Here is a 57,671-nt window from a genome sequence, read left to right as displayed (position 1 = left end):
TGGCGGCCATCGGCCAATTCGCCCTGGCCGATGCGGTTGCCGTTCGACAGCAGGAACGGATAGCGCGCCTTGTCGGCCTCGATGCGGGTGGTAAAGCGCGCCAGCACGTCCGGGCGATCCTGATAATAGGTAATGTGGTGGAAACCTTCGGCTTCGCATTGCGTGCACAGCGCATCGCCGGACAGGTACAGCCCTTCCAGCGCAGTGTTTTTCGCCGGGTGAATGTCGTTGACGATGGTAAGAGTGAATTGTGCCGGCAACGCTTCGATGATCAGTTGGTTATCCTGCTGGCGGTAGGCGCTCCACGGTTGGCCGTCCACCTGAATGCTCACCAGCGTCAGATCTTCGCCATCCAGCACCAGCGGTGCGCCGGCCGCGCCCTGACGTTTGATTTTACTGACGGCGGTCACGCGCGTGGTTTCCGCGTCCAGACTGAAGTCCAAATCGATATCGGTCGTGGTGTAATCGGGCGCGCGATAATCGTGGCGGTATTTTGCCTGTGGCTGTTGTGTCATAAAAACCCTTAAACGTCTCGGTGAGTTATAGGTGCCAGGCCGCTCTTCTGCTTCGTACCGTAGCCGGAGTGTTCCCCTGCGGCGCGCGGTGGGCCTGAATTGTGAATAAACTGTATCACAGCTGGCCGAAAAGCCCAGAGCCGCCGGGCGACCACGAGAGAGAAATCAGAGGCAAATCATAAATCGCCCGCCAGGCGATAGCGCAGGTAACCAATGGCCAAATAAAAATCAGCATTTAATGCTAAAAAACCGCCGCCGGAGGGCGCCGGCATAGTTGAGGCGACGCAGGCGGCATGGTGGTATAATTGCGGCATCAGGCCCAGGGATGACTCGCACTATGAAAATTAAATACGCAATCTATTTTTTTACCCTGTGCCTGATGACTTCCTTCTCTCTGTTCATCGTCGATGAGCTACTCGAAGCTCATACCGACTACCGCGATAACCAACTCAATCTGTACAAAATTGATCGCGCCAAAGAAATCTCCGAAGCCTTTCAGGCTGCCTTGCAGGCGCACCGCCTCAAACGCTTGAGCCTGATCGATCCGCAAATCACCCGAGCGCAATGTTTGGCCGCCGATCGGGCGGCGCGCGAAAGAATTACCCGCATCCGCGAACATCTGGACGATGAGGTCGCCAGACAGCTCGGGGTTCGGCAAAAAATCGCCGCGCTGTCGATGATCAGCCTGATGGAACAGCTGCTGGATAATGACAACCTGCAGCTTTCGCAGGTCAATAACACTAACGCCAATCTGTTCAACATCAACAGCGCCTATTACATCTCGCAAACCAGTAAGAGCTATTACCGCTACACCTACGATACCCGGATGGTGGATACCGACTCTTTTATGTTTCTCGAGGCCATCCGCCTTAATAACCGGCTGAATATGTCACTGACGGAATTGAGCGATCAGATTATCGACGTCAACGTCAGGCCGCTCGTTCGCAAAGACGCCTACCTGAAGTCCATTCAGCTGACCGGCGTGCTGAACGCGCTGAGCACCCGATTGATCTTCATGAAGATCAACTACGACGATGTGCAAATCACCAACATCGTCAATGCATTGCTCACCCAGGTGTCCGCTGAGCGCCTCCAGCAGATTACCCATGGGCTGTACACCGCTATCGATACCCATCAGCCCTACCCCACCGCGCTTATTTCGCGCTATGTCGACGATGTGAGCGGGCTGTCGCAGGCGCTGTATCAACGCAGCTTCGAACTGGAAACCCTCGCGTCGCGCCACAAGATTTACGACAGCCAGACGACCATTTACGGCATGATCGCACTCGCCGGCCTGGTGGTGTTGCTGTTCATTTTGCCGGCGCTGGTGTTCTGCACCAGCATCAACCGCTGGCTGACCAAGACCCACAACAATATCGTGCGGCTGTCGCGCGGCGAGATAAATATCGATCGCAACGACGCCTTCTACAGCCAGGAATTGATCGCCATCAGCGACGCCATTCAGCAGCTCAGGCAATACCAGTTGGACAAGGTCTCGCTGGAAAGCGAGAAACAACTGCTGATTAAAGAGCTCGAGGCCTCTTCTTTCCTCGATCCGCTTACCAATATTTACAACCGCCGTAAATTCTTCCTTGAATGTCAGCTGCTGGGCGACGGCAGCTACCCGCAGGCCTTTTGCCTGATCGACATCGACAACTTCAAACAGCTCAACGACAGCTACGGCCACGACGTGGGCGACCGGGCGCTGGTGGCATTCGGCCACCTGCTGCAACGCGCGTTCCGCGCCAGCGACATCTTCTGCCGCTACGGCGGCGAAGAGTTCGCGGTGCTGCTGGGCAACTGTTCGTTGGACAACGCGCGGGACATCATGGAGCAATTGCGTGCCCGCACTCATCGCCTGACGCTAAATCTGGCCGATGGACGGCAAGTGCGTTTCACCACCAGCTGCGGCATTGCGCCGGTCAACGCATTCACCGCGCTGCAGGCGGCGATCAAACAGGCGGACGAAGCGCTCTATTTTTGCAAAAAGAACGGCAAGGATCGGGTCAGCGTGCATACCCAGACCGGCTATATCTGATTCGCTGTTTAAAATAATTAACATTATAATTTTTATGACTAATTAGGCTAAGTCATTCACCTTACAGGCATATCTGGCTTTTTTTCCTCCCCGCCGCTATCAGGCCGCCATAAAGGCACGTTTAATCCTCGACCCGCTTTGGTGATTTATGGTGTGATGCAGCTTCAATAACAGGATAATCCGGGTATACTCCACCCCCACTTTTATGATTATCCGGATTTGGACACGCGCCTGACGAGGATGCTGTAACGCGCTATGACTCAATACGCTTCCCCGATTTTGACATCACTGCTTGATACCGATGCTTATAAGCTTCATATGCAGCAAGCAGTGTTCCATCGCTATCCCGCGATCAGCGTGGCGGCGGAATTCCGCTGCCGCGGCGACGAACTGCTGGGCGAATATGCCGACGAGATCCGCGCGCAGGTGGCGTTGATGAGCCGGCTGGCGCTGACCGATGCCGAATTCGCTTATCTTTCGGGCCTGCCCTTCTTCCGTCAGGATTACCTGAGCTGGCTGCGAACGTTCCGCTACGATCCGCAGCAGGTCACCATAGACAACCGCGACGGCAAGCTGCAAATCCGCATCGCCGGCCCCTGGCGTGAAGTGATCATGTGGGAAGTGCCGTTGCTGGCGGTGATCAGCGAAGTGGTGCACCGTCGGCGCTCTCCGCTGGCGACGCCGGAACAGGCGGTGGCGCATCTGCAAACCAAGCTGGCTCAGTTCAAGACGCTGGCGGGCGATCTGGATCTTTCGCGCTTCAAGCTGATGGACTTCGGCACCCGTCGCCGTTTCTCTCAGGGCGTGCAACAGGCCATCGTCAGCACCTTGCAGGCCGAATTCCCGTACCTGTCGGGCACCAGCAATTACGATCTGGCGCATCAGCTCAGCCTGGCGCCGGTCGGCACTCAGGCGCATGAGTGGTTCCAGGCGCATCAGCAAATAAGCCCGGTGCTGGCCAACAGCCAGCGCGCCGCCTTGCAAGCCTGGTTGGATGAATACCCGGATCAGCTTGGCATCGCGCTCACCGACTGTATCACCATGGATGCCTTCCTGCGCGACTTCGGCCCGCAGTTCGCCGAACGTTATCAGGGGCTGCGCCACGATTCTGGCGATCCCGTCGAGTGGGGTGAAAAGGCCATTGCCCATTATCAAAAGCTGGGCATCGATCCGATGAGCAAAACGCTGGTGTTCTCGGACAACCTGGATCTGGAAAAAGCGCTGGCGCTCTATCGCCATTTCTACCAGCGCATCAATCTCGGCTTCGGCATCGGCACGCGCCTGACCTGCGATATTCCCGGCGTCAAACCGCTGAATATCGTGATCAAGCTGGTCGAGTGCAAAGGCAAGCCGGTGGCCAAGCTCTCCGACAGCCCCGGCAAAACCATTTGCCAGGATCAGGCGTTCGTCAGGGCCCTGCGCAAGGCCTTCGATCTGCCGCTGGTGAAGAAAGCCAGCTGAGCCTTCTATATATAGAGAGAGAAAGCCGGCCCGGTTCAGGCGCCGGCTTTTTTGTTTTTATCCCGACCGCCCTCTTTTCAGCCAGCCACGATAAATGTTGCGCCAATCCGATGATTTCTGCTTGTGCTCTGCACCGCGGCAAGTAACATAGCCATTACCCCCATATTCTTGGGTTGTAAGCTATTTCTAAACCAAATTATTAAAGAGAGAAATCTATGAGCGTAGTGCCTGTAGTCGACGTACTGCAAGGTCGTGCTGCGGTTGACAGTGAAGTCACCGTACGCGGCTGGGTACGTACCCGGAGAGATTCAAAAGCTGGTATCTCCTTCCTGGCCGTCTATGACGGTTCCTGCTTTGATCCGTTACAGGCCGTCGTTAATAATTCTCTGCCGAATTATCAGGATGAAGTGCTGCACCTGACCACCGGTTGCTCAGTTGAAGTTACCGGCAAGGTCGTCGCCTCACCGGGCGAAGGCCAGAGCTTCGAGCTGCAGGCCACCGCGATCAACGTGGTCGGCTGGGTCGACGATCCGGATACTTACCCAATGGCGGCCAAACGCCACAGCATCGAATACCTGCGCGAAGTGGCCCACCTGCGCCCGCGCACCAATCTGATCGGCGCCGTGGCGCGCGTGCGTCATACCCTGGCGCAGGCGATCCACCGCTTCTTCCATGAAAATGGTTATTTTTGGGTGTCCACCCCGCTGATCACCGCCTCCGACACCGAAGGCGCCGGCGAGATGTTCCGCGTGTCCACGCTGGATCTGGAAAACCTGCCGCGCACCGACAAGGGCGCCGTCGATTTCAGCCAGGACTTCTTCGGTAAGGAAGCCTTCCTCACCGTTTCCGGCCAGCTGAACGGCGAAACCTACGCCTGTGCGCTGTCCAAGGTATACACCTTCGGCCCAACTTTCCGCGCTGAAAACTCCAACACCAGCCGCCATTTGGCGGAATTCTGGATGATCGAGCCGGAAGTGGCCTTCGCGACGCTGGACGATGTCGCCGGCCTGGCCGAAAGCATGCTGAAGTATGTGTTCCAGGCGGTGCTGGATGAACGTGCAGACGATCTGAAATTCTTCGCCGAGCGCGTGGATAAAGACGCAATCTCTCGTCTGGAGCGCTTCGTCTCTTCCGATTTCGCCCAGGTGGACTACACCGACGCCATTGAGATCCTGCTGGCCTCTGGCCAAACCTTCGAAAACCCGGTTTCCTGGGGCATCGATCTCTCTTCCGAACATGAGCGTTATCTGGCGGAGAAACACTTCCAGGCGCCGGTGGTGGTGAAGAACTACCCGAAAGACATCAAAGCGTTCTATATGCGCATGAACGAAGACGGTAAAACCGTCGCGGCCATGGACGTGCTGGCGCCGGGCATCGGTGAAATCATCGGCGGTTCGCAGCGTGAAGAACGCCTCGACATGCTCGATCAACGTCTGGAAGAGATGGGCCTGAATAAAGAAGACTACTGGTGGTATCGCGATCTGCGCCGCTACGGCACCGTGCCGCATTCCGGTTTCGGCCTGGGTTTTGAACGTTTAATCGCCTATGTCACCGGCGTGCAAAACGTGCGCGATGTGATTCCGTTCCCACGCACACCACGTAACGCAAGCTTCTAATTCATACGATCAAACGTTTTTTAAACGATTTCGTTACAAAACAAAGGCCAGCCTCGCTGGCCTTTCGCATTTTTTAATATTGACGCACATCACAAAGTTCCCGAAAAATTACATTTGGTTACACATACTTTCCTTTTGCAACCTGATTGGGACATTGGTATCATTTTCGTCCTAGATTAACCCGCCTGTGAATGGAACACTGCGTTCAGACACAGGACGACACCAATCTATCAACAATAGTTCCCAAAGAATTATTGGCGGCAGTGGCAAAGGTGTCCGAATAACACCAATGAGGGTAATAATGATGAAGCGCAACATTCTTGCAGTGGTTATCCCGGCTCTGTTGGCTGCTGGTGCAGCAAACGCAGCTGAAATCTACAACAAAGACGGCAACAAGCTGGATCTGTACGGCAAAGTTGACGGTCTGCACTACTTCTCCGACGACAAAGGCAATGACGGCGATCAGACCTATGTTCGTTTCGGCTTCAAAGGTGAAACCCAGATTACTGACCAACTGACCGGTTACGGCCAGTGGGAATACAACGTTCAGTCCAACCACGCCGAATCTCAGGGCACCGAAGGCACCAAAACCCGTCTGGGCTTTGCCGGTCTGAAATTCGCTGACTACGGCTCCTTCGACTACGGCCGTAACTACGGCGTACTGTACGACGTGGAAGGCTGGACCGATATGCTGCCAGAGTTCGGTGGCGATACCTACACCTACTCCGACAACTTCATGACCGGCCGTACCAACGGCGTTGCGACCTATCGTAACAACAACTTCTTCGGTCTGGTTGATGGTCTGAACTTCGCCGTTCAGTACCAGGGCAAGAACGAAAACGATGGCCGCGCGCTGAAGAAACAAAACGGCGACGGTTGGGGCCTGTCTTCAACGTATGACATCGGCGAAGGCGTAAGCTTCGGTGCTGCATACGCGTCCTCTGACCGCACAGATGCCCAGACCCGTCAGTCAACCGCTGGCGGCGACAAGGCTGACGCTTGGACCGTGGGCGCGAAATACGACGCCAACAACGTCTACCTGGCAGCGATGTACGCAGAAACCCGCAACATGACTCCGTATGGCGATTTCGATAGCGGCATTGCGAACAAAACTCAGAACTTTGAAGTGACCGCACAGTACCAATTCGACTTCGGTCTGCGTCCAGAAGTGTCTTACCTGCAGTCTAAAGGCAAAAACCTGGCTGGCCGTACCGCTCACGGTTCAAGCTTCGCCGGCGGCGATGCCGATCTGGTTAAATATGTTTCTGTTGGTACCACTTACTACTTCAACAAAAACATGTCCACCTACGTTGATTACAAAATCAACCTGCTGGATGACAACGAGTTCACCAAAGCAACCGGCACCGCTACCGACGATATCGTAGCCGTTGGTCTGGTGTACCAGTTCTAAGTTGTCTCGCTTAACGGCGGTTTACCGTCGGCTAAGTTAAAAAACAGGGCTTCGGCCCTGTTTTTATTTGTGTCTCCCGGTAACGTTTTATCCTGCAGATTTCCCCTTCCCCATCATTTTTTCTGTCGAATCCTTCCCGTTCACAAGATCGCGGTGTTTTTATCGCAAACGGTTGGCAAAGCCGATAACTGGCGCTACCCTGATGCTTCTGTCTGCTTAACTCCGAGATTTGGAAGCACCTGACATGTTTGAAAAAATCACCGCCGCACCCGCCGACCCGATCCTGGGCCTGACCGACATTTTCCGCGCCGACGCCCGCCCGAATAAAATCAATTTAGGGATTGGCGTTTATAAAGACGAAACCGGCAAAACGCCGGTGCTGACCAGCGTAAAAAAAGCTGAACAGTATCTGCTGGAAAACGAGACCACCAAAAACTATCTCGGCATTGAAGGCATCCCGGCGTTCGCCAGCTGCACGCAAGAGCTGCTGTTCGGCAAAGAGAGCCCGATCGTTACCGCGCGGCGCGCGCGTACCGCACAGACGCCCGGCGGCACCGGCGGCCTGCGCGTGGCGGCAGACTTTATCGCCAACCAGACCAGCGCCAAGCGCATCTGGATCAGCAACCCAAGCTGGCCAAACCACAAGAACGTCTTTAGCGCCGTGGGCCTGGAAGTGCTGGAGTACGCCTACTACGACGCCGCCAACCACGCGTTGGACTTTGACGGCCTGCTGAACAGCCTGAAACAGGCGCAGGCCGGTGATGTGGTGCTGTTCCACGGCTGCTGCCATAACCCGACCGGTATCGATCCAACGGCGGAACAGTGGGCACAGCTGGCTGAGCTTTCCGTCGCCAATGGCTGGCTGCCGCTGTTCGATTTCGCCTACCAGGGCTTCGCCAACGGTCTGGAAGAAGATGCGCAGGGCCTGCGTATTTTCGCCGCCAAACATCAAGAGCTGATCGTTGCCAGCTCCTACTCGAAAAACTTCGGCCTGTACAATGAGCGCGTCGGCGCTTGCACCATTGTGGCTGCCGATGCCGAAACCGCCGATCGCGCCTTCAGCCAGGTGAAAGCGGCCATTCGCGCCAACTACTCCAACCCGCCGTCACACGGCGCGGCGGTTGTCGCCACCATTCTGGGCAACGATGCGCTGCGCGCGATGTGGGAGCAGGAGCTGACCGACATGCGCCAGCGTATTCACCGCATGCGTCAGCTGTTCGTGAACACCCTGCAGGAGAAAGGCGCGCAGCAGGACTTCAGCTTCATCATCCAACAGAACGGCATGTTCTCGTTCAGCGGCCTGACCAAAGAACAGGTGCTGCGTCTGCGCGAAGAGTTCGGCGTCTACGCCGTGAACTCGGGCCGGGTAAACGTGGCCGGCATGACGCCGGACAACATGGCGCCGCTGTGTGAAGCCATCGTCGCCGTGCTCTAAAGGCATCGACGCAGGTCATAAATCGTAAAAAAGGGCGCTCTATGCGCCCTTGATTATTTCTGCCGGGAAATAATCGTTACCACACCGCCGGCTCTTCGCGCAGGAACGGGTTGGTCTGGCGCTCGTGGCCGAAGGTCGACATCGGGCCGTGGCCAGGAATAAAGCGCATGTCGTCGCCCAACGGCAGCAGTTTGGTGCGAATAGAGGCGATCAGCGCCTGATGGTCACCGCGCGGGAAGTCGCTGCGCCCCACGCCGCCGTTAAACAGCACGTCGCCCACCAGCGCCAAACGCGCCTGCTCATTGATAAAGACGATGTGGCCCGGCGTGTGCCCAGGGCAATGCAACACCTTGAGCGTCATCTCGCCCACCTGCATCTCATCGCCTTCCGACAGCCAGCGGGTCGGCGTCAGCGGCGCGCACTCTTCCAGCCCAAACATCCGGCTCTGCGCCGGCAAACCGTCCAGCCAAAACGCGTCTTCTTTATCCGGGCCATAGATTGGCACCTGATAATGGTCCGCCAGCTCCGCCGCCGCGCCGACATGATCCAAATGGCCGTGCGTCAGCAAAATCTGGGTGACCGTCACCCCCTGCCGCGCGACTTCCGCTTTGATTTTTTCCGCTTCACCGCCGGGATCGACCAACGCCGCCTGCTGCGTGTTTTCACACCAAATCAGACTGCAGTTCTGGCTAAAGGCGGTAACGGGAATAAGATGGTATTTCATAAGGCTCCAACGACAATAACGCCGCTTCCGCAAGGGGCGGCGTTATTCACTGACGGCACAGCGATTACCAAGTCCGAACCGGGCCGGTATCGATGTGTACGAAGTTGCTACGTGGGTAATATCCTACACCACCGGCGCGCATTTTTAACGCCGCTTTGCGGATATTGCTCAATTGGATACCTTCAATGTGGAAATCCATCGCCTGGCCTTTGGTGTGGTAGCTGTGCTTGGCCACGCCGCGGCTATGCGCACGCAGTTCGTTGTTGGTGTCTACGGAACGGTATCCGGAGATCAGCTGCACCGGCTTGCTGGTGCCCAGCAGCCCCTGCAGACGATAGAGGTGATCAAACAAGCGGGGATCGATCGATTTAACCTTGTTGGCGCGATAATCGCGGAACAGATGATTTAGCCGCACCAACTCTTCTTTATTGTAACCTTTGCCGTCAAAGAACTCGGCTTTAATAGATTCACCGGTATTCAGGTTATTCAACACTAAAATACGCGGTCGAGCGGTGGAAATACTGGCAAACGCCTGCCCTGGAAGCAGCGCTATGCCCATAGCGGCGCCACCTAGCGCCAGCCATTTACGGCGGTGATGATCAATTTTGTCCATGACTCTGTTAAACCCGGCAAGAATGTCAAAATAAATGCACAAAGCAGCGCACTGTCCGAACCATAACCGCCTGCGTATGCTGAGTCAACCCGCGATACGCCTAGGTTTACAGGCCCCCGGCTACGAGGGCCTGCGGTATAGCCAAACATTCTGACCGTTATTTATTTATAATTACTGCATTTACTGCATTAATTTTTTGGCCTGAGCCAAAATTTGTGCGCCCGATCGCACCGTATTATCATAATTGTAAATATCTGTACGGAATTGCGGTTGGCCGTCATCCGAAACCCAGGCGGTCAGATAATACAGTTTTACGGGAATACGCTGGCGAATATTCACATAAGTGGTATTCCCTTCTTTCAGCGTGGAAGACACGCGGCTGTTGTTCCAGCCGGCGTCCTGCAGCAGCATATTCGCCAAATCGGAAGCCTTGTTCACCCGCACGCAGCCGGAGCTGAGCGCGCGGATGTCTTTCTGGAACAGGCTGTGGTTCGGGGTATCGTGCAGGTAGATGGCGTCCGAGCTCGGCATATTGAACTTGAAGCGCCCCAGCGAGTTGGTCGCGCCCGGCGCCTGACGCACGCGATACGGGAAGTTGCGCGCAGAGATCATGCTCCAGTCGATCATCGCCGGGTTGATCACTTCCGCATCGTTGCTCCAGCCCGACAGCACGGTATAGCCGTGTTTCTGGAAGTAGTTACCGTCACGCATCGCCTTCGGCACGATGTCCTCACGCACCAGGGTAGTCGGCACGTTCCACGGCGGGTTGACCACCACGTTGTTCAACGCGCTGCTCATCAGCGGCGTCTTGCGGCTCGGCCGCCCGACGATAACGCGGGAAGACAGCACCTCATTGCCGTTCTGGTAGTAGGTCAGCGAATAGTTGGGAATGTTCACCATGATGCCGGTGCCGACATGCCCCGGCAGGATCCGCAGGCGCTGGATATTCAGCGCCAGCAGCGCGGCGCGGGTTTTCGGTGACACGTTGAGCCACTCGCGGGTGCGCACGCCGATCACACCATCCGCCGTCAGCCCTTGCCATTTCTGGAAGCGCTTGACGCCCTCCACCAGTTCGTCGGTATAGAGGTTATCGCTCACCACGCTGCCAATCTGCGGCGGCGTCTGTTCCGCGGTCAGCTCCGTCACCGGCGCTGCCGATGGACTGACCGTCACGCGGCTTTTCTCTTCGTCTACCGTCAGCCCGCCGTCGTCGGGCTCATTGATCTTCGCCGAGACCACCGCCGGTTCCGGATCCGCTTCCGGCGCCGAGGCGGCGAGCATACCGGTGCGCGTCAGGATCTCACGCAGCGCCGGAATATCATTGCTCATTTGGCCTGGACGCAGGCTCGGGCCGCTGCCCACCTGCGGCCAGGGACGATTATCCGCCAGCATGTCGCGCAGCGCCTGATGCATCTTGGCGTATTGCGGATGCTGCGGCGCGAGCGAATTCACGTAGCTCAGAGTACGCGCCTGGCGCACCGCCAGCTGCCATTGGTTGATCACCGCGGTGGGCGGCAAGCCAAGCTTGTAGGGAATATTGCTGTACAGCCAGTTGTTGCCGTTGGCACCGATGGCGGAGACGAACTGCAAATAGCCCAGCATCGCATCGGACAGCACCGCATCGCGGCCCGCTTCACTGAGCGCCGGATCGGTCAACATCTTCACCCATTGGGTGAACTGCGGCTGCACGCCGGACATCGCCAGCTCGGCCAGCTGCTGCTGAAATTGCTGAACGGCTTCGCGATCCTGCCACATCGGCTGCATGTGATTCGCCGCATACAGCGGCGCCAGCGTGGACAGGTAGTGCAAATCCATGCCGCGCGGCAACGCGGCCAGCAGTTCAGAACGGCTCTGCGCAACGGACATGCCTGCTGATGCCACCGGCAACGCCGGGACGGTGGCCGATGCGGAAAACGACGACACAAGACTACAGGCGATAGCGCCACTCAGCGCCAAACGTCGTAGAGAGTTTCCCTTTTTAAGCAACATCCCTTGCCCCCTGTATGCTCACAAAAAAAACGTCAAAAACTGCATATAGTTTCAGTATACAAACAGAAAGGCCGTTTCGCCCTGCGGGCGCCGAATAACTGTTTATGTGATTAAACTAACCGCTTTTCAACGGATAAAAAAGCAGGACTATCATCCACGCGCACAAAAAAATAGCCACCCTGCGGCGGCTATTTTCGGATTTTTAGGGCGTTTTTCTGCGTTACGGCGTTTCAACCGGCGCAGTACCCAGCGCCGGCGGCTCACCGGCGAAACCGCGCAGCCCCACCACGTGCACATGCTCGTGGTTCTGGAACACTTTACGCACCAGTTTATAGGTGGTGCCCTTCTCCGGACTGATGTTTTCCGGCGCCGCGATGATCAGCTGCATTTCCAGACGGTCGCACAGTTCGAACAGCGTAGCGATCGACTTGGCATCCAGACGCGCCGCTTCATCGAGGAACAGCAGGCGACACGGCGAGATGTCTTTACCGCGCAGGCGGCGGGATTCTTCTTCCCAGCTCTGCACCACCATCACCAGGATTGACATCCCGGTACCGATGGCTTCACCGGTAGACAACGCGCCGCTTTCCGCACGCAGCCAGCCGTCGGAGCCACGGTATACCTCCACTTCCATCTCCAGGTAGTTGCGGTAGTCCAGCAACTCCTCGCCGATGGTCTGTGGTGTGCGCTGCCCCATGTCGATCTGCGGATTCAGGCGCTGATACAGCTTGGCCAACGCTTCGGAGAAGGTCAGACGGTTGCTGTTGAACAGATCCTGATGCTGTTCCTGCTGCTCGGAGAGCACATCCAGCAGGGTAGCATGCGCTTCGCGCACATTGACGTTCAGGCGCACGCTCTTCACCTGGCCGAAGGAAACGGCCTGCAGCCCCTGGTTCAGCATGCGAATGCGGTTCTGCTCGCGCTGAATGGTTTTGCGAATGATGTTGGCCACGCTTTTCGAACTGATCGCCAGCTTCTGCTCGCGCGCGGTCAGCTCTTCGGTCAGACGGCCCAACTCGATTTCCATCTGTTCGATGGCCTCGACCGGATCGTCGGTGCGGATGATGTCCTGACGGATGCGCTCGCGCAGGTGCTGGTACACCGCGATATAGAACTGAATCTTACGCTCCGGCCGCTTCGGATCTTCCGACAGGCGCAGCACATCGCGCAGGTGTTCGTTATCCGCCACGGCCAGACGCAGCGCACCGAGCGCCTTATCCGACATCGAGCGCAGCTCGTCGCCATCCATATACGCCAGCTCGCGGCGGTGCAGGCGGCGTTCCACGCCGTTGTCTTTCACCAGGCGCATCACCGCGCACCAGCCCGCCTTGGCGGTCACCACCTGCTCACGCAGCTGATGATAATCGCGTTCCAGCTTGCGCAGTTTCTTCTGCAGGCCGTCCATTTCGGCTTCGCAGAAGGTCAGCTGTTTCTCCAGCTGATTGCGGCGAGCGCGGTTGTTGCTCAGCGCCGCATGCAGTTCGTCGCGACGCGCGCGGGCGCGCGCTTCGGCATTGGCGTCGGCCTGCACGCCGATGTCCACCAGCTCTTGGCTCAGCTCTTTCAGCATGTCGCGCTTGGCGTCGTACGAGCTTTTCAGCGAGGCCAGCACCTGGCTGTACTGGGTGAACTGGGTTTGATACTGACGCAGTTGCTCACGGGCGCGGGCGCGTTCGGCTTCCGCCTGCTCCAGACGCTGGCGCAGCTTATCGTTCAGATCGTTGTTGGCATTCTGCATGCCGGCAGAGTCGGTGTAGCTGAAGTGCGCACGACGCTGCACCACTTCAGTGAGCGCGAACGCCTGCTGTTTAGCCTGACGCTGCACGCTTTGCGCCTGCGCGTAATCCTGCTGCAGCTGTTCATGCTGCTGCGGATCGCTCTGCAGCACCGACAGCAGCGGCTCCAGCTTGGCCAGCGACACGCCGTGCTGCTGAATATGACGCGCGGCGTCCTGCGCTTCTTCCAGCTCTTCGCGCATCTCGTCGACGCGGTCCTGCAACGTTTCATCGTTCAGCAACGACACCAGCGGCATCAGGCGGTTGAGCGCGGAAATGCCCTCTTTGGCCTGATCGTACTGCTGACGCTGCTGCTGGTTCTGCGCTTCGTGATTGTTCAGCGCGCGTTCGATTTCGCCACGGCGGGCGTTCAGGCCGCGGATCTCCGCTTCTGGGTCGGCGTCGAACGCCACCGCCAGATGAGTGCCGATAAAGCGGCTGAAAGCCTGGTGCGAGCGCTGGGTTTTCTGCACGTCGAACGACAGCGTGGCGTAGCGCTCCGCCAGCGTTTCACGCTCGGCATGCAGCACTTCCAGGCGATTTTCGCGCGCCGCGCGGCCGAACAACGGCACTTCCGGGTAGCGGGAATAACGCCACTGGCGATCGGCGATTTTCACCACCACCGCTTTTTCCTGCTCTTCGACGGCGAATACGCTGTCATCGAACGACTGCGGATCCCCTTCGATCAGGTAAAGATCTTCCGGGCAATCTTCCAGCCCTTCCAGCATCTCGCGCACCAGCGACAGATCCGGCACCACGATGGCGTGGCGCGAAGGGCCGTACAGCGCCGAGAAGTAAGGCGCGTCGTCGATGGTGACGTCATCGTAGATTTCCGACAGCAACACGCCGCCGAAACGTTCGGCCAGCGTGACCAGGCGTTGATCTTCCGCGCCGCCCGGCTGGCTGAGACGTTCGATCTGCGCTTCCACTTCACGTTTGCGGGCCGCCACTTCGTCGCGCTCGACGGTGGTTTCACGCTCGCGCTCCAGCAGCTGCTGCATGTATTCGGTCACCTGCTGGCTGTTTTCCAGCGGCTCTCCGCTCTGATCGCTGAGCTGGCTCAGAGCGTCCTGCGCCGCCAGCCACACCGGCGCGCGCGCCGTCAGCTCACGGATGCGCTGCTGGATCTGCTCCAGCTCCTGGCGCATCTCCATGCGGCGTTCGCCGGCTTCGCTGACGTTCTGCGACAGCGCTTCCAGGCGCTCTTCCAGCTCCTGCTGCAGCATGTCAAGATCGTCCGGCTGGTACTCTTGGCCATGGCGTTTGCAAAACTCTTGCAGCAGGCGCTCGGCGTCCTGCTGCGAGCGCAGGCGCTGTTCCAGTTCGCTCAGGCGCAGGCGCAACGGCTGAACGCGCTCGGCGAGGTGCTGCTGCGAAGGCCAGTCGCGCAGCAATTCGCGCGCGCACTGCCAGGCTTCGCTGCGGCTGACCTGGCCGGCGATTTTACCCACCAACTGATAGGCCTGTTCGAACTGGCCGTGCGCGGCGTCGGCCACGCTCAGCTTCTGTTCCAGCATCAGCAGCGCTTCGGTCGCCTCCTGCTCGCGGGCCTGGAAGGTATCCAGCCACTGTTCGGCGTTATCGGCGGTCAGATCCGGCAGTTGGCACAGCGCGCGTGCGCGCTCCAGCGCCTGCAGCGCCTGCTGATACTGAATGGCGCGGGTCTGCTGCACGTCGAGCGCCTGCTGGTAGTCGGCCAGTTGGCTCTTTAGCTCATCCACTTCCAGCTCGGCCGCTTCGGCGCGCGCTTCATTTTCGGCCTGTTGCTCGCTCGCCTCGGCCACCACTTCGTTCTGCTCTTCCAGACGGTAGGTCAGCTCTTCCAGATCGGCTTCATAGCGCTCGATCTTCTCCTGCTGACGCATCGCCGTCTGCACCAGATTCAGGTGGTCGCTGGCGGCCTGGTAATCGGTTTCCAGATCGGATTCGGCACCGCTCTGTTCGCTCAGCTCGCGCGCCATTTCCACATGGCGATACTGTTCGGCGGCCAGCTGCTTGCGGCTGCCCAACAGATCGCTGCGCAGCGCCAGCGCGCCGTCCAGATGGATGCGGCGTTCGTTGGCGTGGCGCATATAGTCCGCCGCCACATAGGAAGTGGCCTCGGAGATCAGATGCTTGAACAGATCGCGATCCGACTGGGTGACGCGGATCGCTTCCAGCGTCATGCGGTTTTCGCGCAGCGCCGCTTCCATATCCTGGAACGCCTTGCGCACGCCGCTGTTTTCCGGCAGCAGGTAATCGCGCAGCGAGCGGGTGATGGCGCTGGAAATACCGCCGTACAGCGACGCTTCAATCAGACGGTAGAATTTGCTGCGATCGGCGGATGAACGCAGGCGTTTCGGGATCACGCCCAGATCGAACATCAGCGAGTGGTAATCGGTGATGGAGTTGAACTGCTTGAACTGCACGCCCTCCATCTCTTCCACGCGATCCTTCAGTTCCTGCAACGACAGCACGCGCGCCTGGCGCTCACCCACGGTCTGGGTCAGCAGCTCGGTCGGCTGCACCGCGGTCGGCAGGCCCTGAATGGTGAACGGTTTGATGTCGACCTTGCGATCGCGCCCCGCCACCTGCTGCAGACGCACGCCGACCACCACGCGCTGGTGGCGCGAGTTGACGACGTCGAGGGTGGAGTAGCACACGCCGGCGCGCAGCTTGCCGTGCAGGCCTTTATCGCGCGAACCGCTGGTGGCGCCCGCTTCGGTGGTGTTACGGAAGTGCAGCAGCGTCAGATCGGGGATCAGTGCGGTGACGAAAGCCGCCATGGTGGTGGATTTCCCTGCCCCGTTACCGCCGGACAGCGTGGTCACCAGCTCATCCAGATCAAAGGTGCGGGCAAAGAAGCCGTTCCAGTTAACCAGCGTCAGCGAGCGAAATTTACCGCGTTCAATCATTCCTGTTCATCCTCTGCACCGTCAGGAGCGTTATCAACCTGCTGATCCTCAGCCTCATTCTCATCGTTCAGCGACAGGCTGGTTTCAACCGGCATCGCCTCGCCGTCGCGAATCATGCGCAGCTGCGCTTCACGCGGATCGTCGCCGCTGCGCACGTCGGCGCCGAAGCGGAACACCGCCTCGGTAATGCGGAACTTGCTGCTGTCATTGCCCATGAAGTAGACCATGCCAAGGCGGCGCAGGCGGTTCAGCGAGGTGCGCACCTTTTCGTGCAGCTTCTGCCGATCGAGATCTGAACCGGTGGAGCGCTGGTTGACGAACTTCAGCAGCTTGTTCTCATCGGCCAGGCTCAGCAACTCGTCGTACAGCTCCTGATGGCTGAAAATGCCTTCGTGCGCCAGGCGCTCGGGGCTGAGGTACAGGTAGCACAAGATCTTACCCACCATCATATCCAGCTCGGACAGCACCGAGCGCGGGATCAGCGTGGTGGAGCGCGGGCGCAAATAGAAGAAACCTTCCGGCGCCCGAATCAGCTCGACGCTGTAACGGGTGTAAAATTCTTCCAGCTCATCCTGGAAATCCATTAAAAAGGCATGGTTGTCCAGCTCATCGATACCGATGTGACGACCCGCGCGCAGTTGGCTGTCCAGCGCCGGGAACAGCGAGTTGGACAGTGCCTTGGCCAGCTTGACTGGCATTACTTGTTCAATATTTGTCGATGACATGGGCCTGGACCTTGGCTCCGTAATCATTGATTGCCTGCCATTCCGCCGGCAACCCTGAGAAATCTGCTTCAGCCACACCGAGGCGCACTGCCTGGTCGACCACTAAACGTGCCACGTCGAAATGACGCGCACGCGGATATTGCGCCAGATAATCGCGCATCACCGCTGCAAGGTTGAGCGGCATCTGCTGTTCCTGATACACCTTCAGCGCCTCTTCGATCATTGCCGCCAGCTGTTCGCGAATTTCGCTGAACTCTTCGAACTCCAGATCCGGCGGCAGTTCCCCGGTCACTTCCTCGCTGCGCAGCGCCAGTTCTTCGTCGCGCATGTCCAGCAGACGATCGGCATTGGCATGGGTCAGCGCCCACGGGTGGTCGAAATAGGTTTGCACCGACTGGCGCAGGCGTTGGGCGAACACGCGGTTTTTATCCATATCGATAGCGGTACGGATAAATTTATGCACGTGGCGATCGTAGCCGATCCACAGGTCAATCGCCTGCTGGCCCCAGCTGATGATGCGATCCAGCTTGCTTTGCAGATCGAACACCAGCTTGTCGACGAAGCCCAGCTCCACGTTGCCGAGGGTGGCGTCCTGGATGCGCAGCAGGTTGGCCTGCAGCTTGTCGCCCGCCGCATCCAGCGTATCCTGCAGCTCGCGCAGGGTGCCCGAGGTTTCCGACAGCAGCATCTCGCAGCTGGAGATCGCCGCCCGCCAGTCTTTGCTCAGCAGCGCCGCGATGTCGTTTTTCACGCTCTGCTGCTGCTCGTCCATCACGCGTTGGGTCATGTCGATACTGTCGAAGATTTCCGCCACCGAATATTTCAACGGCGCGAACACGTTGCGGTGCCAATGGAAATCGTCGCCGCCCTCGTCGGCGGCGTCGGCGGCGCGCTTGAGCTCCTGCGCCACGATCGACAGCTGCATCGACAGACGCAGCGTGGAGAATTCGCGTTGGCGAATATAGTAATCGGTAATGCCGATGCCCAGCGGCGTGAGGCGGTAAATCGCGTTACCGTCCGCCAGTTCGCTGGTAAAGCGGTTCAACAGGCGCTGGCGCACCATGTCGTTGATCGCATTGTTGGCGCGCATCGCCACCGTTTCATGCGTCTGTTCAAAACCCTTGCTGACATGGCGAAATGCATCAACCAGCTCACCTTCGCTCATCTCGCCGTCCAGCCGTTCGCCGTTCAGGGTGGCGATGGCGAGCAAAAATGCGAGACGCTCAGTAGGGAGCGAAATAGAGAAATCATTTTTCCGTGCCCAGGCGACCAGTTCGGGTACTGTCTGGGAAAATTCACTCATAGTTCGTCCTTCAGGTTTGGTTTATGCGCCATGACGTGAATATAGCGCCCCAAACTCACGTACGGCTCCTGCCGGCAATAGTGCTGTTCAAGCGCCAGTAACTCTTCAAATTTTTGTGTTTGCAGCTGTCTGCTCTGCAGATAGTCGTGGAACACCCGCACCCCGGTTTTGCCGCTGATGCGCATGCCCAGCTGTTCCAGCCAACCGTAGACCAATAGCGGATCGTGCGGATATTGCGGCGACAGCGAACGCTTGCGGCGCCGCCTGACCTCGGGATCCACCAGTTGGAAATTACCCAACACCACGTTGCGCATCAAGAGGCCGTTGGCGTTGAAAAACATCAGCGACAGCGCGCCGCCCGGCGTCAGGCAGTCATACAACGCCCGCAGCGCCGCTTCGGGCTCGGCGATCCATTCAAGCACTGCATGAAACAATATCAGATCAACCGGCTGTTCCAAATGTTGAGCGATATCCTGCGCAGAACTTTGTACGAATTGCATGTTCTGGCTCACACCTTTCTGCTCCGCCAGCTGCGCGGCGCGCTGGATCATCTCACCAGAAAGATCGCACAACAACACCTGATGTCCTAATTCTGCCAGTTGGCAGGCCATATGGCCTTCACCGCCCCCGGCGTCGAGGATGCGCAGCGGCCGCTGCGGCAACTGCGCCAGCAGCCCGGTCAGATCCTGCCAAACCACCGCCTGGCGGATTTTTCCTTTCGTGGTGCCGTAAATATTACGCGCAAATTTTTCAGCAATATCGTCAAAATTGCGATCCTGCATGGACAACGGCTCCGCTGATCTCATTCTTGTCGGCGGCAAAGCGCACGCCCATTCAAACCTGCTATTTTGGCACAGACTGGCTTAGAATGTATCTTCTTGCGGCCGGTTTATGCCTGGATGCCGCTTTTTCACCCAAAAGGATCTGATTTTCGATGCTGTTCAACCTGAAAAAGTTCTTTGGCGCCCTGCTGATGCCGCTGCCGCTGTTGATGCTGCTGATGGGGCTGGCGCTGCTGCTGCTGTGGTTCACCCGCTGGCAAAAAAGCGGTAAGACGATTTTCACGCTGAGCTGGCTGTTTTTACTGCTTTTCAGCCTGCAACCGGTGGCCGACCGGCTGCTGCGGCCGATCGAAGCCGAATACCAGACTTATCGCGGCAACGATCCGGTCAGCTACATCGTGGTATTGGGCGGGGGCTATACCTACAATCCCGATTGGGCGCCCAGCTCGAACCTGCTCGGCAACAGTCTGCCGCGTGTGACGGAAGGCGTGCGGCTTTATCTTGCGCATCCCGGCGCCAGGATGGTGTTTACCGGCGCGTCCGCCGGACGCATGCAAAGCAACGCCGCCACGGCGGCGCTGGTGGCCGAAAGCCTGGGCGTGCCGCGCAGTGATATGGTGATCCTGGGGGAACCGCGCGATACCGAGCAAGAGGCCGCTCAGGTCGCCAAGTTGGTCGGCGAGCAACCCTTCATTCTGGTCACCTCCGCCAACCATCTGCCGCGCGCCATGCGTTTCTTCAAGGCCAAGGGCCTGCACCCGATCCCGGCGCCGGCCAACCAGTTGGCGATCGACTCGCCGCTGAATATCTGGGATCGCGCCACGCCATCGTCAATGTTCCTCGGCCATACCGAGCGCGCCTGGTATGAAACGCTGGGCAGCCTGTGGCAATGGCTGAAAGGCGCGGACCGCGCCGGCGCCGAGTAAGGCCCGTTCAACCGGCCAGCCAGGGCAGCAGCTGTTGCGACGCATAATCGAACGGCCGCCGCTCCAGCTTGCCGGTATGGATCAAACGCCCCACCGCTTCCCACACCACGTACAGCCAGCGCCGCGCCAGAAAAGCGTCGGCGACCGGCGCGCGCCGCAGATAGCTGAACAGCAGTTGGCTGGGCATACCCGCCTCGCACAGGCGGAAAAGATCGTATTCGCGTGGCGCCCACAGCACCACGCCGGGATTGAGCATCGCCAGCAGTTGATCGCTTTTGGGATCTTTCAGCATGCTGCGCAGCGACAGGTTGCCGTGCACCAGAACGCAAGGATCGTCGAAGCCGACGAAAAAATGGGTCAGCGCTTCGCGCGTGCGGTACAGCAAACGGCGATCCGCCATGGTCAGCTGCGGGGTGGTGAGATTGACCACCGTCGCCCACAGCACTTCGACCCGCTGTTGATACCAGCAAAACCAGTCGTTCTCCTGCGTGCTGTCAACGCTGCCGACGCTGCCGTGGCTGTCGATGCGGTGCCAGGCCAATATCCCGTCAACGATCTGCTCCATCAGCATATTCCAGCGATCCGGCGAACGCGTCGGCGCTTCAGCCGACACGCCGCGCAGGCGCTCGATCAGCAGGATTTCCTTGTACGGCGCCTGGTGGGTACACACCACGCCGTACACCGTAGGCAGGCGAATATCCCCGTCGCGCGCCAGCATTGACAGCTTGTACGCCTCCTGCTGGGCGATACCCTGACAGATAAAGCTTTTCGCCATCAGCGGGATCGCGTTGCCCTGCCGATCGTACAGCGAATACATATGCGCATAAGGCTGCTCGCTCACCCGCTCCAGCCGGCTGATGGACTCACCCAGCACAATGCTCAGTTCGGCGCGTAACTGCTCCATAAGGCATTCACCTCAGGCTAATAGGGGGATGCGTAACATCATCGAACGGTGAGCGGAAAAATTCTTCAACGCAGATCAACAAAACGGGGATCAATAATGGAGGGTATTGCATCGTCGGCGCGTTGCGCGCCGCGCCGACGAACTCAGGCTCAGGGTTGAATGCTGTCGCGCACGCGCTGGAGATCTTCCGGCGTATCGACCCCCACGCTCGGGATCGCTTTCGCGACCGCCACGTGGATTTTTTCACCGTACCACAGCACCCGCAGCTGTTCCAACAGCTCGATCTGCTCCAGTTGGCTCGGCGCCCAGCTGACGTAGCGGCGCACGAAGCCGGCGCGATAGGCGTAGATGCCGATATGACGCAGCAGGCTGTCGCCGATGCTCTCTTTCGACGCGGCGAAACGCTCGCGATCCCACGGAATGGTGGCGCGGGAGAAATAGAGCGCGTAGCCCTGCGCGTCCATCACGACCTTCACCGCGTTGGGGTTGAAAGCCTCTTCGGCGCTCTCGATCGGCACCGCCAGCGTCGCCATACCGGCCTGGCTGCCCGCCAGGTTCTCAGCCACCTGACGCACGATCACCGGCGGGATCAGCGGTTCGTCGCCCTGCACGTTAACGATGATCTGATCGTCGGCAAAGCCGTAGTGCGCGATCACTTCCGCCAGACGCTCGGTGCCGGAATGGTGATCCGGGCTGGTCATGCACACTTCGCCGCCGGCGGCTTCCACCGCTTTGGCGACTTCAGGGTGATCGGTCGCCACGATGACGCGGCTGGCGCCGGACTCGCGGGCGCGCTCCATCACGTGCACCACCATCGGCTTGCCGTGAATATCGGCCAGCGGTTTGCCCGGCAAACGGGTTGAGGCGTAGCGGGCGGGAATAATAGCGATAAAACTCATGCGTGCTTCTCATCCAGCGACAGCGCACGCGCTTCATTTTCCAACAGCACCGGAATGCCGTCGCGCAGCGGGTAAGCCAACCCGTCCGCTTTGCACACCAGTTCCTGGTTTTCTTTATTGAAATAGAGTTTGCCGTTGCATACCGGGCAGGCAACGATTTCGAGTAAACGGTGGTCCATGCATCCTCCGCTAGGGGATTGGTCATCTGGGAAAGGCAGTGAGGATAGCATAACGCCCGGCCTCAGGTTAATCACCGGCGGCGCCAACCCAGCGATATTTCCTCAGCGCGCCGGCGCAACAGCTTGAACTGCGGCGCATCCCGGCGTAGAATTTTGTGATACAAATCACAAAAAGGCCGTGATACGTGATCAAACGTCTGCATAAAATCATCGCTCTGTTCGCTAACTTCAGCCACTGAGCCCCTTTGTAACGAGCGGCGCTGAACTTCGTTTTACCCCACCGACGGCGTCGCTCGTTATCCCACTTCCCAGCCGGTACCCCATTCAGCGGCCAACGCCGCCGGAATGTCGCCCAGCGCGACGCGTTGCGCGCCGTGCCATTTGGCCATACGCGCGATGGCCTGCCGAATATCCTGGGCCCGCCGTTTGCCGAAGCGCACCCGCGGCTCCGCATGAAAGCTGATGATCTCGAACACCCCCTGGCGGCGGTGCGCCTTGGCGTCAATGCGCCCCACCAGTTCACCCCGATGCAGCACCGGCAAGGTGAAGTAGCCATAGCGGCGTTTTTCTTTCGGCGTATAGCACTCCAGCCGATAGTCAAAGTTGAACAGCTCGAGCGCCCGGCGGCGATCCCAAACCACCGGATCAAACGGCGACAGCAGGCTGGTGACCGTCGATTTCAGCTTGCCCTGTTCCGCCAGCGGCAGCAGTTCCGTCAGTGAGCCATGCACATAGAACTGCCCTTCCAGCCCCTCTACCCGCACCGGCGAAATCTCCCCCTGATCCTGCAGCTCTGCCAGCAAAGTTTTTGGCGCCACGCGTTTCAGCCGATAGTAATCCGCCAACCATTCGGCGCGGAAAATGCCCAGATAGCGGCAGGTGCGATGCAACATTTGCCGGCGCGCCCGCTCCGCAGGCAGCGCATGACGCGCATCGTCCCAGGCCGGCAGCAGCCTTTCGGTCAGATCGTAAACCCGGTGGAAGTTGCGACGCTCGGCCACCATCAGCTTGCCGGCGGTAAACAGGATCTCCAGATGCCGTTTCTCCGGTTTCCAGTCCCACCATCCGCTGTTGCCTTTCTTCTCGGCGCTGAAATCGGCGGAGCGCACCGGCCCCTGTTGTTCGATGTGCCGCAGCAGGTTGTCCATCGCCGCCTGGTGCTGCTGCACCCAGTCGGCGGAATATTTCCAGCCCATATCATGCGGCGCCAGCATGCGATGCCGCAGCAGACCAAAATCCTCGATCGGCAGGAAACAGGCTTCGTGCGCCCAATACTCGAACAGCTTGCGGCCGGCGAGCGCCTGCTCCAGCCATTCCGGTTGATAGGCCCCCAAACGGCTGAACAGCACCAGATACGGGCTGCGGGCGACGACGCTAATGGTATCGATTTGTAACAGCCCCATGCGCTGGATCGCGTTCACGACGTCGTCGGGCCGAGCCTGGCGTTTAAGCGGAGAAAGCAGCCCCTGGGCGGCAAGGTGCAGCGCGCGAGCGGCGGTAAGGGAAATTATCGGGGTGGTCATCCTGATATCCGTGGCAAGTAGGCAATGGCCTGATAATAGTGGATATCGAGGGATTTATCTTCGCCAGTGCATGCGGGTGGCGACACCGGCACTGGCGAGGAAGGTGGATGCGATCAGAACGCGATAACGTCTGCCGCGGACAGCCCATGTGAGCTGCGATAGATCGAGAACTCGACGTTCTGACCTTCGTTCAACGACTTATTTTTGGTGTTGGCGATAGCGTTGCGATTGACATAGATTTCGTCGCTGCCATCTACCGGTGAAATAAAACCATAGCCTTCGGCCTGATTAAACCATTTCACGCGGCCCATTTTTAACACAGTATTTTTAAACATAACTTATATCCTTTTACTTGAGCATCCTTGACAACGTCATTTTTTATATTGTCTGGACGCTACCAGCCCATCCTAAAGTTTTTCGTAACAAACCTCTCGTGAGCAAAAAATAAAAAACCCGCACTAAGGCGGGCTTGTTGAACTTAATATCTTCCGCATGACTCAGCGCTGACGCATCACCATGGTTGTATTAAGATCTCTTATACGCGTTCCCTGTATTCTTACAGAGCAACTACGTTGGCGGCAGCCGGCCCGCGCGGGCTGTCCTGAATGGTGTACTCGACGCGCTGGCCTTCAGCCAGGGTCTTGAAACCGTCGGTCATGATTGCGGAGAAGTGTACGAATACATCTTTGCCGCCGTCGTTCTGCTCAATGAAACCAAAACCTTTGCTTTCGTTGAACCACTTAACCTGACCAGTCTTCTTAGACATTACATTTACCTTTAAATATATTTACAAAACCTGCCATAAGAGGCAATTGGGGCCGTTTCAGAAACATTACTTATGGGAGGTACTTAGAAGGTTCGTCTTTGAAGCGGAATCGGATGATAACGTTTTTGGAGGAACTGCTTAACTCTAAACTCGAACATAAATAGGTCTGGATTACAGGCCGACTTGCATTTACTCATAAAACTGGTGAATGCACAAGAGGTTTATTGTCTTAAATTCATAAATAAGCCGAATTTATTTTTATCTCCCTGAATATGCATGACTTAATTTAATGGTCGCCGCGGCCGGACCACCGCGTCTCTCCGCTCGCCAGGGCATCTTTTGCCCGTCTGTGCGCTGCAAATGAGAGCTGACGCATAAAACTCTAATATGCTTGCCACGTCTATAACAAATCCCAAACCAGATAGCTAAACTTGAGGGGAAAACAAGGCAGACGGCTTTTTCGCCAGCACTTTTGCCGCTAAAAACACGATTTTTCAGATTATGCTGAATCAAGGAGCTATGCGCATGACCGCCCAGCAGTTCGTTTCACCTAATGAAATCCGCGCCAGATTCTCTCACGCGATGTCGGACATGTATCAAAAGGAGGTGCCGCTGTACGGCGATCTGCTGGAGCTGGTGGCGGAAACCAACCGACAGGTTCTGCGCGAAGATGCCGCACTGGCTCATCAACTGCAAATTACCGGCGAGATAGAACGCCTGGCGATGGAGCGCCACGGCGCCATCCGGGTCGGCACCGCGGACGAGCTGGCCACCCTGCGCCGCCTGTTCCGGGTGATGGGCATGGCACCGGTCGGTTACTATGACCTGTCGGTGGCGGGCGTTCCGGTGCACTCCACCGCTTTTCGCGCCGTACACGAAGACGCGCTGCAGATCAGTCCTTTCCGCGTGTTCACCTCCCTGCTGCGCCTGGAACTGATAGAAGATCCCGCGCTGCGTGCGCTGGCCGAGCGCTTGCTGGCGCGCCGCCGCATCTTTACCGATCGCGCGCTGGAGCTGATCGCGCTGCAGGAAGCACAAGGCGGGCTGAATGAAGTGCAGGCGCAAGAATTTGTCGAACAAGCGCTGGAAACCTTCCGCTGGCACAACCAGGCGACGGTCAGCGCCGAAGAATACCGGCAGCTGCACGATCAGCATCGCCTGATCGCCGACGTGGTGGCGTTTAAAGGGCCGCATATCAACCATCTGACACCGCGCACGCTGGATATCGATCGCGTTCAGCAGGCGATGCCCGGCCGCGGCATTACGCCCAAGGCGGTCATCGAGGGCCCGCCGCGCCGCCGTCGCGCGATCCTGCTGCGCCAAACCAGCTTCAAGGCGTTGGAAGAACGCGTCGATTTCGTTGAGCATGACGGCCGTGCCGTCGCCGGCCACCATACCGCGCGCTTCGGCGAGATCGAACAGCGCGGTGTGGCGCTGACGACGAAAGGACGAGAACTCTACGACCGTCTGCTGCAGGCCACCAACGATGCGCTGCAGGGGCCGCCGAGCGAGAAGAATGCCGAGCGCTACTATCAACTGCTGGAGGAAAACTTCCGGGCGTTTCCGGATGATTACGCCACGCTGCGCGAGCAACAGCTGGCCTGGTTCCGCTATTTCCCGACCGAATGCGGCCTGGCGGCCAAAGAGTCGCTGGATAAGCACAGCACTCTGGAGCAACTGATCGAGAAAGAACACGTTCGCTTCCAGCCGCTGGTGTATGAAGATTTTCTGCCGGTCAGCGCCGCGGGGATTTTCCAGTCGAATCTGGGGGACAGCCGCCACGCGCAGTACAACGCCGCTTCCAGCCGGGCAGCGTTTGAACAAGCGTTGGGCAGTGAGGTGATCGACGAGCTGGCGCTGTATCAGCAAACCCAGCAGCGTTCGCTGGAAGCCTGCGCGCAAGCCCTGGGGCTTGCCACGCTGACATCCTGAGGTTACTTGGTCAGCAGAGATTCGATATCCTGCAGCAGTTGCTCAGCCTGAGCGGACGGTAGCACCGCATCAACCGGCAAATACCACCAATTGGGCTGGGCAAAGGCGCGACATTTCACCGCGTCCTTCTCCGTCATCAACAGCGTTTGATCGGCAGCAACCAGCGCCGCCAGCTGCGCCTGCTGATATTCCTGATGATCGGCAAACGCCACTTCCTGCACAACCTCGACGTTCAATTTTTCCAACGTCGCGAAGAAACGCGGCGGATGGCCGATGCCCGCCATCGCTACCACGCACGGCAGCTCGGCCGCCGGGCGACGTTCACCGCTCAGCAGGTTCACCGCATCACGCGCCTGCAGGCGCATGGCAATTTCCCCGGCCTGCGCCACGCCGCCATTGGCGACGCGCGCATTGACGCTGCCAAGCCGCGCAGCACGCTCGCGCATCGGCCCGGCCGGCAACCACCAGCCGTTGCCGAAGCGACGCACGCCGTCGATGACCACCAGCTCGAAGTCACGCTGTAAAGCATAGTGCTGCAAGCCATCGTCGGTGACGATCGCATCCAGCGGCTGTTGTTGCAGCAAGGCCTGCACCGCCTCTGCTCGCTTGGGCGCGATCGCCACGGGCGCACCGGTCCGCTGATAAATCAGCACCGGCTCATCGCCCGCCTCGCGGGTCGAGGTATTCTGATTGAGCACCAGGGGATAGACCGCCGACTTACCGCCGTAACCGCGTGACACCACACCAACGCGATAGCCCCGCTGCTGCAGGTGTTCCACCAGCCAGATCACCATCGGCGTTTTGCCGTTGCCACCGGCGGTGAGGTTGCCCACCACCACCACCGGCACCGGCGAACGCCAGCTTTTGCGCAGGCCACAGCGGTAGCTGAGGCGGATCAGCCAGCTGAACAGGCCATACAGCCAGGAGAGCGGCAACAGCGCCAGATAAAGCAGCGAACCGCCGGACCAAATGCGCTCAATCATTATTGACCAAACTGCATGCGGTGCAGTTGCGCATAGGCGCCCTGCCGTTCAAGCAACTCGGCGTGCTCGCCGCGTTCGACGATGCGACCGTCCTCCACCACCAGGATCTCGTCCGCCTTCTCAATCGTCGACAGACGGTGCGCGATCACCAGCGAAGTACGGTCTTTCTGCAGCTCGTCCAGTGCGGCCTGAATGGCACGCTCGGATTCGGTATCCAGCGCAGAAGTCGCCTCATCCAGGATCAGGATCGGGCAATCGCGCAGCAAAGCACGCGCGATGGCGATGCGCTGACGTTGGCCGCCGGACAGCATCACGCCGTTTTCACCGATCACCGTATCCAGGCCGTTTTCCATCTTGTTGATGAAGTCCATCGCGTACGCCATTTCGGCCGCTTTCTCAATCTGCTCGCGGCTGTATTCGCTCTCGCGCGCATAGGCGATGTTATTGGCGATGGTATCGTTGAACAGGTGCACGTTTTGCGAGACCAGCGCCACCTGATTACGCAGTGAGGCCAGGGTATATTCACGCAGATCGTGGCCATCCATCAGGATTTCGCCTTCCTGAATATCGTAGAAGCGCGTCAGCAGGTTGGCGATGGTGGATTTACCCGAACCCGAGCGGCCCACCAACGCCACTGTCTTGCCTTCGGCGATTTTCAGGTTGATATCACGCAGCGCCGGCGTTTCTTTAGCCGGATAGTAGAAGGTGACGTTGCGGAATTCGATGTCGCCTTTCGCACGCTTCACTTCGCGGGTACCGGTGTCTTTTTCCTGTTCCATATCCAAAATGGAGAACAGCGTCTGGCAGGCCGCCATCCCACGCTGGAACTGGGCATTGACGTTGGTCAGCGACTTCAGCGGACGCATCAGCGCGATCATTGACGAGAACACCACGGTAATGGTGCCGGCGGTCAGGGTTTCCATCACGCTCGGGAAGCTGGCGGCAAACAGCACGAACGCCAGGGCCAGCGAAGCGATCAGCTGAATGATCGGATCGGAAATGGAAGACGCAGAGACCAGTTTCATGCCCTGTTGACGCATGCGGTTGCTCACCGAGTTAAAGCGCTCGGTTTCCACCTGCTGGCCACCGAAGATCAGCACTTCTTTATGGCCTTTCAGCATCTGTTCGGCGCTGGTGGTCACCTGCCCCATGGTGTTCTGCATGTTCTTGCTGATGTTGCGAAAACGCTTGGACACCAGGCGAATGGCGATGGAAACGATCGGCGCCAGCACGATCAGGATCACCGACAGCTGCCAGCTGTAGTAGAACATCATGATGAACAGGCCAATGATCGAGGCCCCTTCGCGCACCACGGTCACCAGCGCGCTGGAAGAAGAAGACGCCACCTGCTCGGAATCATAGGTAATGCGCGACAGCAACGTCCCGGTGGATTGCTGATCGAAGAAGGCCACTGGCATTCTCATCATGTGGCCAAACAGGCGGCGGCGCATCTGCATCACCACCATGCCGGAAACCCAGGAAATGCAGTAGCTTGAAACAAAGCTGGTCACGCCGCGCATCAGCATCAGCGCAATCACCGCCAGCGGCATCCACACCAGCACGCTGCTGTCGGTTTTTCCAAACCCATCGTCCAATAACGGTTTAAGCAGAGACAGCATCAGCGTGTCCCCCGCTGCGTTCATAATCAACGCAATGGCGGCCACAATCAGCCCGGTCTTAAAAGGAGTGATCATCGGCCAGAGTCGACGGAACGTCTGCCAGGTCGAGAGATCTTTATCATTCATCATGCAAATACCAGCATCGGAAGAAATAGCGGCCTATTTTACTCATTATCGCCCTCTACGCCAAACCGCTGATGGTACCAACGGGGCATTAATTGTTCGCGAAAGCCTTTAATTTGCCAATCGTTGTCGAAAAAAAGCACCGACAACTGGCCGGAGCGCGTCGTATCGTGCCATGTAATGCCATTTGCCCGATATCGGGCGACCACTTTACGCGCCGGCAAACGCCATTTACCGTAACGAGATGCGGACGCCAGCGCAGCTTCGGGATTAACCGCGCGCAAAAAAGGCGGTGTTGAGGAAGTTTTGCTGCCATGGTGCCCCACCTGCAATACCGTGGCCGTTAAGCGGTCGCGCCGCAATCGGAGCAGCTGCGCCTCCGCCCTCTTTTCCGCATCGCCGGTGAGCAGCAGACTGTATTTCCCGTCGTCGATACGGATCACACAAGAGTCGTCATTAACCGGCCTTTTGAGCATTTTCGGCGGCCACAGCACCTCGAATTGCAACGACTGCCAGCGCCAACGCTCGCCGGCGATGCAGGGTAAATGCCCTTCCCCGCGTATCGGGCTGCGCACGGTAGCTTGCGGGAACGCTCGCCGCATCGTCGGGAGCCCGCCGATATGATCGAGATGAATATGGCTGATAATGATCTGCTCCAGCTCAATGCCCCGCCAGTTCAGCATCGGCAATATATGCCGTTCTGCGGCACTGCCTGTCGCCCAACGATCGCCGGTGTCGTACAGTATCCCCTTGCCGTTTTGCTCGATCACCACCGCCAGGCCGTGCCCGACATCGAGCATGTCGACGCGCCAATGGTAATCCGGTGCTTTACCTCGCCATAACACGCAGCATATGGCTATCGCTGCCAGTCCAGGCGCATAGCGCCACCACCAATGAAAGCGCCAACAGATAACGAGAAGCCATCCCGACGCGCTGGCAAGCAACGAGGCGGCCCCCAAATCCACCCAACCGCGCTGCAGATAATTTAACGGCACAAACACCCATCCCAACGTGAAATCCGCCAACCACCAAAGCCCGTAACTTAGCGAGGGGAAGATGCCGCAAATCAACGCCAGCAAAATCAACGGCACCGTCACCAATGAGACGATGGGCACCGCCCAGAGATTGGCCGGCAGCGAGGTCAACGTCAGGCCCAGAAACAGCGCGGCCTGCATCGGCACCAGCAGCAACGTCATGCCTAGCTGAATATGCAGCCAGCGCACCGGAGCCCAATACCACGCCGAACGAAATCGCTCGCCGAGCGGTGCCCACTCGAACCAAAAAATCAGGCACCCGACCGCCAGTACCGACAACCAGAAACTGTCTGACAAGACCGCCAACGGATCGCACAGCAAAATAAGCCCGATGCACCACAGCCACACTTGCCATGAAGAGCAATGCACGCCGCGCAAACGCAGCAGCATCCACAGCGTCATCGCCAACGCGGTACGCACCGCCGGCGGCTGGGCGCCCACCAACCAAACATAGATCAGCGTCGCCACCCAGCCCGCGATCAACGGAAAGCGATAACCAATCAGATGGGCGGGGAGGAAAAACTGCAGCGCGCGCAGCACTGCCCAGAACAAAATGGCGACCATCGCAACATGTAACCCCGATATGGCCATCAGATGAGCGATACCGGTTTTCAACATCAGCGTGCGCAAAGCCTGTTCGAGCGCGGTTCTTTCCCCAAACGCCAACGCCAGCAACACCGCCTTGTAACGCAATTCACCAATGTTGGCTTCAGCATGGCTGATAATGCGCTGGCGCAGGCCGCAATTCCCCTCCAGCAAGCGCGCCTGCCTGACCTGAGCGGTCAACGGCTGGCGCTGTGCGATCGCCCAACGTTGGCTGTCGAAGCCTCCTTCATTGAGCTTGCCATGCACCGGCCGCATGCGCAGTTTCAATTGCCAACGCTGCCCGGCACACAGCCGTTGCTCTTTCGGAGCCCATGTCGTGGTAAACGCCAGCGCAGGCGCCAGCCAATGGCCGTCGACCCGCTCGATGTGCATCAGGGTCTGCTTACTGACGGCAGGCTCCAGTGCGACGCTGCTTATCTGCACCACCGCCGTCACTTCCGGCACGCGGCTTAAGCGATCCATTTGCCCGAGCAGGCTTCCGGCGTTGAAAACCGCCCATATGAATCCCAATCCCAGGCAGGCCAAATAACGGCAGAACGGCCAACGGGTGCGCAGCAGTAAACCGGCGACCAGCAGCATCGGCCACAGCAACCATTGCTCTGGCAACTGCGGTAAAAGCAGCAGCGGCAAGATGCCGCAGATAACGGCGAATATCGCCAGATCCAGCGAAATTTTGATCGCTCTTCTCCCATCAGCTTCACCATGAGCAAAAACGCGTCACGAAGAGCAAGCAGGATTATTCAAGCGACATGTCGCCGCCAGCGGGCTTTAGTGAGGATGCGGCGAGCACGGCAGGATAAGAGAGGCTTATGCAGCAGCCACACCGCAAATGCGGCGCGGTACGCAATTCACAAGCAGAGCTAGGGGAATTGCAGGCGAAAAAAAACGGCGCCTTAAAGGCACCGTTTTATATTCTTTACAAGCAACAACGCTATGGGCAGTCAGTCAGCGACTAGCCATAGATATTGGCGCGGTCACGCAACTCTTTGCCTGGTTTGAAGTGAGGAACGTACTTGCCGTCCAGCTCGACTTTGTCGCCGGTTTTCGGGTTGCGGCCTACACGCGGGGCACGGTAGTGAAGAGAAAAACTGCCGAATCCGCGGATCTCAATGCGTTCGCCCTCGGCCAGCGTTGCGGCCATGTGCTCAAGCATCTCTTTCACTGCATCCTCAACGGCCTTCGCCGGAATATGAGATTGCTGGCCAGCAAGTCTTTCAATAAGTTCAGACTTGGTCATAGTACCTCCAAGCTTTGCAGCTAAACTACCGTATCGGGGCGGTCAGAGACCGCCCCCCGTCATTACTCGCCTTTAGCCGCTTTGAAAGCTTCAGCCATTGCGTTAGAGAAGTTGCCTTCTTCCTGTTTGTTGTTAACAGTTGCGATGGCGTCTTTCTCGTCAGCTTCGTCCTTAGCACGTACGGACAGGCTTACAACGCGGTTCTTACGGTCAACGCCGGTGAATTTGGCTTCAACTTCGTCACCTACGTTCAGAACCAGAGTTGCATCTTCAATGCGGTCGCGAGAGGCTTCAGATGCACGCAGGTAACCTTCTACGCCGCCTGCCAATTCAACTGTAGCACCTTTGGCGTCAACTGCAGTGACTTTACCAGTAACAATAGCACCTTTCTTGTTCATAGACAGGTAGTTATTGAACGGGTCTTCAGCCAGTTGCTTCACGCCCAGGGAGATACGCTCGCGCTCTGCGTCAACTTGCAGAACAACCGCTGCGATTTCGTCGCCTTTCTTGTATTCACGAACTGCTTCTTCGCCTGCAACGTTCCAGGAGATGTCAGACAGGTGAACCAGGCCGTCGATGCCGCCGTCCAGGCCGATGAAGATACCGAAGTCAGTGATAGACTTGATTTTACCTTCAACGCGGTCGCCCTTGTTGTGGGTTTCTGCGAACTGCTGCCATGGGTTGGATTTGCACTGCTTCAGGCCCAGGGAGATACGACGACGTTCTTCATCGATGTCCAGAACCATCACTTCCACTACGTCGCCCACGTTAACAACTTTGGACGGATGGATGTTTTTGTTGGTCCAATCCATTTCAGAAACGTGTACCAGACCTTCAACGCCTTCTTCGATTTCTACGAAGCAGCCGTAATCAGTCAGGTTGGTTACACGACCAGTCAGCTTGGTGCCTTCTGGGTAACGTTTCGCGATAGCAACCCATGGATCTTCGCCCAGCTGTTTCAGACCCAGGGATACACGAGTACGCTCGCGGTCGAACTTCAGCACTTTAACAGTGATTTCATCGCCAACGTTGACGATTTCGCTTGGGTGCTTAACGCGTTTCCAAGCCATGTCAGTGATGTGCAGCAGGCCGTCTACGCCGCCCAGATCAACGAATGCACCGTAGTCAGTGAGGTTCTTAACGATACCTTTAACTTCCATGCCTTCCTGCAGGTTTTCCAGCAGTTGATCGCGCTCAGCGCTGTTCTCGGATTCGATAACCGCACGGCGAGAAACGACAACGTTGTTGCGCTTCTGATCCAGCTTGATGACTTTGAACTCAAGCTCTTTGCCTTCCAGGTGCAGAGTGTCACGTACCGGACGCACGTCAACCAGGGAACCTGGCAGGAACGCGCGGATGCCGTTCAGCTCGACGGTGAAGCCACCCTTCACTTTGCCGTTGATAACACCGGTTACAGTCTCAGCTTCTTCGTAAGCTTTTTCCAGCGTGATCCAAGCTTCGTGACGCTTAGCTTTCTCACGGGACAGCAGGGTTTCACCGAAGCCGTCTTCAACAGCATCCAGAGCAACGTCAACTTCGTCACCAACCTGGATTTCCAGCTCGCCCTGGGCGTTTTTGAATTGCTCAGCCGGGATGGCAGACTCAGATTTCAGACCGGCGTCAACCAGTACGATATCTTTGTCGATAGCAACAACGACGCCACGAACGATGGAACCCGGGCGGGTTTCGATTTCTTTTAAGGATTCTTCAAAGAGTTGAGCGAAAGATTCAGTCATGTTGTTAATCTTCAGGGTTCTTTAGTTTAACGTCCATTTAGCGTCCCGCCGAATGGGGTTGTTTCACATACCCCGCCATTGGCTCCATGCCGACAGGGTTTAAGGTTACAGGGGTAAAATTTTACCCGATATATTGCGATACCGCTATGACAAATATGACAAAAAGCCAATAGCGCCGCCGCGCTTATTGCTGCGGCAACGCCAACACTTTCTGTGCATACGTCAACGCCTGCCGGATCACTTCTTCGATCGACATGCTGGTAGAGTCCAGCACGAGGGCGTCAGAAGCGGGCACCAGAGGCGCGATAGGCCGATTACGGTCACGGTCGTCCCGTTCCTTTATCTCGGCTAAAAGACGTTCAAAGTTAACATTAAAGCCCTTCTCCTGCAACTGCAGCATGCGGCGGTGCGCGCGCTCCTCCGAGCTGGCGTCGAGGAAAATCTTGACCGGCGCGTCCGGAAACACCACCGTGCCCATGTCGCGGCCATCGGCAATCAGGCCGGGCGCCTCGCGGAATGCGCGCTGGCGGCGCAGCAGCGCCTCGCGCACGCGCGGAAACGCCGCCGCTTGCGACGCGGTGTTGCCGACGGTTTCGGTGCGGATCTCATTGCTGACGTCCTCACCTTCCAAAATCACCTGCAGCTTGCCGTCCTGGGCAACGAAGCGAACATCGAGATGTGCGGCCAGCGGAACCAGCGCTTCCTCAGAAGTGATATCCACCTGATGATGCAACGCTGCCAGCGCCAGCACGCGATAGATCGCGCCGGAGTCCAGCAAACGCCAACCCAGAGACTCGGCCAACGCTTTACACAGCGTGCCTTTGCCTGCGCCACTTGGTCCATCAACGGTTATCACCGGGGCTGTAGCCGTCATTTCTCTCTCCTTCAGGTAGAAAACCTCACAGAGACACGGCGTGCTTCGACTCGAAGCCCGTGCGCTCTGTCACCTGCCCAATCAGGGGCAAATACGGTGGCGTATTATACGCTGCCCTACGGCGATCTGTTACCCTGGAACTGTCCGGTTGTTGAAAATAAGCGCACAACCGCGAAAAAGTATAGAAGAAATGCCGGTCGCCAGAGGTTAAAAATGATAAAGGCCCACAAAGGGGCCTTAAAATAAACGATTTGACGGGTTACGCCGGCTGGCTGATGCGCGCCAGCTGTTCGAAATAGTCCGGGAAGGTTTTCGCGGTGCATTTCGGATCGAGAATGGTGACCGGAGTATCCGACAGCGCCACCAGCGAGAAACACATCGCCATGCGGTGATCGTTGTAGGTGCCAATCTCGGCAAACTGCAGTTTGGCCGGCGGCACGACGTGAATGTAGTCTTCCCCTTCGTCCACTTCCGCCCCCACTTTACGCAGCTCGGTGGCCATCGCCGCCAAACGGTCGGTCTCCTTCACCCGCCAGTTGTAGATATTGCGGATGGTGGTCGGCCCCTCGGCGAACAGCGCCGCGGTGGCGATGGTCATCGCCGCGTCCGGAATGTGGTTCATGTCCATGTCGATGCCGCGCAGTTCACCGCGGCTGCACTCGATGAAATCGTCGCCCCAGGTAATACGCGCGCCCATTTTCTCCAGCACGTCGGCAAACCTGGTGTCGCCCTGCACGCTTTTGCGGCCGATGCCGGTCACGCGCACGGTGCCGCCCTTGATAGCCGCCGCCGCCAGGAAGTAAGAAGCGGAAGACGCGTCGCCCTCAACCAGGTAATCGCCCGGCGCGATATACGTCTGGCGCCCCTGGATATGGAACACCCGATAGTTGTCGTGGCTCACCGATACGCCGAAAGTGCGCATCAGATGCAGCGTGATGTCGATGTACGGCTTGGAAACCAGCTCGCCCTTGATGTGGATCTGCGTATCCTGCGGCGCCAGCGGCGCAGTCATCAGCAACGCGGTCAGGAACTGGCTGGAGACGCTGCCGTCAACGGTGACGTCGCCGCCCTGGAAGCCGCCACGCAGGCGGATCGGCGGGTAATCGGTCTGCTCGAGGTAATCAATCTGCGCCCCGCCCTGGCGCAGCGCGTCCACCAGATGGCCGATCGGGCGCTCTTTCATGCGCGGTTCGCCGGTCAGCACCACGTCGCCTTCGCCGAGGCACAGCGCCGCCGCCAATGGGCGCATCGCCGTCCCGGCATTGCCGAGGAACAGTTCCAGAGGCCGATCGGCCACCAGCGGCCCGGCTACGCCGGTCACTTCGCACAGGGTGCGATCGGCGGAAAGCTGGTAGTTCACGCCCAACGCCTGCAGCGCGTTCAGCATATGACGCACGTCGTCGCTGTCCAGCAGGTTGGTCAGCCGGGTCGTGCCTTTCGCCAGCGCCGCCAGCAGCAGAGCGCGGTTAGAAACGCTCTTCGAGCCGGGTAAGTTGACGGTGCCATTGACCAGGGCGACCGGTTGTAACGTCAGGGAATCCACCATGTGAACAAAACTCTCCAATTCTGATAAACGAAACGGCTCCGGAATAATGCCGGAGCCGCTTTAATGCAAAAGGACAACAGCCTGAGGCAGCCCGCGCCTGGCGGGCTGACGGAATCAACCGTGACGACGTTCGAAGTCGGCCATGAAATCGGTCAGCGCCTGCACGCCGGCCAGCGGCATGGCATTGTAAATAGAAGCGCGCATGCCGCCAACTACCCGGTGGCCTTTCAGCGCCTGCAGGCCGATGGCCTCGGCTTCGCTGAGGAACACCTTGTCCAGCGCCGCATCGGCCAGTTGGAACGGCACGTTCATCCACGAACGGTTGGCGATCGCCACCTGGCTGCGGTAGAAGTTGGATTTATCGATGGTCGCGTACAGCAGCTCGGCCTTGGCCTGATTGCGTTTTTGCATCTCCACCAGGCCGCCCTGCTCTTTCAGCCATTTGAACACCAGCCCGGACAGGTACCAGGCGAAGGTCGGCGGGGTGTTGAACATCGAGTCGTTCTCGGCCAGCACGGTGTAATCGAGGATCGACGGCACTTCTTTGCGCGCCTTGCCCAAAAGATCGTCGCGCACGATCACCAGCGTCAGGCCAGCCGGGCCGATGTTTTTCTGCGCGCCGGCGTAAATCACGCCGAAGCGGCTGACGTCGAGCGGGCGGGACAGGATGGTCGAGGAGTAATCGCCGATCACCACCTTGTCGCCGAAGTCCGGCGTTTCATCGATGGCCACGCCGTCGATGGTCTCATTCGGGCAATAGTGCACGTAAGCCGCGTCGTCGCTGAGCTGCCACTCTTTCATCGGCTTGATGCCGCTCAGGCCGTCGATGCGGGTTTTCACGTCGATGACGTTCGGGGCGCAATACTTTTCCGCTTCCTTGATGGCGCTGTGCGCCCAATAGCCGCCGTCGATATAGTCGGCGGTGGCCTTGTCGCCCAGCAGGTTCAGCGGCAGCGCCGCGAACTGCGCGCGGGCGCCGCCGTGGCAAAACAGCACTTTATAGTTGGAGGGGACTTTCAGCAGATCGCGCAGATCCTGTTCCGCCTGCTCGGCAACGGCGATGAATTCTTTGCTGCGATGACTGATCTCCATCACTGACGTGCCCAACCCGTGCCAGTTGCACAGTTCCTGTTCCGCACGACGCAACACTTCCACCGGCAGCATCGCCGGGCCAGAGCTAAAATTATAAACCTGAGTCATTTCCCCTCACCACATTCACTGTTCGCCGCAGAAAAGCGACCTGTCGAAAAGACGCCCGAAGTTAACGCTCGCGTTAACCAACCCATCGGTTTTATCACTCACGCCCCATAGCTGCAACGCTTATTCGCCCGTCGGCGGCAAACGGCTGCACCGGGTGATGACAGGCTCTGCGGCCGTCGCGATTGTTTGGACGATAAAACCCTGTGACATGGGGAAATTCAGCGGGTTAACGCGGTGTTTTATGCTGTATTCAGCCAAGATGGCTGCGAGAGCCCGGCCGGCCCCCGCAGGAGAGAAAACGATCAGTACTGATTGAACATCTGCTGGATCTGCTTCGCGTCTTTGGTTTGCGTCAGCGCCAGCTGCAGCAGTATGCGCGCTTTTTGCGGATTCAGCGTGCCGGCGGCCACAAAGCCGTACTTGGCGTCGTCCACTTCCGCATCTTCGGTGGTGGCGCCGGTCGGCACGCGCGATGAGCGCACCACCGCCACACCATTGTGCGCCGCCGTCGCCAGGGTGTCGAACACGGTTTTATACAGGTTGCCGTTGCCGACCCCGGCGCTGACGATACCCTGGTACCCTTCAGCGATCAGCGCCTTGGCCGGCGCATCGGAAGCATTGGCGTAGTTGTAGATGATGCCGACCTTCGGCAATTCGTTCAGCTTGCTGACGTCGAACGGCGTATCGCGGGTATGCTTACGCTGCGGCGAGCGCTGGTAATCGATCTTGCCGTTGTGGATATACCCCAGCGGGCCGTAGTTCGGCGACTGGAAGGTCTGCACGGCGGTGGTGTTGATCTTGGTGACGTCGCGCGCGTCCAGCACGGTGTCGTTCATCGCCACCAGCACCCCGCGGTTGGCCGATTGCGGATCCGCCGCCGTCACCACCGCGTTGTACAGATTGAACGGGCCGTCGGCGCTCATCGCCGTCGCCGGCCGCATCGCCCCTACCAGCACCACCGGCTTGTCGCATTTCACCGTCAAATCGAGGAAATAGGCCGTCTCCTCCAGCGTATCGGTGCCGTGGGTGATGACGAAGCCGTCGGTCTTGCCGCAGTCGGCGTCAATTTTCTTCGCCAGCGTCAGCCAGACCTGATCGTTCATGTCCTGCGAACCGATGTTCACCACCTGCTCCCCCTGCACGTTGGCGACGTTCTTCAGCTCCGGCACCGCATCGACCAGCGCCTCGACGCCCAGCTTGCCCGCGGTATAGTTGGATTTCGTCGCCGACTCACCGCCGCCGGCGATAGTGCCGCCGGTCGCCAGCAGGGTGATGTTGGGCAGCGCCAGCGCCGAGGCGCTGAAGCCGGTCAACAAGAGGGTTAACGCGCTGAGTTTCACTGATTTCATTAGATTTCTCCGTGACAGATAACTCGCTGAATTATGGCCCCTATCCTTAAAAAAACTGTGACTTTGCCGCCGCTTTAGGAATACGTGGAGCTCCAGCGTAAAACCCCGTATCATTGCGCGTTTTTAGTACGCGCAAAAAGTGAAGACAATGACGCAAACTTTTATCCCCGGTAAAGACGCCGCCCTGGAAGACTCCATCGCCCGTTTCCAGCAGAAACTGAGCGATCTCGGTTTCAACATCGAAGAAGCCTCCTGGCTGAACCCGGTGCCGCACGTGTGGTCGGTGCACATTCGCGATCGCGATTGCCCGCTGTGCTTCACCAACGGCAAAGGCGCCAGCAAAAAAGCCGCGCTGGCCTCCGCGCTGGGTGAATATTTCGAGCGCCTGTCCACCAACTACTTCTTCGCCGATTTCTATCTGGGCCGGCAGATCGCCGAAGGCGACTTCGTGCACTACCCGAATGAGAAATGGTTCCCGATCCCTGAAGACGACGCGCTGCCGGCCGGCATCCTCGACGAACGCCTGCACGCCTTCTACGATCCGCAGCAAGAGCTGAGCGCCAGCGATCTGGTCGATCTGCAATCCGGCAACGCCGATCGCGGCGTGTGCGCGCTACCGTTTACCCGTCAGTCCGACCAGCAAACCGTGTACATCCCGATGAACATCATCGGCAACCTGTATGTTTCCAACGGCATGTCCGCCGGCAACACCGCCAACGAAGCGCGCGTGCAGGGCCTGTCGGAAGTGTTCGAGCGCTATGTGAAAAACCGCATCATCGCCGAATCCATCAGCCTGCCGGCGATCCCGGACGAAGTGCTGAACCGCTACCCGGGCGTGGTGGAAGCCATCGCCAAACTGGAAGAGGAAGGTTTCCCGATCCTCTCCTATGACGCCTCGCTGGGCGGCAACTACCCGGTGATCTGCGTGGTGCTGTTCAACCCGACCAACGGCACCTGCTTCGCCTCGTTCGGCGCGCACCCGGACTTCGGCGTGGCGCTGGAGCGCACGGTAACCGAACTGCTGCAGGGCCGCAGCCTGAAAGATCTCGACGTGTTCACCGCGCCGACCTTCGATGACGAAGAAGTGGCGGAACACACCAACCTGGAAACGCACTTCATCGACTCCAGCGGCCTGATCTCCTGGGATCTGTTCAAACAGGACGCGGATTACCCGTTCGTTGACTGGAACTTCAGCGGCAGCACGCAGGAAGAGTTCGCCACCCTGATGAGCATCTTCGACAAGGAAGACGCGGAAGTGTACATCGCCGACTACGAGCACCTGGGCGTCTACGCTTGCCGAATCATCGTGCCGGGCATGTCCGACATTTATCCGGCGGAAGACCTGCTGCTGGCCAACAACAGCATGGGCGCGCACCTGCGCGACACGCTGCTGGCGCTGCCGGGCAGCGAGTGGGAGCCGGAAGAATACCTGGCACTGATCGAGCAGTTGGACGACGAAGGGCTGGACGATTTCACCCGCGTACGCGAACTGCTGGGCATTGCCAGCGGCAAAGACAACGCCTGGCATACCCTGCGCGTGGGCGAGCTGAAGGCGATGCTGGCGCTGGCGGGCGGCGATCTGGATCAGGCGCTGATCTGGACCGAATGGACGCAGGACTTCAACGCCTCGGTGCTGAGCCCGGCGCGCAGCAACTACTACCGCTGCCTGCAAACGCTGCTGCTGCTGGCGCAGGAGCCTGAACGCGAAGCGGCGCAGTACTATACCGCGTTCGTGAAGATGTATGGCCAGGAAGCGGTCGACGCCGCCTCCGCCGCCATCAGCGGTGAAGAACGCTTCAACGGGCTGTTCGCCGTCGATGCCGATCTGAAGGCGCTGCCGGCCCATCAGGCGCTGCTGGCGGCCTACGAGAAGCTGCAGGCGGCCAAACGCCGCCACTGGGCTAAGGCCTAAGCGTCATCAGGGGCACTGCCACTTTGGGAGTACCCCTGCTGCCAAACGCCGCACGCCGTTGCGGCGTTTTCATTTTTGCGGTTTATTTCAACGCATGCGGTTTTATTTTTTCGTCGGAAAATAGGCGGTTAAACGACCATAAAAATAAATAAACCGTCAATTGTTGCCGGACGGTGAAATAATAATTAACCGATAATTAAACTTTCAGCGCTGCGCGGCGACAAAACGCCTAAAAATTTAACTTTAGCGCCTGCGGCCCACCCTGCACATTCAAAAAAATTTGCAAACATTAAAAAATTGTTTTATCTTAAAAATCAATAGATTAACCACAAAAACCACACAAAAAACACGTCATTTTGCCGCTCTACTTCCCCGCCTTATGATCCAAATCAAATTTTCCCCTATACTGCTTTGCTAGTATCTCATTGCGTTGTTTTAACCCTTAAGAGCGAGAGTTAGTTTGAAAACTGACAGCCCCTTCGATCTGATTTTACCTGCGGCAACGGCGAAAATCGCTGAAGATGCCGGCGTGTATAAAGCCACCAAACATCCGCTGAAAACGTTTTATTTGGCGATCACCGCCGGTGTCTTCATTTCCATCGCCTTCGTCTTCTACATCACGGCGACCACCGGCACCGCCGGCGTGCCTTTCGGGCTGGCGAAACTGGTCGGCGGCATCTGCTTCTCTCTCGGGTTAATGCTGGTGGTGGTGTCGGGCGCCGACCTGTTCACCTCTACCGTGCTCATCGTCATCGCCAAGGCCAGCGGCCGCATCAGCTGGGGCCAGCTGGGCGCCAACTGGCTGAACGTTTATCTCGGCAATCTGGTCGGCGCGCTGTTCTTCGTGGCGCTGATCTGGTTCTCCGGCGAGTATATGGTCGCCAACGGCCAGTGGGGGCTGAATGTCCTGCAAACCGCAGACCACAAGCTGCATCACACCTTTATCGAAGCCGTGTGCCTCGGCATTCTGGCTAACCTGATGGTCTGCCTGGCGGTCTGGATGAGCTACTCCGGCCGCACCCTGACCGACAAGATGCTCGCCATGGTGCTGCCGGTCGGGATGTTTGTCGCCAGCGGCTTCGAGCACAGCATCGCCAACATGTTTATGATCCCTATGGGCATCGTGGTCAAACACTTCGCCACGCCGGAATTCTGGCAAGCCGTAGGGGCGGTACCTGAGCAATTCGCTCATCTGACAGTAAGCAACTTCATCATCGACAACCTGATTCCGGTCACCATCGGCAACATCATCGGTGGCGGTCTGCTGGTTGGGTTGACTTACTGGGTAATTTATCTGCGCGGGGGCCGCGAACAGCACTAAGCTGTGAGTTACCGCGCGCAGAGTTAGAAATCCACAATCAAAGGTAGGTGTACAATGACCGAACTTAACGAGAAATTAGCCAACGCTTGGGAAGGTTTCAGCAAGGGTGACTGGCAGAATGAAGTCAACGTTCGTGACTTCATCCAGAAAAACTACACGCCTTATGAAGGTGACGAGTCCTTCCTGGCTGGGGCAACTCAGGCCACCACCACCTTGTGGGACAAGGTTATGGAAGGGATCAAACTGGAAAACCGCACTCACGCGCCGGTTGATTTCGACACCAACGTTGCTTCAACCATCGTTTCTCACGACGCGGGTTACATCGCCAAAGAGCTGGAAACCATCGTGGGTCTGCAGACCGACGCCCCTCTGAAACGCGCGCTGATCCCGTTCGGCGGCATCAAAATGGTCGAAGGTTCGTGCAAAGTGTACGGCCGCGAGCTGGATCCGCAGCTGAAAAAAGTGTTCACCGAATACCGTAAAACCCACAACCAGGGCGTATTCGACGTTTACACCAAAGACATCCTGAACTGCCGTAAATCCGGCGTGCTGACCGGCCTGCCGGACGCCTACGGCCGCGGCCGCATCATCGGCGACTACCGCCGCGTGGCGCTGTACGGTATCGACTTCCTGATGGCCGACAAGCTGAACCAGTTCAAATCGCTGCAGGAAAAACTGGAAAACGGCGAAGATCTGGAAATGACCATCCAGCTGCGCGAAGAGATCGCTGAACAGCACCGCGCTCTGGCTCAGATCAAAGAGATGGCCGCCAAATACGGCTACGACATCTCCGGCCCGGCCACCAGCGCGCAAGAAGCGGTGCAGTGGACCTACTTCGGCTACCTGGCCGCGGTGAAATCCCAGAACGGCGCCGCCATGTCCTTCGGCCGCGTGTCCACCTTCCTCGACGTGTTCATCGAGCGCGACATCAAGGCGGGCAAACTGACCGAAGAACAAGCGCAGGAACTGATCGACCACCTGGTGATGAAACTGCGTATGGTGCGCTTCCTGCGTACCCCTGAGTACGATGAGCTGTTCTCCGGCGACCCAATCTGGGCGACAGAATCCCTGGCCGGTATGGGCGTTGACGGCCGCACCCTGGTCACCAAAAACAGCTTCCGCTTCCTGAACACCCTGTACACCATGGGGCCGTCTCCGGAGCCGAACATGACCATCCTGTGGTCTGAGAAGCTGCCGCTGAACTTCAAAAAATTCGCGGCGAAAGTGTCCATCGACACCTCTTCCGTTCAGTACGAAAACGACGACCTGATGCGCCCTGACTTCAACAACGATGACTACGCCATCGCTTGCTGCGTCAGCCCGATGATCGTCGGCAAACAAATGCAGTTCTTCGGCGCCCGCGCCAACCTGGCGAAAACCATGCTGTACGCCATCAACGGCGGCGTTGACGAAAAACTGAAAATGCAGGTCGGCCCTAAAGAAGCGCCGATGATGGACGAAGTGCTGGACTATGACAAAGTCATGGCGCGCATGGACCACTTTATGGATTGGCTGGCCAAGCAGTACGTGACCGCGCTGAACATCATTCACTACATGCACGACAAGTACAGCTACGAAGCTGCGCTGATGGCGCTGCATGACCGTGACGTTTATCGCACCATGGCTTGCGGCATCGCCGGCCTGTCCGTTGCGGCCGACTCCCTGTCTGCCATCAAGTACGCGAAAGTCACCACCATTCGCGACGAAGACGGCCTGGCCATCGACTTCAAAGTGGAAGGCGAGTATCCGCAGTTCGGTAACAACGACGCCCGCGTCGATGACATCGCCTGCGACCTGGTGGAACGTTTCATGAAGAAAATTCAGAAACTGCGCACCTACCGCAATGCGGTACCGACCCAGTCCGTACTGACCATCACCTCCAACGTGGTGTACGGTAAGAAAACCGGTAACACCCCGGATGGCCGCCGCGCAGGCGCACCGTTCGGCCCAGGTGCCAACCCGATGCACGGCCGCGACCAGAAAGGCGCAGTAGCCTCCCTGACCTCGGTAGCCAAACTGCCGTTTGCCTACGCGAAAGACGGGATCTCCTACACCTTCTCCATCGTGCCTAACGCGCTGGGTAAAGACGACGACGTGCGTAAAGCCAACCTGGCGGGCCTGATGGATGGTTACTTCCACCATGAAGCCTCCATCGAAGGCGGCCAGCACCTGAACGTCAACGTGATGAACCGCGAAATGCTGCTGGACGCGATGGAAAACCCTGAGAAATATCCTCAGCTGACCATCCGCGTTTCCGGTTACGCCGTGCGCTTCAACTCGCTGACCAAAGAGCAACAGCAGGACGTGATTACTCGTACCTTCACTCAAACGATGTAATACGCCGGCCGGGCGGGAAACCGCTCGGCACCAACGCAGGGGCCGGTTTTGCCGGCCCTTTTCTCCCACCGCTCTCCCCTGACTCTGTACGAGTCTGTTTTGCCGGACATCTATACTGAATGGATAGCCGGCAAAACAGTTATCCGGCAACTGACCGGCCGACAGGCATCATTACCCCGGTGGCGGTTCCACCCGCTGCTGCATCGCAGATACCTGGCCGGCGGCCACGCGCCTATTTTTAGACTGCGTTTGACAGTCAATATTGGAGAAAACCCCGCAATGTCAGCAATTGGTCGCATCCACTCCTTCGAATCCTGCGGCACCGTCGATGGGCCCGGGATCCGCTTTATCGTCTTCTTCCAGGGCTGCCTGATGCGCTGCCTCTATTGCCATAACCGCGACACCTGGGACACCCACGGCGGCAAGGAAGTGACCGTCGAAGAGCTGATGAAAGACGCGGTGGCCTACCGCCACTTCATGAACGCGTCCGGCGGCGGCGTGACCGCGTCCGGCGGCGAGGCGATCCTGCAGGCTGAATTCGTGCGCGACTGGTTCCGCGCCTGCCACGCCGAAGGCATCAATACCTGCCTGGACACCAATGGCTTTGTGCGCCGCTACGATCCGGTGATCGACGAGCTGCTGGACACCACCGATCTGGTGATGCTGGATCTGAAACAGATGAACGACGAGATCCACCAGAACCTGGTCGGCGTCTCCAATCACCGCACGCTGGAATTCGCCCGCTACCTGGCGAAACGCAACCAGCGCACCTGGATCCGCTACGTGGTGGTGCCGGGCTGGTCAGACGACGATAAGTCGGCGCACCTGCTGGGCGAGTTCACCAAAGACATGACCAACATCGAGAAAATCGAGCTGCTGCCCTACCACGAACTGGGCAAGCACAAATGGATAGCGATGGGGGAAGAGTACAAGCTGGACGGCGTGCACCCGCCGAAAGCCGAGACCATGGATCGCGTCAAAGGCATCCTGGAAAGCTACGGCCACAAAGTGATTTACTGATTAGCGCACGCCAAAAGAAAAACCGGCTCATGGCCGGTTTTTTCATGCTCAGGCGGCGGCGAACGGCGTGTGATGGTGATCCGGCTTCTGTTTCTTCAGCAGCATCAGCAGGTAAACCAGCGCCACGGCGGCGATCATCACGAACAGCACGCGGTCGGAATAGTTCTGCATCAGCAGCGCCGTCATCGATGGGCCCAGCAAGCTGCCGATGGTGTAACTCATCAGCAGCGCCTGGTTCATCGCCACCAGTTCGTGCGGCATTGCCTTCTCACAGGCCCAGGACATCGCCACCGGATACAGGGTAAAGCCGGCGCAGCCGAGGATGAACAGTGAAGGTGCCATGGCGTAGTTGCCGAGCATCGCCACGCTGGCGAGGATCACCACAAACACCTGAATCCGCAGCACCAGCAAGCGCCCGTAACGATCGGCCAGGCGCCCGACCGGCCATTGGCCGACGATGCCGGAGCTGACCAACAGCGCCATCCAGTAACCGACGTTAGCGTCGCTCATGCCCTGATGAGAGAGATACAGCGGCATCAGGCCATACAGAGAACCGAGCACAATGCCGGAGATGATGCAGCCGTTGATGCCCAGGCGCGCGCTGCGGCGTCTCAACATTGTCCATACCGCCGCCTGCTGCGGCTCGTCTTCATGGCGGTTTACCCGCGCGAACAACATCGGCAACATGGCGCTGATCACGATCGCGGTCACCCACGGCACCACATGCAGCAATTCGGTCGAGGTCATGCTCAACAGTAATTGGCCGGTCACCGTACCGAGGTAATAGACAATCATATAGGCCGCCAGCAGCTGGCCACGGTTGCTCAAATTGCCGCTGCGCAAAAGCGCGCTCTCCACGATCACCCAGATCCAGGCGCAACCGACGCCGGCGAAGAAGCGCCAGCCCAGCCAGCTCCAGAAATCGATCGACAGCACCATGCCGGCGGTCGCGGCGGCGAACAGCAAACAAGAGAGATGATAGCTGCGGGTGAAGCCGACGCGCTGGATCAGTTTGCCCGCTACCAACGTGCCCAACAGATTGCCGCTGAAATAAGAGGAGCTGACCATACCCACTTGCCAGGTCGACAGCTGAGCATGGGTTAACCAAAGCGGCACTAACGTATTCAAAACGGCAATGGATACCGTAAGCAGCAAAAGGCCGCAGAGCAATAAGAGCACCGGGCGGGAGTAAGCGGACATAGTGAAATTGTGACCGAACGCGCATTGAGAGTGCGCGCATCATGCCACTGGCGATAAAAAAGTCAATCGCCTCTTATCATTCCAGCGCACGATTTGTTTCCGGCTAAGCGGCTGAAAAAGCGCTATGCTCAGCGCAGAGCGGATTTAACGACGGAGAAGCGAGATGAGTCAGGCAAATAATGCGGCGGTCGAGACCTTGCTGGCAGACATCGGCAGCACGCACGGCGAGCTGCTGGAGATCGTACAACAGGTGCGCCGGGTCGCCACGGCGAGCGGCAGTGGCGTCACCGAATCGGTCAAATACGGCGGCATCATGTTCTCGCATACTCAATTTTTCTGCGGCGTTTTCGCCTACCGCAGTCACGTCACGGTGGAATTCGGCCAAGGGCACCGACTGGAAGATCGCTATCAGCAACTTGAAGGCAACGGCCAATATCGGCGGCACATCAAGCTCCACACGCCCGCCGAAGTGAAAAGCAAGCACCTGGCGGACTACATTAAACAGGCCTACGCGCTGGCGACAGACTGAATTTCCGACATAAAAAAAAGCGCCCGCAGGCGCTTTTTTCAAATGCTTTGCCGTTTAACCGATGTATTCCAGGCCGCCCATATAAGGACGCAGCACTTCAGGCACCTGAATGCGACCGTCGGCCTGCTGGTAGTTTTCCAGCACCGCCACCAGCGTACGGCCAACCGCCAGGCCGGAGCCGTTCAGCGTGTGGACCAGACGCGGCTTCTTGTCGGCCTTGCTGCGGCAGCGAGCCTGCATGCGGCGCGCCTGGAAGTCCCACATGTTGGAGCAGGACGAGATCTCGCGGTAGGTGTTCTGCGCCGGCAGCCACACTTCCAGATCGTAGGTCTTGCAGGCGCCGAAGCCCATGTCGCCGGTGCACAGCAGCACCTTGCGGTAAGGCAGGTTCAGCAGCTGCAGCACTTTCTCCGCATGGCCGGTCAGCTCTTCCAGGGCATCCATCGAATCTTCCGGACGGACTATCTGCACCATTTCGACCTTGTCGAACTGGTGCATACGGATCAAACCGCGGGTGTCGCGGCCGTAAGAACCGGCTTCCGCACGGAAGCATGGTGTGTGCGCGGTCATCTTCAGCGGCAGAGTTTCCTCTTCCACGATCTCGTCGCGCACCAGGTTGGTCAGCGGCACTTCCGCCGTTGGGATCAGCGCGTAGTTGCTGCTGTCGGCTTCTTCTTCCAGCGGGCGGGTATGGAACAGGTCTTCGCCGAACTTCGGCAGTTGGCCGGTGCCGTACAGCGTGGCGTGGTTGACCAGGTAAGGCACGTAGGCCTCCAGGTAGCCGTGCTGTTCGGTGTGCAGATCCAGCATGAACTGGGACAGCGCGCGGTGCATGCGGGCGATTTGCCCTTTCATCACCACGAAGCGCGAACCGGTCAGCTTAACCGCGGCGGCAAAATCCAGCCCGCCGGCCATTTCGCCCAGATCGACATGATCGCGCACCGCGAAGTCGTATTGGCGCGGTTCACCCCAGCGGGTGACTTCCAGGTTTTCGCTGTCGTCTTTACCGTCCGGCACGGCGTCGTCCGGCAGGTTAGGCAGCGTCAGGGCATAATCGCGGATCTCGCTCTGCAGCGCATCCAGTTCCGCCTTGGCGGCATCCAGCTTGTCACCCAGCTCGTTCACTTCGCGACGCAGCGGCTCGATGTCTTCCCCACGCGCTTTGGCCGCGCCGATGGATTTCGATCGGGAGTTGCGTTCCGCTTGCAGCGTTTCAGTTTCTACCTGCAGAACTTTGCGGCGTTCTTCCTGCGAACGCAGCAGATCCAGATCGAGTTTAAAGCCTCGGCGAGCCAGTTTGACGGCGACTGCGTCTAGCTCATTACGCAGCAGATTGGGATCGAGCATGCTAATCCTGTGCTTGTTGTTATTGAAAGAAGTGTTGTTGTTCTATGCGGCTGATTTATAGCCGCATAAAAGAAGAGTGATACCCGCTAACCTTACCGCAACGGCCACGCTAGCGGTAGCGTTTTGTCGGGCTATTTTGATCCTGCTCAGCCAGCCATGCCAACTTTTCGCCGATTTTCCCTTCCAGCCCGCGCGAGGTCGGTTGGTAGTAGCGCGTGTTGGCCATTTCGGGCGGGAAGTAGTTCTCGCCGGCGGCGTAGGCGTTGGGTTCGTCGTGAGCGTAACGGTATTCCGCCCCCAGCCCCATCTCCTTCATCAGCTTGGTCGGCGCGTTGCGCAGGTGCTCCGGCACGTCATAATCGGCCTGCTCTTTGGCGTCGCGCATGGCGGCCTTGAACGCGGTGTAGACCGCATTGCTCTTCGGCGCGCAGGCCAGGTAGACGATCGCCTGCGCGATGGCGCGTTCGCCCTCCGCTGGCCCCACGCGGGTGAAGCAATCCCAGGCGGCGATCGCCACCTGCATGCCGCGCGGATCGGCGTTGCCCACGTCTTCAGAGGCAATCGCCAACAGACGGCGCGCCACGTAAAGCGGATCGCCGCCGGCGGTAATGATGCGCGCATACCAATACAGCGCGGCGTCCGGCGCCGAGCCGCGCACCGATTTATGCAGCGCGGAAATCAGATCGTAATAACGGTCGCCCTTATTGTCGAAGCGCGCGCTGCGCTCGCCCGACACCTCTTTCAGCAGCTCCGGCGTCAGCACCCGCACGCCTTTGGCGTCCAACTCCGCCATGTCGGCCATCATTTCCAGGCTGTTCAGCGCCCGGCGTGCGTCGCCGCCCACCAGCTCCGACAGCAGGCGGCGCGTTTCCGCCGGCAGCTCGACGTTCTGATTGCCAAAGCCGCGCGCCTTGTCGCTCATCGCCTGATCCAGCACCTGGCCGATATCTTCGGCGGTCAGCGCCTTCAGCAGGTAAACGCGGGCGCGGGACAACAGCGCCGAGTTCAGTTCGAACGACGGGTTTTCGGTGGTGGCGCCGATAAAGGTGATGGTGCCGTCTTCGATATGCGGCAGGAAAGCGTCCTGCTGGCTTTTGTTAAAGCGGTGCACTTCGTCGACGAACAGGATGGTGCGGCGGCCGGCGTCGCGGTTTTGCCGCGCCCGCTCAATCGCCTCGCGGATCTCCTTGATGCCGGAGGTCACGGCAGAGATCCGTTCGACATCCGCCTGGCCATAACGGCCGATCAGCTCTGCCAACGTCGTCTTCCCGGTGCCCGGCGGCCCCCATAAAATCATCGAGTGCAGTTGCCCGGCCTCAATGGCACGCGGCAGCGGCTTGCCGGCGGCCAGCAGGTGCTGCTGGCCGATATACTGCGCCAGCGTGGTCGGCCGCATACGCGCGGCCAACGGCTGGAACTCGTTCTGGGAAAAATCGAGCGACAGATTATTACTCACTTGCACCTCACTGGCGCTGGTCGTCCAGCGTCACCCCCTTCGGCGGGGTAAATTTGAATTTGGCCGGATCGGCGGCGACGTTCTGCTGGCTTTTCAGCGTGTAGGAACTGCGCTGGCCGTCCTGCTCCACCGCGGCGAAGCTGCGGATGGTGCCGCTGTTGGTCACGCTGATGGCGAACTGCTTCAGGTTGCCGCTGGCGGACTTCGGCGTCAGCTCGAAATCATCGCCCTTTTGCTTCACGTTGTACTGTTTCCAGTCGCTGGCATTATTGCGGGTGATCAGCATAAACGGCGTATTGCCGGTGGCGTTCTTCAGCCAGGTTGCCGTCACCTGCTCGACGAATGGGTTATAGAACCACAGGGTCTGGCCATCGGAGACCAGCACGCTCTCATCGGGCGAGGTCATATGCCAGTTGAACAGGTTTGGCCGCTTCACCCACAGCTCGCCTTCCCCCTGTTGCACCGCGGCGCCGTCGGCGCTGGTCACGGTTTGTGAGAAGCTGGCGTGGAAACTGTTCACCTTCGCCAGGCGACTTTGCAGATCCTGTGCGGCGTCGGCCAGCACGGAGGTAGAAGCGAATCCCGAAAGCAGACAACAGGCAACTAACAGTTTTTTCATTATTCCAGATACCTTATGAAATGCGTTAACCGCAGGGCGACGCCGTGCGGGTCAAATCAACCCTTTACCCCGTTACTTTACCCGAAGCCGGCGATCGGCCGGTAGGCCAATGTTCCGAGAAGAAACGGGTTTACGCTTCTTTGCACAAGGGCCGCTTAAGCGGCCCTTTCTTATTGAATTGCAATGGCTAAACGACCATCAATCGTGCCGCGGCGGCGCCAGCACCTCGCGGTTGCCGTTGTGCCCCTGCTCGCTGACGATGCCCTGCGCTTCCATCTGTTCGATGATGCGCGCCGCGCGGTTATAGCCGATACGGAACTGGCGCTGCACGCCGGAGATGGAGGCGCGGCGTTTGTCCACCACGAAATCCACCGCCTGGTCAAACAGCGGATCCAGCTCTTCGTCGCCATCCATACCGCCGCCAGCACCGCCCTCGCCGTCTTCGCCGCCGCTGAGAATGCCCTCTTTATATTGGGGCCGCTCGCGCGCTTTCCAATCCTTGACCACCGCGTGCACTTCCTGATCGCGCACGAATGCGCCATGCACTCGCACCGGAATCGAGGAGTTCGGCGCCAGATAGAGCATGTCGCCCATACCCAGCAAGGACTCGGCGCCCCCCTGATCGAGGATGGTGCGGGAGTCGATCTTGCTCGACACGGTAAAGGCGATACGCGTCGGGATGTTGGCCTTGATAAGACCCGTGATCACATCCACCGATGGACGCTGGGTCGCCAGCACCAGATGGATACCCGCTGCACGCGCTTTCTGCGCCAGGCGAGCGATCAACTCTTCGACCTTCTTGCCGACCGTCATGATCAGATCGGCGAATTCGTCGACCATCACCACGATGTACGGCTCTTTCTCCAACACCGGCGGCGTGATGTCCATGCTGTCGGTCGGCTTCCAGAACGGATCAGGGATCGGACGCCCCATCGCTTCGGCCTGATCGACGCGCTCGTTGTAGCCGGCCAGGTTACGCACACCCAGGGCAGACATCAGCTTGTAGCGGCGTTCCATTTCCCCCACGCACCAGCGCAGCGCGTTGGCGGCGTCTTTCATGTCGGTGACCACATCGGTCAACAGGTGAGGAATGCCTTCGTAAACCGACAGCTCCAGCATTTTCGGGTCGATCATGATAAAGCGCACTTCTTTCGGCGTGGCTTTATACAGGATGCTCAGGATCATGGCGTTGACCCCGACCGACTTACCGGAACCGGTGGTACCGGCGACCAGCAAGTGCGGCATTTTGCCCAGATCGGCCACCACCGGTTCGCCGGAGATGTCCTTACCCAATACGATGGACAGCGGCGACGGGTTGTCACGGAAGGCCGGGCAATCCAGCACTTCGCGCAGATACACCGTTTGCCGCTTGGCGTTCGGCAGCTCCAGACCGACGTAAGGCTTGCCGGGGATCACTTCTACCACGCGCACCGCCGACGTCGACAGCGAGCGCGCCAGATCGCGCGACAGGTTGGAAATGCGCGCCGCTTTAACGCCCGGCGCCAGATCCAGCTCGAAGCGGGTGATGACCGGCCCCGGCAGGATGTCTACCACGTCGGCTTTCACGCGGTAATCGGCCAGGCTGGCCTCCACCAGACGCGCCTTCTGTTCCAGCGCGAAGGAGTCGACCGGTTCTACCTCTTTCGGGGCCTCGGTCAGCAGATCCAGCGTCGGCAGCGGCGTGGTCGGCTTCTGCAGCGGCTGATCGTTGCGCATCAGGAACGGGTGAATCAAGCTGTCCATCGCCGGATGCTGCTCGGCCTGAGTTTGCTGAGGCTGCTGCTGCACCGGTTGCTGTGGCTGTTGATACTGCTGCTGCGACGGCTGTTGATACTGTTGTTGCTGCGGCTGCTGGTATTGCTGAGGCTGCGAGTGCGGTTGCTGAGGTTGGACAACCGGCGCCGCAGGCTCAAACTGGCCGAACGGCACGTCGTCCTGTTGCTCGCTTTGCTGTTCAATGCGCTCTTCAAGCTGCGGAGACAGCGTGAACATCGGCTCGCTCGGGCCATCATCCACCAGATCCGCCATCGGCGAGAAGCTGAAAGCATTGCGGGTATCCACCGGGCTGGCGGCCGGCGCTTGCGGAGCAGCCGCTTGCTGGCCGTAGCGCGCCTGCTGCTGCTCGGCGAACGCCTGGCGCAGCGCGGCCTCTTGCAGCGCCTCTTCGTCGTCTTGTTGATAGCCTTCGCCGTAGCGTTGGTTCTGCTGCTCGGCAAACGCCTTGCTCAGCTCGGCTTCCTGCAGGGCGCTCTCGTCATCTTGTTGCTCCGGCGCGTAGCTTTCGCCGTAGCGTTGGCTTTGCTGCTCGGCAAACGCCTGACGCAGCGCGGCTTCCTGCAGCGCCTCTTCTTCCTGCGGGCTCACCGCCGTCGGCTGCTGAGGATCCGCCTGGCGCTGTTCCTGCTCGGCCGCACGCTGCGAAGGCAGCTTGATGCCGTAAGAAGCCAGCTCGCGACGGGTCGGGATGCGCACCGGATTCGGCCGCGGCAGCTCAGGGCCGATGCCCTGCTTAACCTGCGGATTGCCGTCGCTGGTGGCCGTGAAGGCCGGCATGAAGGTCGCCGCTGCGGCGCCCGCAGCGGCAGCGGCAGCGGCTGCCGTATCCAGCTGTGGCTTGGCACCGGTAGCGCTGAAACCACCCGCTCCGCTGACGTCGGCGCTGTCGCGCTGCGCGGCGGTAAAATCAAAGGGAGAACGCGCCGGCGGCTGCGGCGCAGCCGGCTCTTGCCAATTGCCGAGACGCGGCTCATCGTCATCCTGATAAGGATCGACAGGGCGCGTCGCCTTCGGTGCAGGCGTTTCTTCCGGAATTTCGAAGGAGTACAGCGGCGGCGTGGCGTCTTGCGCCGGGGCGCTCACCGGGTGCTGATTGACCGAGGCCGGCGCGGCCGGCGCCACCGTTACCGACGGCGCCTGAGCGGCGATCGGCGCTGCAACGGGCTCGTGGATCGCTGCCTTCACTGCCGGTGCAGGCGAAACCACCGGCGCGATTGGCGCGGCGTCGGCTTCAACCTCAGCATCGTCGGTTCGCAGGCCGCTGAGCAACGGATCGGCGGCGTCTTCCGCCGCCTCTTTGGCGCTTTCAGTGACCGAAGGCGCAGAGAACAACACGTCGTCATCGGCGGCCGCGGCTCCGGCGGTGGTCGCGGCAACCGCTGCGGCGGCGCCCTTCCCTGCCTGCTCAGGCTCGTCGTCAACGTAACGCTCGTCATCCTCGAAATAACGCGCTTCGCGACGCGAACGGTTGGTCATGAAGGTCGCGACGCCCAGCACCGCCCCGCCGATCTTCTCGGCGATCACCAGCCAGGACCAGCCGGTAAACAGCGTCAGCCCCGCCGCCCACACGCACAGCAGCGCCAGCGTGGCGCCGATGCCGTTGAACCATGGCAACATGGCGTTGCTCAGCAGGCTGCCGATCACGCCGCCGGAAGCGAAGTAATAGAGATCGTCAACGTTCAGCGCCGCCAGCCCACAGGAGGTGAGCACTAACGCCAGGGTGCCGATCAGGCGCAGGGAGAGCGCGAAATAGTCGACGTAGTCTCTGTTGGCCCGTTGGCGATAGGCCGCCCAGCACAGAACCAGCATGATCGGCGGTATCGCGTAGGCGAGCACCCCGAAGGTGAAGAACAGCGTGTCGGCCAACCAGGCCCCAACACCGCCGCCCAAGTTGTGAATCGGCTCATGCCACGCGGTCTGCGACCAGCTTGGGTCAGACGGGTTGAAACTGACCAGCGCAGCCATGAGGTAAACGGCAAAAATCGCTACCACGATAAGCACAGCCTCCAGCAAACGCCGGCCACTGCTGAGTCTTTTCAGGGTAACTTCTTTATCTTCTGTATATTCCTGGCTCAAGAAAGGCTCTCCAGGTTCCTGTTAGCTGACATAGCAACAGCGCCGAGAAGCTTCCCCGGCGCCGAAACTGTATGAATAAACAGGAGTGTAACCAATTTAATCAGGTTTTGCACCTGCACCTTACCGTGTTTTGATAACCAGACGGTTACTCTGTTTCACTTCTTCCATCACTACGTAGGTACGGGTGTCGTTGACCCCCGGCAAACGCAGCAAGGTTTCGCCCAGCAGTTTACGGTAAGCCGACATGTCCGGTACGCGGGTTTTCAACAGGTAGTCGAAATCACCGGAAACCAGATGACACTCCTGAATCTCTTCAAGCTTCTGCACTGCCGAGTTGAATTGCTCAAACACATCCGGCGCGCCGCGGTTCAGCGTGATCTCCACGAAAACCAGCAGGGACGCATCCAGATAATGCGGGTTAAGCAATGCGGTATAGCCATGAATGAAACCCTGGCGCTCGAGACGGCGCACGCGTTCCAAACATGGTGTCGGGGATAACCCCACGCGCTTCGAAAGCTCGACGTTCGAAATACGCCCATCCTTCTGCAGCTCATTCAGGATGTTGCGGTCGATACGGTCAAGATCTTTACCCGGGCGTTTCTTGTTGTCTGCCATTATTATTGTCTCTCTTATTTTCTTCCGTGCACTTGCCACACCCTAGCCAACGTCAATGTGTAAGGGTTCGTTCCAAGCGAAGACCCGATGCCTGTCATATGCTTCTTCACTACCATCATTCCACGCCGCGCAGCCTGTCTGTCCAACCCCGCGCGGCGCCGGTAACGACGTTAAGGTCGAGAAAAAATCAGCAAACGCTTGCGCGCCCTGCTCCGCACATCCACCGCGCATTGCCGCCTCGCGGCGCAAATACGTACGATTTGCTGGTGTTACGGGGATAATTTCTTCTTCCTATGATGTTTTCGCAAATGCGCAGCGGATTGTCAAAGTAAAAGAAGCAAAATCAGAACAACGTACCGTCACGAAAAGTCTGCATCCCATTTTTGGTTATGAATCGCTGGCAGATAAACCCCGGCAGGGAGCGGCCTAAGTCGCAGAATGCGCCGTTTTTGCGCGCTTGGCGATTCAGCGGCCTAATGCGACTTTGATAAGGTAAATTTCTGCGTTCGGCGTACGATTTGCCGACAGCGGGTGCATTAATAGGCGACAACTATCATACAAATCGTTAACAACGTCGCCCGGCGCTTTTTTTACTGCGTCATTTTCCCTACAATCGGCTTCATTGTCCGCCATTGTGGAATAAAGAGGTTATTCATGGGCACGGCTAAACATAGCAAATTACTGATTCTGGGCTCCGGCCCGGCCGGTTACACCGCCGCCGTTTACGCGGCGCGCGCCAACCTGAGCCCGGTGCTGATCACCGGTATGGAACAAGGCGGCCAGCTGACCACCACCACTGAAGTGGAAAACTGGCCGGGCGACGCCGAAGGCCTGACCGGTCCGGCGCTGATGGAGCGCATGCGCGAGCATGCGGAGAAGTTCCAGACCGAAATCGTCTTCGATCACATCAACAGCGTCGATCTGCAGCAGCGTCCGTTCCGCCTGTTCGGCGACAGCGGCGAATACAGCTGCGACGCGCTGATCATCGCGACCGGCGCCTCCGCCCGCTATCTTGGCCTGCCTTCCGAAGAGGCCTTCAAGGGCAAAGGCGTTTCCGCCTGTGCGACCTGCGACGGCTTCTTCTACCGCAACCAGAAAGTCGCGGTGGTCGGCGGCGGCAACACCGCCGTTGAAGAAGCGCTGTACCTGTCCAACATCGCCGCCGAGGTTCACCTGATCCACCGCCGCGACAGCTTCCGCTCGGAGAAGATCCTGATCGACCGGCTGATGGAAAAAGTGAAAAGCGGCAACATCGTGCTGCACACCGACCATACGCTGGACGAAGTGCTGGGCGATGAAATGGGCGTGACCGGCGTGCGTATCCGCAGCACCAAAGCGGAAAACGAAACCCGTGAACTGGAACTGGCCGGCGTGTTCATCGCCATCGGCCACAGCCCGAACACCGGCATCTTCGGCGGCCAGCTGGAGCTGGAAAACGGCTACATCAAAGTGCAGTCCGGCATTCACGGCAATGCGACCCAAACCACCATCCCCGGCGTGTTCGCCGCGGGCGACGTGATGGATCACATCTACCGCCAGGCGATCACCTCCGCCGGCACCGGCTGTATGGCGGCGCTGGACGCGGAGCGTTACCTGGACGGCATCGCCGGCGCAGAAGTCTGCTAAAACGTTCTCTTCATCAGCAAAAAGCGGCTCTCGAGCCGCTTTTTTTGTTTCCCCCCTCCGTACTCCCCTTCTCGCGTCTGTTATAGCCACATTTGGCCGCTTTATTATTTTCAGTCTGCCGGGTGACGAGGTAACATGGGGCCTCGCTTGTTTGTCGCCGATTGCGCCAAACACTATTATTTAACAGTACGTTAACCCAGCCCGTAACAAACGGGCGCCGGCGACGCAGACGCATATCTGATGAAAAAAACCAGACAGCAACAGTTAACCCGTTGGCTTAAAACCCAGAGTTCGTTAGCGCAGCGTTGGCTGCGCCTTTCCATGCTGTTGGGGCTGTTCAGCGGCCTGCTGATCGTGGCGCAGGCGTGGCTGTTGGCCAGCCTGCTGCACGCCCTGATCATCGAGCATACCCCGCGCGAACAGCTGATCCCTTCGTTTATCTGGCTGGCCGCCGCGTTCGCGCTGCGGGCGCTGTTGAGCTGGCTGCGGGAACGGGTCGGTTTCCGGTGTGGCCAGGTGATCCGCCAGCGCATGCGCCAACAGGTGCTGGATAAGCTGCAGCAGCTCGGGCCGGCCTGGATCCAGGGCAAACCGGCGGGCAGTTGGGCCAGCATCATCATCGAGCAGATCGAGGATATGCAGGACTATTACTCGCGCTATCTGCCGCAGATGTATCTGGCGGTCTTCATCCCGCTGCTGATCCTGATCGCCGTCTTCCCGATCAATTGGGCCGCAGGCATCATTCTGCTGGCGACCGCGCCGCTGATCCCGCTGTTCATGGTGCTGGTCGGCATGGGGGCCGCCGACGCCAACCGCCGCAACTTCGTGGCGCTGGCGCGATTGAGCGGCAACTTCCTCGACCGCCTGCGCGGCCTGGACACCCTGCGGCTGTTCGACCGCGCGCAGGCCGAAACCGCGCAGATCGCCAAATCTTCCGAAGACTTCCGCAGCCGCACCATGGAAGTGCTGCGCATGGCCTTCCTCTCTTCCGGCGTGCTGGAGTTCTTCGCTTCGATCTCCATCGCCGTGGTGGCGGTGTACTTCGGCTTTTCCTACCTCGGCGAACTCAACTTCGGCAGCTACGGCCTCGGGGTAACGCTGTTTTCCGGTTTTCTGGTGC

43 protein-coding genes (2 of these 43 running past the window's edge) are annotated in these 57,671 nt (G+C 58.8%); 14 read left to right on the top strand and 29 right to left on the bottom strand.

All coding sequences use genetic code 11. The features are described 5' to 3' along the window. Positions 1–515, bottom strand: the 5' portion of a protein-coding gene (gene pepN / locus ACJ8IM_RS08130; RefSeq protein WP_033654232.1) for an aminopeptidase N. It extends 2,104 nt beyond the left edge of the window; only the first 515 of its 2,619 coding nucleotides appear in the window; its start codon is at positions 513–515; the stop codon falls past the left edge of the window. A 337-nt stretch (positions 516–852) separates the two neighbouring features. Here pepN and ACJ8IM_RS08125 point away from each other — a divergent pair, with 337 nt between their 5' ends. From ACJ8IM_RS08125 to ACJ8IM_RS08105, 5 genes are all read left to right on the top strand, one after another. Next, the gene (locus ACJ8IM_RS08125; RefSeq protein ID WP_033654233.1) at positions 853–2,553 is read left to right on the top strand and encodes a GGDEF domain-containing protein; all 1,701 of its coding nucleotides are present in this window, start codon (positions 853–855) and stop codon (positions 2,551–2,553) included. Positions 2,554–2,808: 255 nt separating this feature from the next. Next, positions 2,809–4,014 (top strand): nicotinate phosphoribosyltransferase, encoded by a 1,206-nt coding sequence (gene pncB, locus ACJ8IM_RS08120; RefSeq protein WP_033654234.1) that lies wholly within the window; start codon positions 2,809–2,811, stop codon positions 4,012–4,014. Between the two features lie 215 nt (positions 4,015–4,229). Next, on the top strand, positions 4,230–5,630 hold the full coding sequence (gene asnS, locus ACJ8IM_RS08115) for an asparagine--tRNA ligase (RefSeq protein WP_033637870.1): 1,401 nt from the start codon (positions 4,230–4,232) through the stop codon (positions 5,628–5,630). A 301-nt stretch (positions 5,631–5,931) separates the two neighbouring features. Continuing rightward, a complete protein-coding gene (ompC, locus tag ACJ8IM_RS08110; protein WP_033654235.1) occupies positions 5,932–7,041 on the top strand; it encodes a porin OmpC in 1,110 nt (369 codons plus the stop codon). 244 nt (positions 7,042–7,285) lie between these two features. Beyond that, a complete protein-coding gene (locus ACJ8IM_RS08105; protein WP_033637868.1) occupies positions 7,286–8,476 on the top strand; it encodes an amino acid aminotransferase in 1,191 nt (396 codons plus the stop codon). Between the two features lie 76 nt (positions 8,477–8,552). On the opposite strand, the gene ACJ8IM_RS08100 is transcribed toward ACJ8IM_RS08105, so the two are convergent. From ACJ8IM_RS08100 to cmoM, 7 genes are all read right to left on the bottom strand, one after another. Further along, entirely contained in the window at positions 8,553–9,200 is a 648-nt protein-coding gene (locus ACJ8IM_RS08100) for an MBL fold metallo-hydrolase (protein ID WP_033646596.1), read from the bottom strand. A gap of 64 nt (positions 9,201–9,264) precedes the next feature. Further along, positions 9,265–9,813, bottom strand: coding sequence for a YcbK family protein (locus tag ACJ8IM_RS08095; protein ID WP_033637866.1), 549 nt, complete (start codon positions 9,811–9,813; stop codon positions 9,265–9,267). Positions 9,814–9,993: 180 nt separating this feature from the next. Further along, complete coding sequence (ldtD, locus tag ACJ8IM_RS08090; RefSeq protein WP_072008419.1) at positions 9,994–11,802, bottom strand: L,D-transpeptidase; 1,809 nt, start codon at positions 11,800–11,802, stop codon at positions 9,994–9,996. 220 nt (positions 11,803–12,022) lie between these two features. Next, positions 12,023–16,471: a chromosome partition protein MukB gene (mukB, locus tag ACJ8IM_RS08085; protein ID WP_033654238.1), complete on the bottom strand. Its 4,449-nt coding sequence runs from the start codon at positions 16,469–16,471 to the stop codon at positions 12,023–12,025. Next, a complete protein-coding gene (mukE, locus tag ACJ8IM_RS08080; RefSeq protein ID WP_033637863.1) occupies positions 16,468–17,196 on the bottom strand; it encodes a chromosome partition protein MukE in 729 nt (242 codons plus the stop codon). Before mukE ends, mukB begins: the two co-directional genes overlap by 4 nt. Beyond that, positions 17,177–18,499: a chromosome partition protein MukF gene (gene mukF, locus ACJ8IM_RS08075; RefSeq protein ID WP_004928228.1), complete on the bottom strand. Its 1,323-nt coding sequence runs from the start codon at positions 18,497–18,499 to the stop codon at positions 17,177–17,179. Before mukF ends, mukE begins: the two co-directional genes overlap by 20 nt. Further along, entirely contained in the window at positions 18,496–19,281 is a 786-nt protein-coding gene (gene cmoM, locus ACJ8IM_RS08070) for a tRNA uridine 5-oxyacetic acid(34) methyltransferase CmoM (protein ID WP_033646604.1), read from the bottom strand. The genes mukF and cmoM overlap by 4 nt, the downstream gene beginning before the upstream one ends. A 152-nt stretch (positions 19,282–19,433) precedes the next feature. Between cmoM and elyC the strand changes: the two genes are divergently transcribed. Next, the gene (gene elyC, locus ACJ8IM_RS08065; RefSeq protein ID WP_033654239.1) at positions 19,434–20,207 is read left to right on the top strand and encodes an envelope biogenesis factor ElyC; all 774 of its coding nucleotides are present in this window, start codon (positions 19,434–19,436) and stop codon (positions 20,205–20,207) included. Between the two features lie 7 nt (positions 20,208–20,214). Here the strand turns inward: elyC and ACJ8IM_RS08060 are convergent, their stop codons facing one another. The 6 genes from ACJ8IM_RS08060 to cspE all read right to left on the bottom strand — a co-directional run bounded on the left by ACJ8IM_RS08060 (position 20,215) and on the right by cspE (position 24,478). Then, entirely contained in the window at positions 20,215–21,111 is an 897-nt protein-coding gene (locus ACJ8IM_RS08060) for a YcbJ family phosphotransferase (protein ID WP_033654240.1), read from the bottom strand. Positions 21,112–21,260: 149 nt separating this feature from the next. Then, on the bottom strand, positions 21,261–22,010 hold the full coding sequence (gene kdsB, locus ACJ8IM_RS08055) for a 3-deoxy-manno-octulosonate cytidylyltransferase (RefSeq protein WP_004928235.1): 750 nt from the start codon (positions 22,008–22,010) through the stop codon (positions 21,261–21,263). After that, positions 22,007–22,189, bottom strand: a complete 183-nt coding sequence (locus ACJ8IM_RS08050) for a Trm112 family protein (RefSeq protein ID WP_004928237.1) — start codon at positions 22,187–22,189, stop codon at positions 22,007–22,009. Before ACJ8IM_RS08050 ends, kdsB begins: the two co-directional genes overlap by 4 nt. Before the next feature lie 296 nt (positions 22,190–22,485). Then, a complete protein-coding gene (locus ACJ8IM_RS08045) occupies positions 22,486–23,712 on the bottom strand; it encodes a winged helix-turn-helix domain-containing protein (protein WP_033654242.1) in 1,227 nt (408 codons plus the stop codon). Between the two features lie 113 nt (positions 23,713–23,825). Beyond that, the gene (locus ACJ8IM_RS08040) at positions 23,826–24,047 is read right to left on the bottom strand and encodes a cold-shock protein (RefSeq protein ID WP_004928241.1); all 222 of its coding nucleotides are present in this window, start codon (positions 24,045–24,047) and stop codon (positions 23,826–23,828) included. Between the two features lie 221 nt (positions 24,048–24,268). Then, positions 24,269–24,478, bottom strand: coding sequence for a transcription antiterminator/RNA stability regulator CspE (cspE, locus tag ACJ8IM_RS08035; protein ID WP_019454537.1), 210 nt, complete (start codon positions 24,476–24,478; stop codon positions 24,269–24,271). A gap of 525 nt (positions 24,479–25,003) precedes the next feature. Here cspE and hglS point away from each other — a divergent pair. Then, positions 25,004–26,410 carry a 2-oxoadipate dioxygenase/decarboxylase HglS gene (hglS, locus tag ACJ8IM_RS08030; RefSeq protein WP_033637856.1) on the top strand — a complete coding sequence of 469 codons (1,407 nt, stop codon included), beginning with the start codon at positions 25,004–25,006 and terminating at the stop codon, positions 26,408–26,410. 2 nt (positions 26,411–26,412) lie between these two features. On the opposite strand, the gene lpxK is transcribed toward hglS, so the two are convergent. The 9 genes from lpxK to ansB form a co-directional block, all read right to left on the bottom strand. Further along, positions 26,413–27,393, bottom strand: coding sequence for a tetraacyldisaccharide 4'-kinase (gene lpxK / locus ACJ8IM_RS08025; RefSeq protein ID WP_033654244.1), 981 nt, complete (start codon positions 27,391–27,393; stop codon positions 26,413–26,415). Beyond that, positions 27,393–29,141: a lipid A ABC transporter ATP-binding protein/permease MsbA gene (gene msbA / locus ACJ8IM_RS08020; protein WP_021504329.1), complete on the bottom strand. Its 1,749-nt coding sequence runs from the start codon at positions 29,139–29,141 to the stop codon at positions 27,393–27,395. Before msbA ends, lpxK begins: the two co-directional genes overlap by 1 nt. A 35-nt stretch (positions 29,142–29,176) precedes the next feature. Continuing rightward, a complete protein-coding gene (locus ACJ8IM_RS08015) occupies positions 29,177–31,447 on the bottom strand; it encodes a ComEC family protein (protein ID WP_080289909.1) in 2,271 nt (756 codons plus the stop codon). A gap of 280 nt (positions 31,448–31,727) precedes the next feature. Next, the gene (gene ihfB / locus ACJ8IM_RS08010) at positions 31,728–32,012 is read right to left on the bottom strand and encodes an integration host factor subunit beta (RefSeq protein ID WP_004928264.1); all 285 of its coding nucleotides are present in this window, start codon (positions 32,010–32,012) and stop codon (positions 31,728–31,730) included. 62 nt (positions 32,013–32,074) lie between these two features. Next, positions 32,075–33,748, bottom strand: coding sequence for a 30S ribosomal protein S1 (gene rpsA / locus ACJ8IM_RS08005; RefSeq protein WP_004928267.1), 1,674 nt, complete (start codon positions 33,746–33,748; stop codon positions 32,075–32,077). Between the two features lie 184 nt (positions 33,749–33,932). Further along, positions 33,933–34,622 carry a (d)CMP kinase gene (cmk, locus tag ACJ8IM_RS08000; protein ID WP_004928270.1) on the bottom strand — a complete coding sequence of 230 codons (690 nt, stop codon included), beginning with the start codon at positions 34,620–34,622 and terminating at the stop codon, positions 33,933–33,935. 259 nt (positions 34,623–34,881) lie between these two features. Then, a complete protein-coding gene (aroA, locus tag ACJ8IM_RS07995; RefSeq protein WP_033654246.1) occupies positions 34,882–36,168 on the bottom strand; it encodes a 3-phosphoshikimate 1-carboxyvinyltransferase in 1,287 nt (428 codons plus the stop codon). Positions 36,169–36,282: 114 nt separating this feature from the next. Further along, positions 36,283–37,368: a 3-phosphoserine/phosphohydroxythreonine transaminase gene (gene serC, locus ACJ8IM_RS07990; protein WP_033654248.1), complete on the bottom strand. Its 1,086-nt coding sequence runs from the start codon at positions 37,366–37,368 to the stop codon at positions 36,283–36,285. Between the two features lie 302 nt (positions 37,369–37,670). Continuing rightward, positions 37,671–38,717 carry an L-asparaginase 2 gene (gene ansB / locus ACJ8IM_RS07985; RefSeq protein WP_033654250.1) on the bottom strand — a complete coding sequence of 349 codons (1,047 nt, stop codon included), beginning with the start codon at positions 38,715–38,717 and terminating at the stop codon, positions 37,671–37,673. Between the two features lie 148 nt (positions 38,718–38,865). On the opposite strand from ansB, the gene ycaO reads away from it, so the two are divergent. The 4 genes from ycaO (at position 38,866) to pflA (ending at position 45,307) form a co-directional block, all read left to right on the top strand. Then, positions 38,866–40,629 carry a 30S ribosomal protein S12 methylthiotransferase accessory factor YcaO gene (ycaO, locus tag ACJ8IM_RS07980; RefSeq protein WP_033637851.1) on the top strand — a complete coding sequence of 588 codons (1,764 nt, stop codon included), beginning with the start codon at positions 38,866–38,868 and terminating at the stop codon, positions 40,627–40,629. A 460-nt stretch (positions 40,630–41,089) separates the two neighbouring features. Beyond that, positions 41,090–41,950 carry a formate transporter FocA gene (gene focA, locus ACJ8IM_RS07975; protein ID WP_019454548.1) on the top strand — a complete coding sequence of 287 codons (861 nt, stop codon included), beginning with the start codon at positions 41,090–41,092 and terminating at the stop codon, positions 41,948–41,950. 54 nt (positions 41,951–42,004) lie between these two features. Then, positions 42,005–44,287 (top strand): formate C-acetyltransferase, encoded by a 2,283-nt coding sequence (gene pflB / locus ACJ8IM_RS07970; RefSeq protein WP_004928286.1) that lies wholly within the window; start codon positions 42,005–42,007, stop codon positions 44,285–44,287. A gap of 279 nt (positions 44,288–44,566) precedes the next feature. Next, complete coding sequence (pflA, locus tag ACJ8IM_RS07965) at positions 44,567–45,307, top strand: pyruvate formate lyase 1-activating protein (RefSeq protein ID WP_033637850.1); 741 nt, start codon at positions 44,567–44,569, stop codon at positions 45,305–45,307. Between the two features lie 48 nt (positions 45,308–45,355). On the opposite strand, the gene ACJ8IM_RS07960 is transcribed toward pflA, so the two are convergent. Further along, complete coding sequence (locus ACJ8IM_RS07960) at positions 45,356–46,507, bottom strand: MFS transporter (protein ID WP_033654251.1); 1,152 nt, start codon at positions 46,505–46,507, stop codon at positions 45,356–45,358. 163 nt (positions 46,508–46,670) lie between these two features. On the opposite strand from ACJ8IM_RS07960, the gene ACJ8IM_RS07955 reads away from it, so the two are divergent. Continuing rightward, on the top strand, positions 46,671–47,036 hold the full coding sequence (locus tag ACJ8IM_RS07955; protein WP_033650668.1) for a DUF1801 domain-containing protein: 366 nt from the start codon (positions 46,671–46,673) through the stop codon (positions 47,034–47,036). 54 nt (positions 47,037–47,090) lie between these two features. Here ACJ8IM_RS07955 and serS read toward each other — a convergent pair whose 3' ends face one another. The 5 genes from serS to lrp form a co-directional block, all read right to left on the bottom strand. Then, positions 47,091–48,383, bottom strand: coding sequence for a serine--tRNA ligase (serS, locus tag ACJ8IM_RS07950; protein ID WP_033642556.1), 1,293 nt, complete (start codon positions 48,381–48,383; stop codon positions 47,091–47,093). A gap of 109 nt (positions 48,384–48,492) precedes the next feature. Then, positions 48,493–49,779 (bottom strand): replication-associated recombination protein A, encoded by a 1,287-nt coding sequence (locus ACJ8IM_RS07945; RefSeq protein WP_051917632.1) that lies wholly within the window; start codon positions 49,777–49,779, stop codon positions 48,493–48,495. A 67-nt stretch (positions 49,780–49,846) separates the two neighbouring features. Beyond that, positions 49,847–50,458, bottom strand: a complete 612-nt coding sequence (gene lolA / locus ACJ8IM_RS07940; RefSeq protein ID WP_019454555.1) for an outer membrane lipoprotein chaperone LolA — start codon at positions 50,456–50,458, stop codon at positions 49,847–49,849. A gap of 198 nt (positions 50,459–50,656) precedes the next feature. Then, positions 50,657–54,310: a DNA translocase FtsK 4TM domain-containing protein gene (locus tag ACJ8IM_RS07935; protein WP_033654254.1), complete on the bottom strand. Its 3,654-nt coding sequence runs from the start codon at positions 54,308–54,310 to the stop codon at positions 50,657–50,659. Positions 54,311–54,430: 120 nt separating this feature from the next. Next, positions 54,431–54,925 (bottom strand): leucine-responsive transcriptional regulator Lrp, encoded by a 495-nt coding sequence (gene lrp / locus ACJ8IM_RS07930; protein WP_004928318.1) that lies wholly within the window; start codon positions 54,923–54,925, stop codon positions 54,431–54,433. A gap of 654 nt (positions 54,926–55,579) precedes the next feature. On the opposite strand from lrp, the gene trxB reads away from it, so the two are divergent. Both trxB and cydD read left to right on the top strand, forming a co-directional pair. Further along, the gene (trxB, locus tag ACJ8IM_RS07925) at positions 55,580–56,551 is read left to right on the top strand and encodes a thioredoxin-disulfide reductase (protein ID WP_033637844.1); all 972 of its coding nucleotides are present in this window, start codon (positions 55,580–55,582) and stop codon (positions 56,549–56,551) included. Between the two features lie 240 nt (positions 56,552–56,791). Then, positions 56,792–57,671, top strand: the start of a protein-coding gene (cydD, locus tag ACJ8IM_RS07920) for a heme ABC transporter permease/ATP-binding protein CydD (RefSeq protein ID WP_033654255.1). It continues 887 nt past the right edge of the window; the window shows 880 of its 1,767 coding nt (coding positions 1–880); it begins with the start codon at positions 56,792–56,794; the stop codon falls past the right edge of the window.

It is taken from the genome of Serratia sp. CY33525 (genome assembly GCF_052169115.1).
Taxonomy (GTDB): Bacteria; Pseudomonadota; Gammaproteobacteria; order Enterobacterales; family Enterobacteriaceae; genus Serratia; species Serratia sarumanii.
The sequence above is the reverse complement of the archived record's forward strand: the minus strand, read 5'-3'. Positions and strand labels throughout refer to the sequence as shown.

What these genes read in the sequence shown, in the direction of transcription:
- ACJ8IM_RS08125 (WP_033654233.1), top strand. Translation starts at nt 853, where the DNA reads ATGAAAATTAAATACGCAATCTATTTTTTTACCCTGTGCCTGATGACT.
- pncB (WP_033654234.1), top strand. Translation starts at nt 2,809, where the DNA reads ATGACTCAATACGCTTCCCCGATTTTGACATCACTGCTTGATACCGAT.
- asnS (WP_033637870.1), top strand. Translation starts at nt 4,230, where the DNA reads ATGAGCGTAGTGCCTGTAGTCGACGTACTGCAAGGTCGTGCTGCGGTT.
- ompC (WP_033654235.1), top strand. Translation starts at nt 5,932, where the DNA reads ATGATGAAGCGCAACATTCTTGCAGTGGTTATCCCGGCTCTGTTGGCT.
- ACJ8IM_RS08105 (WP_033637868.1), top strand. Translation starts at nt 7,286, where the DNA reads ATGTTTGAAAAAATCACCGCCGCACCCGCCGACCCGATCCTGGGCCTG.
- ACJ8IM_RS08100 (WP_033646596.1), bottom strand. Translation starts at nt 9,200, where the DNA reads ATGAAATACCATCTTATTCCCGTTACCGCCTTTAGCCAGAACTGCAGT.
- ACJ8IM_RS08095 (WP_033637866.1), bottom strand. Translation starts at nt 9,813, where the DNA reads ATGGACAAAATTGATCATCACCGCCGTAAATGGCTGGCGCTAGGTGGC.
- ldtD (WP_072008419.1), bottom strand. Translation starts at nt 11,802, where the DNA reads ATGTTGCTTAAAAAGGGAAACTCTCTACGACGTTTGGCGCTGAGTGGC.
- mukB (WP_033654238.1), bottom strand. Translation starts at nt 16,471, where the DNA reads ATGATTGAACGCGGTAAATTTCGCTCGCTGACGCTGGTTAACTGGAAC.
- mukE (WP_033637863.1), bottom strand. Translation starts at nt 17,196, where the DNA reads ATGTCATCGACAAATATTGAACAAGTAATGCCAGTCAAGCTGGCCAAG.
- mukF (WP_004928228.1), bottom strand. Translation starts at nt 18,499, where the DNA reads ATGAGTGAATTTTCCCAGACAGTACCCGAACTGGTCGCCTGGGCACGG.
- cmoM (WP_033646604.1), bottom strand. Translation starts at nt 19,281, where the DNA reads ATGCAGGATCGCAATTTTGACGATATTGCTGAAAAATTTGCGCGTAAT.
- elyC (WP_033654239.1), top strand. Translation starts at nt 19,434, where the DNA reads ATGCTGTTCAACCTGAAAAAGTTCTTTGGCGCCCTGCTGATGCCGCTG.
- ACJ8IM_RS08060 (WP_033654240.1), bottom strand. Translation starts at nt 21,111, where the DNA reads ATGGAGCAGTTACGCGCCGAACTGAGCATTGTGCTGGGTGAGTCCATC.
- kdsB (WP_004928235.1), bottom strand. Translation starts at nt 22,010, where the DNA reads ATGAGTTTTATCGCTATTATTCCCGCCCGCTACGCCTCAACCCGTTTG.
- ACJ8IM_RS08050 (WP_004928237.1), bottom strand. Translation starts at nt 22,189, where the DNA reads ATGGACCACCGTTTACTCGAAATCGTTGCCTGCCCGGTATGCAACGGC.
- ACJ8IM_RS08045 (WP_033654242.1), bottom strand. Translation starts at nt 23,712, where the DNA reads ATGACCACCCCGATAATTTCCCTTACCGCCGCTCGCGCGCTGCACCTT.
- ACJ8IM_RS08040 (WP_004928241.1), bottom strand. Translation starts at nt 24,047, where the DNA reads ATGTTTAAAAATACTGTGTTAAAAATGGGCCGCGTGAAATGGTTTAAT.
- cspE (WP_019454537.1), bottom strand. Translation starts at nt 24,478, where the DNA reads ATGTCTAAGAAGACTGGTCAGGTTAAGTGGTTCAACGAAAGCAAAGGT.
- hglS (WP_033637856.1), top strand. Translation starts at nt 25,004, where the DNA reads ATGACCGCCCAGCAGTTCGTTTCACCTAATGAAATCCGCGCCAGATTC.
- lpxK (WP_033654244.1), bottom strand. Translation starts at nt 27,393, where the DNA reads ATGATTGAGCGCATTTGGTCCGGCGGTTCGCTGCTTTATCTGGCGCTG.
- msbA (WP_021504329.1), bottom strand. Translation starts at nt 29,141, where the DNA reads ATGATGAATGATAAAGATCTCTCGACCTGGCAGACGTTCCGTCGACTC.
- ihfB (WP_004928264.1), bottom strand. Translation starts at nt 32,012, where the DNA reads ATGACCAAGTCTGAACTTATTGAAAGACTTGCTGGCCAGCAATCTCAT.
- rpsA (WP_004928267.1), bottom strand. Translation starts at nt 33,748, where the DNA reads ATGACTGAATCTTTCGCTCAACTCTTTGAAGAATCCTTAAAAGAAATC.
- cmk (WP_004928270.1), bottom strand. Translation starts at nt 34,622, where the DNA reads ATGACGGCTACAGCCCCGGTGATAACCGTTGATGGACCAAGTGGCGCA.
- aroA (WP_033654246.1), bottom strand. Translation starts at nt 36,168, where the DNA reads ATGGTGGATTCCCTGACGTTACAACCGGTCGCCCTGGTCAATGGCACC.
- serC (WP_033654248.1), bottom strand. Translation starts at nt 37,368, where the DNA reads ATGACTCAGGTTTATAATTTTAGCTCTGGCCCGGCGATGCTGCCGGTG.
- ansB (WP_033654250.1), bottom strand. Translation starts at nt 38,717, where the DNA reads ATGAAATCAGTGAAACTCAGCGCGTTAACCCTCTTGTTGACCGGCTTC.
- ycaO (WP_033637851.1), top strand. Translation starts at nt 38,866, where the DNA reads ATGACGCAAACTTTTATCCCCGGTAAAGACGCCGCCCTGGAAGACTCC.
- pflB (WP_004928286.1), top strand. Translation starts at nt 42,005, where the DNA reads ATGACCGAACTTAACGAGAAATTAGCCAACGCTTGGGAAGGTTTCAGC.
- pflA (WP_033637850.1), top strand. Translation starts at nt 44,567, where the DNA reads ATGTCAGCAATTGGTCGCATCCACTCCTTCGAATCCTGCGGCACCGTC.
- ACJ8IM_RS07960 (WP_033654251.1), bottom strand. Translation starts at nt 46,507, where the DNA reads ATGTCCGCTTACTCCCGCCCGGTGCTCTTATTGCTCTGCGGCCTTTTG.
- ACJ8IM_RS07955 (WP_033650668.1), top strand. Translation starts at nt 46,671, where the DNA reads ATGAGTCAGGCAAATAATGCGGCGGTCGAGACCTTGCTGGCAGACATC.
- serS (WP_033642556.1), bottom strand. Translation starts at nt 48,383, where the DNA reads ATGCTCGATCCCAATCTGCTGCGTAATGAGCTAGACGCAGTCGCCGTC.
- ACJ8IM_RS07945 (WP_051917632.1), bottom strand. Translation starts at nt 49,779, where the DNA reads ATGCGGCCGACCACGCTGGCGCAGTATATCGGCCAGCAGCACCTGCTG.
- lolA (WP_019454555.1), bottom strand. Translation starts at nt 50,458, where the DNA reads ATGAAAAAACTGTTAGTTGCCTGTTGTCTGCTTTCGGGATTCGCTTCT.
- lrp (WP_004928318.1), bottom strand. Translation starts at nt 54,925, where the DNA reads ATGGCAGACAACAAGAAACGCCCGGGTAAAGATCTTGACCGTATCGAC.
- trxB (WP_033637844.1), top strand. Translation starts at nt 55,580, where the DNA reads ATGGGCACGGCTAAACATAGCAAATTACTGATTCTGGGCTCCGGCCCG.